The sequence below is a fragment of the Parabacteroides hominis genome (genome assembly GCF_014287585.1).
GTDB lineage: Bacteria > Bacteroidota > Bacteroidia > Bacteroidales > Tannerellaceae > Parabacteroides > Parabacteroides hominis.
This window is the reverse complement of sequence record NZ_JACOOJ010000001.1, coordinates 173,015-230,685: the sequence shown is the minus strand read 5'-3', so window position 1 is coordinate 230,685 and position 57,671 is coordinate 173,015. Positions and strand designations below refer to the sequence as shown.

The window sequence follows — 57,671 nt, the reverse complement described above, 5'->3', positions numbered from 1 at the left end:
CATATGGACGGGGCGCGCCTGGCGAATGCCTGTGCTTACCTGAATTGTTCGATGCGGGAGGTAACTGTCGACGCCGGGGTGGATATCCTCAGTTTCGGGGGAACCAAGAATGGGATGATGATGGGGGAAGCTGTCGTCTCTTTCCGTCCGGAGGTAACAGAAAATTTGCAGTATTTCAGAAAGCAGTCCGCCCAACTGGCCTCCAAGCTCCGCTATCTTTCCTGCCAGTTCATCCCTTATCTGGAAAACAACCTTTGGCTGGAAAATGCCCGGAAAGCAAACAATAGCGCGTACCGCCTGGCTGAAGCCTTGAAAAAATATCCGCAGATACGCTTCACCCAGAAAATAGAATCCAACCAGCTCTTCTTTACCATTCCCACGGAACCGCTAAAGAAGTTGCAAGAAAAATACTTCTTCTATATGTGGAATGAAGAGGCCAACGAAGCTCGCCTGGTCACCTCCTGGGACACGACGGATGCGGATATCGATGATATGATACAGACGTTGGATGTTGTATTTGCATAAGGTTTCGTGTTTTATCCGTTACTTTTGGATCAAGCCAAAAGTAATAGATTATTGATTGCGAAAACAACTGTCATACCATCATGAATACAATAGCTTTTTTACACGCAACATATAGCTTATTTTCAGCAATATAGTTACCATTCCGTTTTTAACACTTTCGGAGTACGTCTATTTCGGGTAAAACGGCTAAAATGATGGTTAAATAGCTGATTTATGATAGTTGCATGATGGTTAAAAAGGAAACTATCATGCCTGTATATTATGATATTCAAACTGCAGATAGAAAACATGATAGTATGATAGTTGTTTTTCAATCTGTCATAGAGTTCCAGCCGTCTTTGCAGGTAATATTTTAACAAACATGTTTTTGGGAACTGATATCTTTTGGCTTTCTCCTCGGAAATATTAATTTTGTGTTTAATCATTTAGAATAATACTGATATGAGCTACCACGAATTCATATTGGCCATCAATTTCTCCTGCATCATCATTTTGTTGTTGCTGGCAGCGTTGTTGTTAGCCGCTACACGGTTTCGCGGAGAAAACGGATATGCGGCGGCAATTATAGTATTGCCGAACGTTTCGGTATATATTTATACGATGAGCCGAATGTTGGGCTGGTATGAGACCTCTCTTTTCTTTTTCCCGATAGCCTATTCGGTCAATACGATGCTGATGCCCTTGTTGTGGCTTTTTACCAAACGGAACTTTGACCCGGCTTTTCGTTTTAAGCCGGCCCAATTGTTGCATTTCATGCCTGCCGTTTTACTGGCGATCATCGCTTTGGCCATTCCTGCATCGGAGCGTATGGATAACATATTGTACGAAACGACCGGGGCTGATGACTGGATCGGAGACTTTAATACGGTTATTATTTTAATCCAGATGATTGCCTACTTTATTGCTATTTTTATCTATATCGATAGAAAGAAACGATACATAAAGGAGAACTCTTCGGACGCCGAGTACCTGCAAAAGGAGTGGATTCCGACGCTGATGGCGCTGTTTGCCGTTTTATTTGCGATTGTCATGATTTGTTATGTCCTTTGGCCCCGTACGGATGCCTGGCTGATACAAATACTGAATGTGGTAGCGATGGCTTATCTGGTCTATAATTCGATTGCCCATCCTGCCGTACCTTATATACAAGGAATATCCGAAATCCCGGATAAAGAGAATGCTGCGTCCGTGCCAGATGACACACAGATGAAAGAGATAAGTTTGAGGGTGAAAGACTATCTGGAAACGACCGGAGCATTCCTGCGCACAGACCTGTCTTTAGCTTTGCTTTCGAAAGAAACAGGAATCCCGCAGAAACAGCTTTCCCGTTCGATCAACGGATACCTGAAACGCAATTTCTTCGAACTGGTGAACGAAATGCGGGTGGAAGAGGTTAAACGCCGCCTGCTCTTGCCTGAGAATGCGGGTTATACGGTGGATAGCGTGTATGAAGATTGCGGGTTCCGTTCCCGTTCGACCTTCTTTCTGGCGTTTAAAAAAGTTACCGGACAGTCTCCTGCTCAATGGCTCGATGCCAAAAAAAGAGAACCGGAGACTTTGTAAATATGAATTAATGCTTACATTTGTATTGTCTCCTGAAGGGAGACGGACATATTAGTTTTACACATGAAAGTGTTTAGCTTCGTTCTCAGAGATAAAATCTGGTAAATTTTTCACGGGAGAATAAGCTTGACGTTTCACGTCGTTGTTATATACATTTCTCAGTATATCGACAAAGGGCGTGGACTGTTGCTTATTTTACCGTACGGGTTTACCAGAGCCCTTCTCTTAAGATAAGCTAATGGTTCCACGCTTTCTTTTGATCATCGGCCGGCCTTTGGAACCAAGCGGTGGCAAGTCTATAATATCTATGAAAACACACATATTTACTCGTCCAATAAGTCCGAATGCACGGTTTTCGGATGTTCGTACCCTTTTATATTTAGGTCGTTTCGCGGTTTTGTAGTCTCTTTGGACCATGAAATACGGAGCGTGGCTTCGTTGCCTTTTTGGGAGAACGATATACCGGAGTATAATATATATATAATGTATAATGATTGACTTTACCGAATATAAAGGAAGACGTTTCTGTTCATTCTTTTGCCTGATCGCCGTATTGCTGATATCATCTTGCAGTAAGGTCGTCGAAAAAGGATATACGGAAGAGGAGCGGGCTGCCGTGGACAGCCTTATTAATACGAATCCGGCGACAGATTCATTGACTGTATGGCTGGACCGATATATGGCTGCGAACAATACGTCCGGCGTGATACTTGTCTGCAGGGAATTGGGAGTACGCTACCGTGAAATGGCGCGTTTCACCGAAGCCATCGAATATCATCGTAGGGGATTGGAACTGGCTGTGCAGATAAGAGATACGCCCGAAGTCGTGCAAGCAATGAATAATATAGGGACGAATTATCGCAGAATCGGTATTTTGGACGAGGCTTCCGTTTCTCATTACGGAGCGTTGCTGTTGTGCGAGCAATACAGTGACAAGAGTAGCCATGCTGCCCGGAAAAACAGGGTTATCTCTCTGAGCGGAATCGGGAATGTGTATCTGATGCTGGACAATTTCGAGATAGCCGACAGCATCTTCAAAGTGGCATTGGAGGAAGAACGGGCTTTGGGAAGTGACGTGGGGCAGGCTATGAATTATTCCAACCGGGGAGCCGTGTTTGAAGCGCACGGTATGATCGACTCGGCGCTTGTCTGCTACCGCATGTCGATGAAGCATAACAGCGCAGCCGGATCTGTAGTCGGCGTTTCGCTCAGCCATAATAACATCGGACGTTTGTATGAGAAAAGGGGACAGTGGGAAGACGCTCTGCGCGAATACCATAGCGCCTATAACCTGATGGTGGAGAATAGCGACCTGTACCATTGGTTAGAGGCATGCATTGCATTGGCACGAGTCAATTTGTCGCAGGGAGACATTGTTTCGGCAAGACGTTATCTGAAACATGCCGAAGAGACTGCCCGGAAAACTCGTTCGCGGGAACATTTGGCCGAAATATGCCATCTGAATTACCTCTATTATGAAAAATTGGGCGATTGCCGCCTGGCACTCGATAATTATATCCTGAGCTGTGCTTATTCAGACAGCGTGAAGAATGCCGATAATCAGAATTATATACAGAATCAGCGGGTCAATTACGAACGGACAAGAAGCGAGCGGGAGTTGAAATCGGTACAGAAGAACTATGAAACGGAACAGCGCACGAAGAATATTTTCCTGGTCGCCTGCTTTTGCGTTCTTCTGCTTGCTATGATCGCGATGGGCTTTTTATGGTATGCCCTGCGGATGAAGTTGCACAACCAGCGGGTGATGAAGCGTATGGAAATCATACGGGGAAACTTTTTTACGAATGTCACCCATGAATTTCGTACCCCGTTGACCTTGATATTGGGCCTGTCGGAACAAATGCAAAAGGAAAAGTGGATTGAAGATGAATTCAGGACTAAATTAGCCACGATCTACCGGCAGGGAAAGAACCTGCTCGGATTGGTCAACCAACTGTTGGAAGTTTCGAAAGTGAAATCAGGTATCGGCGATCCGGGATGGCGTACCGGCGATTTGGTCGCTTGCTTGCGCATGATCGTAGAGAGTAACCAGCCATACACGCGTGCCAAACAGATCAGCCTGCGTTTTATCTCGTCGGAAACCGAGGTGATAATGGATTTTGTGCCTGAGTATCTTCATAAGATTATAGGCAATTTGCTGTCGAATGCGATAAAGTTCACGCCAAAAGAGGGGCAGGTTGTGGTCCGGATGGTGCGTAACGGCAATTCGGTCATGATCCGGGTAGCAGACACGGGATGCGGCATTGCCGATTCCGATTTGCCTGATATCTTCAATGCCTTTTACCAGGGGGAGAACGGAGTAAAGGAAGCCGGAACTGGGATCGGCCTTTCCATGGTTCGGGAGATGGTAGAATGTATGGACGGACGTATTCGTGTGAAAAGCCAGGTCGGGATTGGATCGGAGTTTATCATCACCTTGCCCCTGAAACACGGCAATGCGAGTTGGCAACAGTGGATTGCCGGAGAAGAGACGGATTGGGAATTGCCGGTTCCGGAGGAAGAGGAGGAAGAAAAAAGCTTGGCGTTACCGTCCGACGGATCGGAAGACAGGATGTCGGCCTCTATCTTGATTGTGGAGGATAATGCAGACGTGTCGTATTATATCGGCGGATTATTGAAGGACACATATCGTATTTTGTATGCCCGCAACGGTGCGGAAGGACTGGAGATAGCAAAGGAACACATGCCGGAACTGATCATTACGGATTTGATGATGCCTGAAATGGATGGTTACGAGCTGTGTCGAAGGGTTAGAAGTTCGGATATCCTGAACCATATTCCGATTATTGTTGTCACGGCGAAATGCGGGGACGCAGAGCGTGTATCCGGCTTGAATGCCGGAGCCGACGCCTACCTGGAAAAACCTTTCAGCACGGACGAACTGCATATCCGTATCTCGAAATTGCTCGAACAACGCCGTCTGCTGCGAGAGAAATATTCGAAAGCTTTGGGCGATGGAACAACGCAAACCGTGAAGTTAAGTTCTCCGGATCAGGAATTCCTGAACCGGCTGAACGACCTGATCTATTCTTTGATGTCCAATCATGGCCTGAATTCGGATATGATTGCCGATAAGATGTGCATGAGCAAATCCCAATTGAACCGCAAGGTGCGTACGATTACGGGCTATAATACATCCGCCTATATCCTGCAAATGAGGTTAGAGAGAAGCAAACGTCTTCTCATATCCACCGAAGATTTGATCGGCGATATCGCTTTCAGGTGTGGTTTTGAGGATGCCAACTATTTTGCCCGCCTTTTCAAACAGCTCTTCAACGTGACTCCCTCCCAATACCGTAAAAGCCTGAACGGCCAAAAATAGAAAGTCATTTTATTCTATGATCCACTCTCCCAAGTTACGTTCTGCTGCATCAAACGAGAGATTAGTTTGAACACGAGATAGAATACAACCCGGTAATGCCGTTCGGTCTTTACGCTCAGTTCGTATGGGAAACCGGTTAGCATTTTTTATCATCTGGATATTAGCTCCTTATCTCTTGTTTGCGCGTCGATTTTCTTGTTTGGAGTTTGAAGAATGCGTTGTCTCTCTTGTAAGATTGCGCCGTTTCTCCTCACGGCTGATGCTTCTTGCGCCTATTTTTGCTGATAAAGAAATCGGACGTTTCACCAAATCAATTTCGAGTATGGAAGAAGAAAAAAACACGAAGCCGTTGCTTTCCTATGAAGAGGTGATCGAAGTTATCGAGAAGCGCATTTCACGCGACGAGCCTGCTACTTGCGACGAGCGTATCGTTCGTGTCGAAAAAGTGGCAGAACAAATGGAAGAGGACCGTAAGAAAGGGATCTCTTGGCGGAAGAAGGTTTCCCGCTTTTTCCGGAGATCCTGGACTAATCTGGACCGACGTATCAGAAGATGCTTTGGTAAATAATAATACGGAATTACTAATTTATAATTATTAAGAACATGAAAAAGCTAATATTCATTTTATCAGCCCTGTTGTTCCTTGCCGGGACAACGGACGTGCAAGCCCAATGGGGAAAGAAACTCCTCAAAAAAGCAGGCGAAAGTGCCAAGAAAGCAACCGAAAAGAATGTAGAACGGAAAATCGAGAAAGCTGTAGACAAAGCCTTTGACGGCGCGGAAGATGCGGTGACGGGAAAAGGGAATGATAGTAAGAGTGAAACGAAGACGAGCACTAATCCGCAAGGGGATGTGGAAGTCATTGGCGATGATGGAGCAGAAGGACAACAAGAGCAACCACTTAAACAAACCAAACAGTCACTTGAAGCGACTTATGCTAAAAGTGATTTTGTACCAGGTGACGAAATAATCTTCGACGATGATCTTTCCCATGAACAACTCGGGGAATTTCCTAGTAAATGGGATTTGTTGGACGGAAATGCAGAAGTAGCTCAACTCGGAGGAGCAAAAGCAATCTATTTTACAGAAGGAGGAACAACAATTATTCCGTTAATGGAAAATCCTCAAAACTACCTACCTGATGTATATACTATTGAAATAGATGTGTATATAAGTGACAGTAAAACAAGCTATAGCGATGTTGATGATCGAACTTATTCACGTTACAGAATTACATTTTATGAAAAAGAGAAATACAAATCTTCTACATGGGATTTATACGATTTTGGTAACAGTGCAGACTATTCATTCAGACGTCCTGGTGGTGATAATGTCGATGGTAGTTATAAAGCAAAACCTTTAATCATTCTGAACGATTGGAACCATATAGCTTTCTCATTTAATAAACGGGCTTTTAAAGCCTATATCAACGGTACAAGGGTTACCAATATACCCAACACTGTTCATCATACATGGTTTTCTGTTTACAGGCACAACTACGCCCATCATACAAAATGTTATATACGTAATATCCGTATCGCCAAAGGCGCCGTCCCCCTCTACGACCGCATGATGTCCGACGGCAAATTCATCACCTACGGCATTACCTTCGATGTCGGCAAATCCACCATTAAGCCAGAGAGTATGGGCGAAATCAACCGTATCGTCACCTTGATGAAAGAAAACCCCGACCTCAAATTCTCGGTCGAAGGCCATACCGACAGTACCGGCAACGAAGCCTCTAACCAGACATTGAGCGAAGCCCGCTCGAATGCCATCGTAGATAAGTTGGTGGAATTGGGTATCAGTGCCGACCGCCTCTCCGCCTCCGGCAAAGGCCAGACTTCGCCCATCGCCGACAACGGCACGGACGAAGGCCGCGCCAAGAACCGACGGGTAGAGTTTGTGAAGATATAAGTTACATATATATAATGTATAGAAAGAACGCTCTTTGACATGCTGGAATGATTTTTAGGAAGATAGGAAACTGTTTCGTGGAAAATGTTATCTTTGTGGGTAGTAATAATTAAAAGATTAAGGAGACTCTGTATGACAACAATGCAATTAAGAGCTGATATCTTTGAGAATCTCAATCTCTTATTGGATAATGAAGACGCAATGATACAGTTAAGGAAATATCTGCATATTTTGCGAAAAAAGGTTGAACAGGATATCCCTTGCCAGTATAGTATTGAAGAATTGAGCCAAAGAGCATGGCAGGGAGTTCAAGATGCTCGTTTGGGTATGGGACAAAGCAATGAAGATCTGATGAAAGAAGCTGAGACATGGTAAAGATAAAATGGCAAAAAGAGGCAAAACAAGATTTATTTGAGATTTGTAAGTATTACCGTTGTATAAAGCGTAGTCCTCAAACTGCTAATAATATTAAGAAGGCAATATTTGATGCAGTGTGTAATCTGGAAACATTTCCGGAACAAGGTACAAAAGAATTGGTATTATCTGATGATGATGTTTGTTTCAGGTATCTTGTAGTCAAGCATCATTATAAGGTTATTTATTTTTATGAATCAGGTATTTGTCATATAGTTGCAGTTTGGGATTGCCGTAATAATCCCGGAGTCCTACAAGATAAACTTAGGAAAGAATAAACATATCTCCCCTTCCTGAAAATCCCGACATCTCCCCGTAAGGAGTTGCCGGGATTTTTGTTTTCTCCCTTTAATCATTCCGGCGTGTCAAAGTTCGTTTATTTATCGGAGTTTACACGCTTTTTTTGTGCACATAATTAACGAATGAGTATATGAAAAGAAAATATTACACACTGTTGATTTGCCTGGCAGGTATCGCCTTGCTGACGGCTTGCGACGGGGAGAAGATGAAAAGGAAGTTTCACGCGGCGGCGAAAGTCGTAGCGGAACATAAGAACTCCGCCGGTTCCGGAAAGGAGGATGGCGAAGAAGCGGAAAAGCAGGAAGGCGGGACGAAAAGCGGTGCCTTTGTCGATCCGTCAATCACCCCTGCCCAGAACAAGGCGCTCGACAGGGAGAACCCCTGGTTCGCACGCGACTTCAGGATGGAGTTGACAGCGCAGACAATGGGCGGCAAAGTGAACGTGGAAATACAGAAATCGGGAAAGGTGCTTTATTACCACTTCTGGAACAATTCCGGCAATGCCGAGATGCTTATCCTGCTCGATGAAGGCGAGTACAAGCTTTACCAGATTTCGACCAAGAACAAAGTGGCGCAACTAACGGGAACTTCCGATTTGGATTATTACACGTTCTTCTGTAACAGGATAGGCGGTGCATACGGTATCGTCCATACAGCCCGGAAAGAGGACAATAAAAAAGCGAAACAAGACGACACTATCATCCGGACCGAAACACAGGAATCCGTCAACGTAGAAGACGAACGCTGGGGCGGCTTCGACTGCGAGAAGATCACCCGCGTGACGGAAACCGAGAGCGACCTCGGCGTCGGGATGAAAGCCTTAGGAGGCCTTCTCGGCAATAAAGGCGATATGGACGGAGTGATGAAGGATATGAAGAAAATCAAGCAAACCTATATCACCTGGATAGACAAGGCGAGCGGCGCGGTGGTACACCGTTACTACAAGATGGACGGCGGGACCGGCATGGGAACCTTTGCCGAGCAGATGCAGCCGCAACCCTCCGTCGCGCTGCTCACCTTCTCGCCCGACCCTTCGCTGATACCGACTTCGCTCGAAGGCTACAAGCTGGTGCAATGAGCCGACGTGCCGGGCATTCGCGAAAAGCAGGATAGAACATTAACGGATTAAAACGAACAGATATGAGAACAAGAACTTTATTTACAGCAATCATCTGCGTGGCAGCACTGGCCGCTCTTCCGGCAGATGCCGGGGCGCAAGGCTTCCTGAAGAAGATCAAGCAGAAGGCGGAAAAGACGATCGGCATAGTGACCGGCACGGAAACACCTGCCGAAGAAACCGCAAGCGACACGGGTGCAGATGAGGCGGACGCCGTGAAGCCGACCGCCACCGACCGCCTGCCGAAGTTGCGCCAAAGCAGCGTCGTATGGGACGGCGAGGTGACACCCAGCCGTGCCGCCGACGTACGCGCCCTGATGAACGAACTGCCCGCCCTGCCGACGGCAGACGAGATTGCCAACCCGACCGACGCGGCGCGCAACGCCTACCAGCGCAAGCTGTCTGCCCTCTCCATGCGGGCGGGTGAACTGGACGACGAGCTGTCATGCTCCGACGAGGAAATGCTCGCCGCGCGGGATAAGATGTACAAGGAACTCGAAGGCATCATAGGGCTGACTTCGGAGGAGATAAAACGTCTCGAAGACCCCGGCACGTCCGAAGCCGAGAAGCAGCGGTTGGAAGAAAAAATGAGCCGGCACGTGTTGGGAGGAGCCGACGCCGAAGCCTTATCCGCCAAAGCGCAGAGCAAGGAAGGCCGGATGAAGGAGATCGAGAAAGAGATGAATGCCCTCGAAAAGAAAGAAGAGGCGGGGACCCTGACGGCAGCCGACCAGCAGCGCATGATGCAGTTAGGACAGGAGGCGATGGCGATGCAACAGGACCTCATGGGAAGCGGCCTTGGTAACCTGATGGAGATTTCGCGCAAGGGCGATGCCCTCTCGGCGAAAGTGATGGCCGAGACTGCCGAGCTTGAAAAGCGGGTGAAGGCCTTCGCTACCAAACAAGCCGCCCTGCGCAAGAACGAAGCAGGCGTGGTGAAGGATTGCAGCCAGATCGCCGGAGAGTATGAAGCCCGCTTGCAGGACCTCTACAGCCGGATCTGGGCCGAGAGCGACGTCGACAAGATCCATGCCCTCTATGACGAGGCGGACGCGCTGATGAAGAACTACCGTACCCGCGCCGCCAAGGTTTACCTCAAAGGCTTGCAGCTGCGTCTCGACAACACCCGCAAACTGCTGCCCGAAGCGGAAGCCGTCTATGCCGACATGGCTGACGGAGGCATGATACCCAAATGCGCTACGAGGCGTGCGCCGCTCAATGTGGTCATCGACTGCATTGACATCCTCCGTGACGCCTACGCCTACTTCCCCCAGCCCGATGTCCTGCCCTGCAAGCAGAGCACGTTGAATATCCCTTTGAAAAAAGACGAGCATGTCCTCTACGGCGAAAGCGGATTTGCGGGAAGTTTCGGCGGCAGCGGCAACGGGGTGAAGTACCTTGCGGCAAACGACACGACCGCGCTGGAGAAAGAATTTTTCGCCGGCTGCCAGCTCCTTGTCTACAGCAATGCCGACCAGTGCTACTATAAGGTGGAAGGCGACAAGCGTACCCGCTTGGACGGTGACGGCCCGTTTGATTTCCACCGCTCGTCGAAGCGCGACGACAGCGTCTACGGCGATATCCCGTTGCGCAAGGGAGGACGCAAGGCCGTGTTCAGCCGGGACGGCTCGCTGACGCTCCACGACGGGACCGTCTTCTACCCGCTCGCCATGCAACGGAGCGACGAGTGGCTGATATTCATTATTAACGATTATAACAAACACGCATTCGTGAAATGTCTCTACAAGCTCTGATACTCGCCCTCATGCTGCTCGCCGCCTCCCCCGCGGAAGCCGGTAGCCCCCGCAGCCACGCCCTGCTGCTCGCCCCCGAATGGGAACAGGCGGCACAGCGCGCGAAGGAACGGCGTGCGGCATGGCGCGAAGTGTTCGAGAGCTTAGAGGCCGATCCCGCCGAATGCGAAGCGGTCGTTTTCCCTGAACTGCTGCGCTACAGCCGCGTGCAGGACGGTGTGGAGCAGGCCGCTTTGCTCGCCCTCTACGTGCAAGGCGGAAAGGCGAAGGCCGACTTCTCCGTCGGGATGTTCCAGATGAAGCCCTCGTTTGTCGAACAGGTCGAAACGGCATGGATGCGCAGCCCTTTGAGGCATGCCTTCAAGCTCTATTTCGACACGGCTGACAACCGCGAACAGCGCAGCCGGCGCATCCGCAGGCTCGCCGACGAGAGGTGGCAGTGCGTCTACCTCGCGGTTTTCGTCCGCCTGCTGATGGAAAGGGAACCGTCGCTCGCGACACTCCCGGCCGGGGAACGGGTACGGCTGTTGGCAACCGCCTACAACTTCAGCTTCACGGCTCCGCTCGGCGAATTGCGGCTGAGGCAGTCCCGGAAGACTTTCCACCTCGACCTCCTGCCAAGCCGGAAAACTGCCTATTACGCGTATGCCGGGATAGCGGCGGAGTGGTTCGCGGTTACGGATACAAGCCGGATTGAAACACCCGCTATGGAGAGGCTGCCCGCTTCACTATAGTGACACTGCCCGGCTCACTATAGTGAGGCAGCAAGGCTCACACGGGTGACACGGCCTGTCTCACTATAGTGAAGCGACCTGCCTCGCACGGGTGGCACTCCGGGCGTCTCCGCAGTGGAGAGGGAAGGAAGAAAAAAGAGATGATTATCTTATTATATATCAATTAAATAATTAAAGTTATGAGCGTAAGTTACAAATTAGTTAGACGGGCCAACCCCCGTGACAAGCAACAACCGGCAAAGTGGTACGCCACTCCGAAAAGCAGCAGCCCGCTGACCGGCAAGGCCATGACGCGTGCCGCTACCGAAAACACGACCACAGCTCCCATCGAAATGGAAGCCTCCCTTGAACTGCTCGCCAAATTCATCCCCCAGCAGCTCCAGCAGGGGCATACGGTGAGAATCCCCGGACTGGGAACCTTCCGCCTCACGTTCAAGAGCGATGGCGTGGAGAACATCAACGACTTCCGTTCCGGAACCATGATAAAGAACACGCGTATGGTTTTCACCCCGGATAAGGAACTGCGCGAAAACCTCTTGAGGGGGCTGAAGTTCGAAGACGGCGGCGTGCTGGAAGACGACATCAGCTACGCTTCACTCTCTGACTACCGCCTGGCTAAAGGAATCCCGGCCGGAGGCGGCAGTGGTTCGGGTGGCGGCGAAGAAGAACGTCCGGGCGAACTCTAAGGAAGAAATGGGGAAGATTCTGGTAAACCCGTCGGAAACTCCGGAAGCCCAGGGAATGAATTTCCCGCCGGCTTCCGGGGAATCCGTTACCCGGAAAACACTCTTTTGGCGCGTATATGTAATGTATTAACTTGTAAAAAAACGAACGATATGAAAACATGGATATTACTGCTATTGGCCGGGCTGTTGGGAACGACGGCGGCGCAGGCGCAAATCTCGTTTTATGGCGAGTGGCGCCGGGAGCACAAGGGAGGCCTGCATAGCAAAGTGTGGGTGACACCTGAGTTTTCCCGGAGCGAATATACCGATGAGAAAGGCGAGACTTCCGTCACGATCCTGGACGTCAAGAAAGCGACCGCCTACATCATATCTCCCGCAAATAAAAAGATAATGGTCCTCAATAACTTGCGGAACCTGAATGTTAACGACATGCTCGGCCTCAAGATCGAGAAGAGCCGGCGTACGGAGAAGGAATATCTCGGAATAGATGATGTGGACGGGCGGCCGTGCAAGAAGTATAACATCGTAGGCTATACGACCTCGGAATTAACAGGAGAAGAATCGGTGGACGGTGCGTATTATGATTGGATTTACGAACCGATGGTAGCATCCAACTATAACGGAAGCATCAAGACCGACAACACCATTTATACGATGGATCGCTGCATCGTGCTCCGCAACATCCGGATGGGGCCGCAACCCACCCATCTCTTCGAAATCCCTGAAGGCTATACGGTCATGGAAATCCCTAAAGGCGGATTAATGGAAATGATCACCGGCAAACCGCGCGAGGAGAACCAGCAGAACTTCGACGACACGCGGGACGCTTTCAAGAAAAAAGCCGAAGAGATCAAATCCGCCACCGAAGGCCAGGACAAGAGCCAGGAAGAGAAAATAAAGGCTTTGCTCGAAATGATGGGCGGACAGAAGAAGAAATAGGCAATCGCAAAAGTGCTCTTTGTGCTCGAGCGCATCAACCTCCGCCAGTCCATTGCCGACGAAGAAGAAAATTTATGGTAAGCACAATCTGTATTTATTCATATTAAACAAGTAAAGCGTATGAAAACGAACCTGAGATTTTTAGTTATGATCGCCGTATCCCTGCTGATGGCAGTCGGAGCCAGTGCGCAAGATCCTTTCTTCCTGCATAAGGAGGGTGTCAAACTTACCTATGCCGATAAGGACAAGAAAGGCAAAGTGACCAGCTATTCGGAAACCACCGCCACGCAGGTGACGGGAGATGCCGACAACTGCACCGTGACCTACTCGGTAATGGTGATGGACAATAAAAAGAACCCGATCTTAAAAGAACCGATGAAGCAGACGTTCGCTGTCAAGGACGGCGTCGTGACCTTCGACCCTAAGTCCTTGGTAGGGCAAATCATGGAAGGCATGCAGGTGACCGTAACCGGAACGCCTTTCAAGCTCCCGACAGACGTGAGCGTGGGCGACACCTTCGGCAACTACACCATCACCATCAACCTCGCCGGCATCAAGACCAGCACCGAGGTGACAGGCGTGAAGGCCGTGGCCGAAGAGACGATCGATGTGAACGGGAAAAGCATCGACTGCATCGTGATCGAGAACACCAGCGTCTCGAAAGTGATCGGCATCAAGCAGACTGCCATCCAGAAAGTATGGTACGGCCACGGCATCGGTCCGGTCAAAACGAACATGTACAACAAGAAAGGCAAACTCATGACAAGCCAGGAGTTAGTCGAAATAGAAGGATTATAAACCATTTAAAAGAGAAAGTATCATGAAAAATTCATTAGTAACATTCGTATGTATCATGAGCCTCATCATCATGACGGCTTGCGGAGGGTCGCCGGTCGACAAGGCTTTGAAAAAAGTAGACGCCTCCATCGAAAAGTTGGAGAAGATCAACAAGAAAGGAGAGAAGTTGAGCAAGGAAGAACTGGATGCCTTGGGCAAAGACCTCGAAGAACCGCTCGAAACACTGAAGAAAGCCGTCGATAATGACGAGGTCGGCGCTATCACCAAACTGAAAATCGTCGGGAAACTGAGCAAGTGGGCACTGCTTGCCACTTCCATAGGAATGAAGAACCTCGACCTGGACGAATTGACGAAGGATGCCAAGAAGGATATCCCGGCAGACGTTCCAGAGAAGAAAGAGTAACTTAATCGATAGAAGGAGGAACACACCATGTCAAGCATCATCGATGGAATAGTAAAAGGAGTGGCGGGGCTGATGCCGCAAGACGACCCCGATGTGAAAATCTTCAATGCGCAAAGCGAACTGAAAGACTTCTCGAAGAAAGAGGAGACGATCTATGCCCGCCTGGGGAAGCAAGTATATGAAACCGACGGAGGCGAAAGCTACCCGGAGATAAAGGCCGAACTCGATCTGCTTGCCGCCAACCGCCAGGCAGCAGAGGGACGCCTGAAAGCCGCCCGCGAAGAAAAAGCCGCCCGCGAACACGCCGAAGCCGAAGAAGCCGCCCGCAGCTGTCCGAATTGCGGAGCTTACAACCCTGAAGGCACGAACTTCTGCCAGGAATGCGGCTCCCGACTGGCACAACCCATGCAGCAAGCACCGGCCGCAAAACGTTTCTGTCCCAATTGCGGGACGGAAATAGCCGCCGGCCAGCGTTTTTGCAGCGGTTGCGGTGCGAAGATAGAGTGAAATGATAACAATTTAATAAATGAAGATAATGAATATAATAACTTCTCATAAAAAGGTCATCCGTTTTGTCGTCCTGGTCCGGAGATACTGTATCGTGAAGGTCGGTGACAGGACATTTAAAGTAATCAATTAAATATTAACCCTACATTATATATATAAGGAGGATACAACTATGGCATTTTGTACATTCTGCGGGGCACAAGTCCCCGACGACATCAAATTCTGTACCGGATGCGGCAAACCGATGCCACCCCAGGTAAAAGTCCAGCCACCGCTCCAAGCTCAACCGCAGGTTCAGCCCCAAGTTCAACCACAAGCCAAGCCCCAGGTTCAGCCCCAGCCGGTAACACCCCCGCCACCGCCGGCATACACGGCTCCGGCTTCTCCGCAGCCCCAACCGCAGCCAGTCTATGCAGCTCCGGTTCCCCCGCCGCCCCCGCAGCAGCCTGTCTATGCGGCTCCGCCGGTTCAACCGCCAATGTATGCTGCGCCGGCTGACCCGAACGCGCTCTTGCCGCCGGGAAGCAAGTACGAACCGATCACGACCGGCGGATATATCGGCATCATGTTGCTGATGATGCTCCCGTTGATCAACTTCATCCTGCTCCTCGTATGGGCGTGCGGCGGTTGCAGGAAGGTAAACAAAACGAATTTTGCCCGCGCAATGCTGGTCGTCATGCTTGCAGGCATGGTTTTATCAGGCATCGCCTTCCTTATATTCGGAAGCATCTCCGGCTCCCTGTTCGGCGACGTGATGGATGCCATGAAAGCAGCGGAATAGGCAGATATGATAAGTATAAGTAATAAATTAAATTATAGGAGGAAATAATTATGGCATTTTGTGGAACATGTGGACAACAAGTAAACGATGGGGTTAAATTCTGCCCATCATGCGGAGCGCCTATAGGCGCAGCTCCCGCACCGGAGGCACAGCCTCGGCAAAACATAGGGCAACCGGTGCAACAACCGGCTCAACAACCCGTGCAAGCACCTTTCCAGCAACCGGCACAACCCTACCAGCCGCAACCATCCGGCGCGACAGGCAACGGCGCGGACAATAAATTCGCACAATTCAATAACACGGCAGACAGCACTGCCGGATTCGACCCGCAAGACATCGAACAGCACAAGGGCATGTCCGTCCTTGCCTATTTCGGCCCTTTGGTCTTGATCCCGATGCTTGCAGCACGCGATTCGGCCTTCGCCCGCTACCATTCCAACCAGGGCTTGCTGCTCTGTATCGCTTCCATTATATATGGTATAGCATACAGCATCCTGAGTGCAGTGATCCTCGCCATCTCGTGGCGTCTCTACTTCGTCGTAAGCCTCATCGGGCTTGTCGGCTTCGTCTTTGCGGTATTGGCAGTGATCGGCATCATCAATGCCGTCAACGGGCGGGCAAAAGAACTGCCCATCATCGGCAAGTACCGGATCTTGAAATGATGTTCAATTATCAACAATCCATTATCAACTACTGATATGACAGCAAGAGAAATATTTTTCAAGACATTGCAGTTCGGCTGGATCAAATTAGGCTTAGGGCTGCTCAATATCGTGATAGCGGTCGTCCTTTTCGCCATCCTGATGGGCATTTCTGTCCTGTTCAACAGCGAAGGGGTAGGAGCGATCATGTTCTTCATCTGGTTAGGGCTGATCGGGGTCGTCAACTTCTTCCTCAACCACTACATCGGCTATTTGGTGAAAGCCGGCCATGTGGCGGTGATCACGATGGCTTTCAAGACCGGCCAAGTCCCTGCCAACCCGTTCGAAACAGGAAAAACAATGGTGAAGGAACGCTTCGGCACATCCAACGTCTACTTTGCCCTCGACAAACTGGTCGCCGGCTCCGTCAAGCAATTGCAACGTGCCTTAGGACGCATCACCGACAGCCTCCTTGGGGCATTGCCGGGTGCGGACGGCGTTAAGTCGCTGACCAATATGTTCCTCGACATCTCGTTGGGATATATAGACGAATGTTGCTTGGGATATACGTTCTATAACCCCGAACAAAGCCCATACAAATCGGCTGCCGACGGCGTAGTCATCTATGCGCAGAACTGGAAAACGCTCTTGAAAGGCGCGGCAAAGACGGCAGGCACGGTCATCCTTTCGTTCATAGCCGTGTTACTGGTCGCTTTCGTGATCTTCGGCGGCTTGTTCCGGCTGTTCGGGTGGAGCGGGTTTATGGCATTTGTGATTTCCATCCTGTTGGCCTACACGGTGAAGTATGCTTTTATCGACAGCTGGATTCTGGTCAAGATGATGAGCACCTATTTCCAGGTTGTCCCTACGACCTATATCACTTTCGATCTCTACGGAAAGTTATGCAAACTGTCCGGCAAATTCAAGGAACTGTTCAACAAAAGCAACACCGAGGCGCAGGCGCCCCATGCGTCCGAAGCTCCTGTTTTGGAAACGGCTGGACCGGCGGCAGGAACCGGACAACCCCAGTTCTGCCCGGCGTGCGGTAAACCGCTTGTTTCCGGAAAGCTTTTTTGTGGCAATTGCGGGACACGGTTCGGGTAGTTATTAACTGTTGATAGCCAGCGTGTAGCAGTTTCCTTGCGGAGGAAACGCGCGTTCCCTGCCTGGGGAACGCGAATTTCCTGCCTGGGGAACTACGGTTTCCTGCTTAGGGAACGCCCGTTCCCGCGGTAGGAAACTATCGTTCCCAAACCAGAACCGTCGGGTCGCTTGGCAAGCTTTTTAGCAACAGAGCATTGTGAACCGACTGAAAGTTTGTATTTTTGTCCGCGACTAATCACAAAGAACAAATAAAATGAAACAAGCGGTTTGGCTGGTAATGGCGTTGATGTTGCTGTTGCCCTGGGGAAAAATTCATTCGAGAGAGAAAAGCGAACGCGAGAGCAACACATTGCGTATTATGAGTTATAACATCCGTAACGGTCGCGGAATGGACGATGTTGCCGATTTCAGGCGTACGGCAGACGTGATCATCAAAGCATGTCCCGACATCGTGGCCGTGCAGGAGATCGACAGCGTGACAGGCCGCAGCGGCGGGAAAGACGTCCTGCGCGAAATAGCCGGGCTGACCCTGATGCATCACACCTATGCGCCCGCGATCGACTACGACGGAGGGAAATACGGCATCGGCATGCTAAGCAAAGAGAAGCCCTTGGGATATAAACGCCTGCCCCTTCCCGGAAGAGAAGAAGCCCGCACCTTGCTGATCGTGGAATTTGAAAAATATATATACTGCTGCACGCATCTATCACTGACGGAGGAAGACCGGATGCTCTCGCTGCCGGTTATCAGGCAGGCGGCAGCTTCAGCAAACAAGCCTTTCTTTATTGCCGGCGACATGAATGCCCGTCTGGGTTCTGATTTCATCCGGCAGCTACAAAACGACTTCGTGATCCTGACGGATATGAAGAAACCGACCTTCCCGGCTGACAAGCCGGATGAAACGATAGACTATATCGCTGTTTGCGCAAGAGACACGGCTACGTTCACGCGCATTTCGACCCACGTATGGGACGAGCCTGCCGCTTCCGACCATCGTCCGGTCATCACCGATATCATTTTCAACCAACCCGCAACCAAGATATTCCGTACCGAACCCTATTTGCAGAATCCCGTCGGAAACGGAATTACGGTCATGTGGCAGACGACCGTCCCCACCTATAGCTGGGTAGAATACGGAACCGATAAGGAGCACCTGCAGAAAGCCCGCACGATCGTGGACGGTCAGGTGATCTGCAACGGCTTGCAGAACAAGATCCGCCTGGACGGGTTAGAACCGGGGAAGACCTATTATTACCGGATCTGCTCGCAGGAAATCATGCTATACCAGGCTTATAAGAAGATTTTCGGCGAAACAGCCGTTTCCGACTTTTATACCTTTACATTGCCTGCGGAAACCGAGTCAGACTTTACAGCCATCATCTTCAACGACCTGCACAAGCGTTCCGAAACGTTGCAGGCACTCTGCAAGCAGGTGAAAGACCTGAAATATGACTTTGTCGTTTTCAATGGCGATTGCATCGACGACCCTGCCAACCACGACGAGGCAACCCGCTTCCTCAGCGAACTGAACGAATCGGTAGGAGCCAGCCGGATCCCTGTCTTCTATATCCGCGGAAACCATGAAATCCGCAACGCCTATTCGATCGGCCTGCGCAGCCTGTTCGACTATGTAGGCGACAAGACCTACGGCGCCTTCAATTGGGGCGACACGCGCATCGTCATGCTGGATTGCGGCGAAGACAAGCCGGATACGCATTGGGTCTATTACGGACTGAACGATTTCTCGGATTTGCGCAAGGCGCAGGCCGGTTTTCTGAAAGAAGAATTGGCGTCCAAGGCATTCAGGAAGGCCTCCAAGCGCGTGCTGATCCATCATGTTCCCATCTATGGGAAAGGTGAGGAGTATGATTCTTACAATCCTTGCCGCGACGAGTGGGGGGCGATATTGGAAAAAGCTCCGTTTGCTGTGAGCATCAACGCGCATACGCATCGTTTCGCTTACCATCCCGAAGGTTCTGCCGGCAATCCTTATCCTGTCGTGGTAGGCGGCGGCTACCGGATGGACGGGGCGACCGTCATGGTTTTGCAGAAGAAAGGCAAGGAAATGACGCTTCGCGTGCTGAACACGAAAGGCGAGACACTACAGGAATTGAATCTTTAAAAGAAGAACGAAACGGATATGAAAATTAACTCCGAAGAGCTGGAAGAAACGATCGAGCCGGTCAAGAAGACCGATCTTATTTATGGCATAGACGACCGTCCTCCTCTTAAAGAAGCCTTGTTTGCCGCTTTGCAACATCTGTTGGCGATCTTTGTGGCGATCATTACGCCTCCGCTGATTATAGCCGGGGCCTTGAAGTTGGATCTGGAAACGACCGGATTCTTAGTTTCGATGGCACTTTTTGCTTCCGGCGTCTCTACGTTCATACAGTGCCGCCGGATCGGTCCTGTCGGGGCGAAATTGCTTTGCATCCAGGGGACGAGCTTCTCTTTTATCGGCCCGATCATATCGGCGGGGCTGGCGGGAGGCTTGCCTCTTATTTTCGGGGCGTGTATCGCAGCCGCTCCGATCGAGATGGTGATTAGCCGGACGTTCAAGTATATGCGGTCTGTCATTACTCCGCTGGTATCGGGCATCGTGGTGGTGCTGATCGGGCTTAGCCTGATCAAGGTAGGTGTCGTCTCATGCGGCGGCGGATATGGTGCGATGGACGACGGGACGTTCGGGAGCCTCCGCAATCTCGGCGTGGCGGCAACGGTGTTGTTGAGTGTACTGTTTTTCAATCGTTGCAAGAATAAATACCTTCGGATGAGTTCCATCGTGTTGGGCTTGTGCATCGGGTATGCGCTGGCCTATTTCCTCGGTATGGTCGATATGGCGGCAGCTTCTTCGCAGAGCCTGACGGGATTCAATATCCCGATGCCCTTCAAGTACGGGCTTGACCTGAACATCCCGGCTTTTATTGCCATCGGCCTCGTGTACCTGATTACGGCGATAGAGGCTACGGGCGATGTGACGGCCAACTCGATGATCTCCGGAAAGTCGATAGAAGGCGAGAGCTACCTGAAGAGAGTCTCAGGCGGCGTCCTGGCCGATGGGGTGAACTCCTTCATCGCCGGGATTTTCAACTCTTTCCCCAATTCGATCTTTGCACAGAACAACGGCATCATCCAGTTGACAGGTGTCGCCAGCCGGTATGTCGGGTATTATATTGCCGGCATGTTGGTGCTATTAGGTCTGTTCCCGATTGTCGGCGTTGTCTTCTCCTTGATGCCGGACCCGGTGTTGGGTGGAGCTACTTTATTGATGTTCGGCACGGTTGCGGCTGCTGGCATACGGATTATCGCCTCGCAGGAAATCAACCGCAAGGCGACTTTGGTCTTGGCCGTCAGCCTCTCGCTCGGTTTAGGTGTGGAGCTGATGCCGGATATCCTGAACACAGCGCCGCAAGCCATAAAAGGCATCTTTTCTTCCGGGATCACGACCGGGGGACTTGCCGCTATTTTCGCGAATGTTTTGATACGAGTCAAAGAAGATAAAACAGAATAAAAATGGAATTACTTAAACGACGTATTCTGCAAGACGGCAGATGTTATCCGGGAGGAATCCTGAAGGTTGACAGTTTTATCAACCACCAGATGGACCCCATGTTGCTTTATAAGGTAGCAGAAGAGTTTATTTACCGTTTTCGGGATGCGGATATCAATAAAATCGTGACGATAGAAGCAAGCGGCATCGCCCCGGCTATCATGGTGGGGTATATCATGCACCTGCCTGTCGTCTTTATCAAGAAAAAGCAGCCGAAGACGATGGAGAATATGCTGTCCACCGTTGTCCATTCGTTTACGAAAGACCGCGATTACACGGTGTGCATCAGCAATAATTTCCTGACTCCCGACGACCGCATCCTCTTTATTGACGACTTCCTTGCGTATGGCAACGCCGCCATGGGAGTGCTCGATCTGGTGAAGCAATCCGGAGCCAGGTTGGAAGGCATGGGCTTTATCATCGAAAAAGCATTCCAGAAGGGGCGCGATGTGCTGAACGATGCGGATGTACGTGTGGAAAGCCTCGCCATTATCGACAGCCTGGACGATTGCACGATTACCATTCGCTAATGATTTAAAGAACCGGATAATATGGATCAGGAAGTAAAGGAACGGCTGATAAGCCGTGTGAATACGAATCCGTATGTCAATCACTTGGGTATTGATTTTACGGTGGTGGAAGAGGGAAGGGTGGAAGCCCGCATGCCCTTGCATGATGAACAGCGGCAGTATAGCGGCGTTATCCACGGAGGCGTCCTGGCGGCACTTGCCGACACGATTGCCGGTTTTGCCGCTTACACGATGCTGCCTTTGGACCGCGATGTGCTGACCGCCGAGCTTAAAATATCCTTTTTGCGGGCGGCATGGGGAAAGGAATTGATCGCAAAAGGCTATGTCGTGAAGCCGGGAAGCCATCTCCACTTTTGCGAATGCGAGATCTACTGCGATGACAAGTTGGTTAGCAAGTCATCGGGTACTTTCTGCGTAGTCCATCCCCAGATATAAAACAGATTGCCGGAAAACGGGCTGTCGGAAGATTACGGCAGCGTGAAACGCATGCATGCCGTATTCTTCATGATCGGCAAACTCAGTATCTTTTCCGGGGTGAGTTTCTCCAACTGCACGATGATGGCGCGGTTGAAGCCGCCATGCCCGATCGCCAGAATCCGTTTTCCCGGAAACTCCTTTTTCAGGAAGCTGACGAAGTCTCCCGCTCTTTTATACAAGGCATCTATAGTCTCCACACTTTCCGGCAGTGTCGTAAAATCCATTTCATCCGCTACCTTCCCGGTATATACGCCCCAATCCATTTCGCGAAGGAGGGGAGTCGCCACCGGCTGCAACCCTTTCCGCCGGGCAACGGCCATTGCCGTGGCGGCTCAGGATCAATTCTATCTGACTCATGCTTCTTTTTTATTTGGCGGCAAAGGTAAATAAAAAAAGAGAACCAATTGCTTGATTCTCTTTTACTGGTTGCGGAGGCAAGACTCGAACTTACGACCTTTGGGTTATGAGCCCAACGAGCTACCACTGCTCCACTCCGCGATATAGTTGCGATCATTCCTGATTGCGAGTGCAAAGGTACAAAAATATTCTTATGTTCCAAATTTTATTAGCAAATAGTTTGCCGAATATTCTTGTACCCCGGTTCTCAAGCCTTAAGAAGCAGCATTTTGACAGCCTTATAAATCTTCTATCGAATCATGATTTTCTGTTTCGTATAATCTCAGTTTACTTCTCAACCGATTAATTTCCTGTTGCAGGGATTCCACCCGGCCCAGCAGATGATGAATGGCGTCGATCCCCTCTATGTTGATAGACAGGTCGTAATACATACGCGTATATCGTTCTACGTCATACAACTGGGAGGCGGGCAGGTAGCTTTCCCCTTCTACTGTATCTATCTCTATCAGGCCGCCTTTTTGCAGCAGGTAGAGAAACGATGGTTCGATATGGCATATCCGGCAGTATTCACTGACTATGATTAAATCTGTTTGCATAACAATCTCGTTTTTTAATTAAGACTTTGTATTTCGCGGAACAATTTTTTTTGTTTGTCCGTCAGGTTGGTCGGGATGTCGATAGAGTAGGTCACTATCAAGTCTCCGAACTTTCCTTCTTCCTTATAAACGGGAAATCCTTTTCCTTTCAACCGCACTTTCGTGTTGTTTTGGGTTCCCGGTTTGATCTTGAGCTTGACTTTGCTGTCCATTGTCTCGACAATCTGCTCGCCGCCGAGGATTGCCGTGTACAGATTTAAAGGAGCGGTGACGTACAAGTCGTCGCCTACCCGTTTGAACCGGCTGTCTTCCGGGATGTGGAAGGTGATATACAGATCGCCTGCCGGTCCGCCGTTTACGCCCGGTCCGCCCTGTCCTCTCAGCTTGATGGTCTGTCCGTCGGCGATGCCGGCCGGGATGGTGATACGCAGGTTCTTGCCGTTTACGGTGATGATCTGCTTGTGTGTTTTGGCAGCGTCTGCCAAAGAGACCTGCAACTCTGTCGTGTAGTCCTGTCCGCGGAAACCGTAGTCGCTTCTGCCGCCGCGTCCGCCTCTGCCGCCCATGCCTCCGAACATCTGCTCGAAGAAGTCTGAAAATTCGCTGCCGTCGCCGGAGCTGCTCCAGTACGTACCGCCGCCTTGTCCGTTCTGGTATTGGCGATATTGTTGTTGCTGGGCTTCGAATTGGTCGGCGTGTTTCCAGTTTTCTCCGTACTGGTCATATTTCTTCCGTTTCTCCGGGTCGCTGAGCACTTCGTTTGCTTCATTTATTTCCTGAAACCTGCGGTGAGCGTCCGGGTCGTTGGGGTTCAAGTCGGGATGGTATTTCCGCGCAAGCTTTTTGTACGCCTTTTTGACGTCGTCCTGCGAAGCGCTTTTGTCTACTCCCAAAATTTTGTAATAATCTATATAGGCCATATTTATATATGTTATTAAGTCTACTGCTTTACATATATAGAATAACAACAAATGTGCCGGAGAGTTCATGTTAGGTTTAAATAGAACTAATAAATTTTAGGGGAAGTAAAAAGAAAAAAGCCTCCGGTTCTTCAGAACCGAAGGCTTACTGAGTTGCGGAGGCAAGACTCGAACTTACGACCTTTGGGTTATGAGCCCAACGAGCTACCACTGCTCCACTCCGCGATATAGTTGCGATCATTTCGTGATTGCGAGTGCAAAGGTACGATTTCTTTTCAATAAAACAAATTTTTCGGCAGTTTTCTTCATCTTTGGGCTAAAAGAAATATTCGGAAGGGATTTCCGAGGATAAGTTCTATCCTTTGATAAAACGATTGGTCCATATCTCTATTATAAAGGTTTGTTTGGATAAAATGTAAATATGTTTTTGGTAGTTATTATTTTTTCCGGTACTTTTGCGCACAGTTTTAATCAAAATGTGCAATACGAATGCCGATGACAGTTTCTAAAACACGTGAGATGTTGGTGGATGTGGCCAGACAATTGTTTGCCCGCATGGGGGTGGATAATACGACAATGAACGATATTGCACAAGCATCCAAGAAGGGAAGACGTACGCTTTACACGTACTTTAAAAGTAAGAACGAGATTTATCTGGCTGTAGTCGAGTCCGAGTTGGACCAACTATACAAGATGCTGCAGGATGTGGCTGCGAAGGACCTGCCGGCAGATGAAAAGTTGATGACGTTTCTTTATGCAAGATTGGATGCAATCAAGGCACTGGTGTTCCGTAACGGGACATTGAAGGCGACTTTTTTCCGCGATATCTGGCGGGTCGAGAAGATCAGGAAGAGCTTCGACATCCGCGAGACGGAAATGATACAAGGTATTCTGGAAGCCGGAGTAAAGGAAGGAATCTTCGCCATGCCCGATACCGAGATCACTGCAATCGTTCTTCATCATGCTTTGAAGGGGTTGGAAGTTCCGTATATACGTGGAATCATGGGGGATAATATCAGCCAGCGGATTAAACGGAGAGATAATGTAATGAATTTGATATTCAATGGTATAAAGATAAAGTAACACAATACTGAGGAATGTTTATTAATGCAACAGGGTTTTATGTACCTGAAGAACGGGTCGATAACCAACATTTTTTAGAGTTAAACGGGCTAACCAGCGAGTGGATTGAACAACGCACAGGGATTCGTTCCCGGTCTAAGGCAAAAGCAGAGGAAAATATCAATACCATGAGTATTGAAGCGGTTCGTAACGCCCTACCTAAATTGCCGTATGATATTACGGATGTGGATTTGATTATTTCAGCCTCTTATTCTCCGTACGATACGGTGGCGACTGCGGCTCACCTTGCCCAGCATGAATTCAATATTGAAAATGCAAAAGCGCTCTATCTTTCTTCCGCCTGCTCTTCATTCCTGAATGCGCTGGAAGTTGTGGAAGGATATTTTGCCATGGGAAAAGCAACAAAAGCATTGATCCTTTCTGCCGACAAGAACTCGGCCTACTATAATGAAACGGACCCGAAAGCCGGCCACCTCTGGGGCGATGCGGCGGCGGCCTTCTTCATCTCGAAGGAGCGCGTTTCGGAAAAAGATTCCGAAATCGTGGAAGTATATACACAAGGACTCGGTTATCTGGGCAAGGCTCCGGATGCGGTGCACCTGCGTCCGGGTGATGGCGGCATCATGATGCCGGAAGGACGCGACGTGTTTATCCAGGCGTGCACCTACATGCCGAAGAACGTGCTCTATCTGTTGGAAAAGAATGGCTATGCGCTGGACAACCTGACGTATTTCATCGGCCACCAGGCCAATATGCGCATCATGTCCAATATAGCCAAACAGCTCAACCTGCCGGAAGAGAAGTTCCTGCATAATATTGAAGAATTGGGAAATACCGGTTCGGTAAGCTCTGCGCTGGTGTATGCCCAGAATGATCATAGTTTCAAGAACGGCGACCTGGTTGCCATTACCGTGTTCGGCGGTGGCTATTCGACGGGTGCTTGCTTGATCAAGTGTTGAATTTAAAAACGGAATTAATATGAAATTATTAGAAGGTAAAGTGGCAATCGTTACCGGTGCCGCACGCGGTATTGGTAAGGCAATCGCATTGAAGTTCGCCGCAGAAGGTGCAAACATTGCATTCACGGATTTGGTGATCGACGAAAACGGTCTGGCTACCCAGAAAGAAATCGAAGCATGGGGTGTCAAAGCAAAAGGCTATGCTTCCAACGCTGCCAATTTCGAAGAAACACACAATGTCGTAGCTGAAATCGTAAAAGATTTCGGCCGTGTGGATATCCTTGTAAACAATGCAGGTATCACGAAAGACGGCCTGATGATGCGTATGAGCGAAGGCCAGTGGGATGCTGTTATCGGCGTCAACCTGAAATCGGCTTTCAACTTCGTACACGCTTGTACTCCGGTGATGATGAAACAGCGTTCGGGCAGCATCATCAACATGGCTTCCGTCGTAGGTGTACACGGCAATGCCGGCCAGAGCAACTATTCAGCCTCTAAAGCAGGTATGATCGGCCTGGCTAAGTCTATCGCCCAGGAGTTAGGTTCACGCGGCATCCGTGCCAATGCAATCGCTCCGGGCTTCATCATTACCGATATGACCGCCAGCCTGCCGGAAGAAGTGAAGACCGAATGGGCGAAGAAGATTCCTCTGCGCCGTGGCGGTACGCCTGAAGATGTGGCAAACATCGCTACATTCCTGGCTTCCGATATGTCTTCTTATGTCTCTGGCCAGGTGATCCAGGTAGATGGTGGCATGAACATGTAATATATGGAAGTTATCTACGAAGACAATCATATCATTGCGGTAAACAAGACTTGCCGCGAGATTGTACAAGGAGATAAAACCGGTGATACTCCTCTTTCGGACATGCTGAAGGCATGGCTGAAAGAGAAGTATTGTAAACCCGGAAATGTCTTTGTCGGCGTCGCACATCGTCTGGACCGCCCGGTCAGCGGTGTCGTGCTATTTGCCAAAACGAGCAAGGCGCTCGCCCGTCTGAACGAGATGTTCCGGGTTGGCGAGGTGAAGAAGACCTATTGGGCGGTCGTGAAGAACTGTCCGCCGGCAGAAGAGGGAGAGCTGGTGAACTGGCTGGTCCGCAACGAGAAGCAAAACAAGAGCTATGCTTACGACACGGAACGCCCGAATGCCAAGAAAGCGATCCTGCATTATAAGGTGATTGCCCGCTCGGACAACTATTATCTGTTGGCTATAGACCTGAAAACAGGCCGCCATCATCAAATCCGTTGCCAGCTTGCCAAGATGGGATGCCCTATCAAAGGCGACTTGAAATACGGTTTCCCCCGTTCCAATCCGGACGGTGGCATCAGCCTGCATTCCCGCAGTGCCGAGTTTATCCATCCCGTGTCGAAACAACCGGTCAGCATTGTCGCTCCCGTGCCTGCTGATTCCCTTTGGAAAGCACTTACGGAGTTGAAAGTTGAAAATTGAAAGTTGTTTGACCCTTAACTTTCAACTTTCACCTTTCACCTCTTTTGCTTCGCGTCACGATGCTTTTCATCAGCCCGAACATGTCCAGGCGGACTATGACCGTAATGATGGATGCGACCATGATAACCTGTTTGCTTTTATTGGGCACAAAAGTAGGGAAACTGCTAAATCTGCCAAAACTGCCGGGGCCTCTTTTTAAGAGACGTATTTGGATGTTGTTTTGCTAATTTGTTGATAGTTATTATGTTATACTCTATTTTGGCTTTCTTCCGTTCTGTTTTCAGATAATATAAAAGACTTTTCACGGACATTGTTTATTATTTATCCGTTACTTTTGGCTTGATCCGAAAGTAACCAAAAGATCAAGGTTATTCTGTTACTTTTCTCTTGAAAGAAAAGTAACCAAAAGTTCAAGGCCGAACCTGCTTCGCTACTCCGTTCCCTTCGTTCGCTGTCGCGTCTGAAACTCGCTTCACTCAAACAGCAGACGCTCCGGTCGCTCACTGCGGTCACTGCGCTTAACGCTCACCAGCTTAGGCCGTAGATAGAGCCTGACGGCTCTTCGATGATTGCCGATGCTGCCTGCTCCTTTGAGATTGCTGATAATTATAACTATATGGCAGGCAGTATCGGCCATCCCAAGAGAAAGCGTAGCTTTCTAAGAAAGGCCTAAGCGGACGGTCGTCAAGCGGAGGGTAAAGGTGAAGCGTCCGGAGCCTGCGCTGTCTGAGCGAAGCGAGTTTCGCAGGCGACAGCGGAACCTTTGCCCGGAGTAGACCGGACGGTTAAGCCTTGATCTTTTGGTTACTTTTGGATCAAGCCAAAAGTAACGGATAAATAATAAACAATGTCCGTGAAAGAACTCTGTTTTATACTGATGAACTTTGTTTTATTCTTTTGTTCTGTGTATTAATTTATTGATATATAGCTGTTTGTGCTGTTTTTGCGCTTCCCCTGCAAAATATCTCTTTTAAAATAAGTCCCCGGCAGTTTTGGCAGATTTGGCAATCTTTTGTGTTTTATGCAGTTTGGAGGCGGAAGATTTTGTGCAGGCAGGTAGCCGTTTGAGATTCGACAGGCATCCGTTTCCGTTTCGATGGGCATCCGTTTTGAGATGGATGCCCATGCAATTCCTGCATCTCTCTTCTGGGAATATAGGGAAGTTTCGTATAATAGTTTTATCTTTGTATATAGAAAAAACAATAATGGTAAGATTCTTATGAAACCGACTCGTATTATCGAAATTTGTGCAAACTCCGCACAAAGCTGTGTGGAAGCAGAAGCCGGAGGAGCCAAACGTGTGGAACTTTGTGCCGGAATCCCGGAAGGGGGAACGACACCCAGCTACGGGGAGATCCGGACGGCGCAGGCACTCACTTCGTCGATCGATATAAATGTGATTATCCGTCCGCGTGGAGGCGACTTCCTCTATACTCCGGCAGAGATTCGGTCGATGTTGCTGGATATCGAACTGTGCAAGCAGTTGAAGGTGCACGGTGTCGTCTTTGGTTGCCTGACGAAAGACGGGGATATCGACGTCCCTTTGATGCGCCGGCTGATCGAGGCTGCCAAGCCGCTGTCCGTCACCTGCCATCGCGCCTTTGATGTTTGCCGCGACCCCTTTGCCGCTTTGGAGCAGTTGATCGAATTGGGCTGCGACCGTATCCTGACTTCCGGCCAGCAGTCCGATGCCGTGAAAGGGATTCCCCTCATTGCCGAACTGGTGAAACGTGCGGCAGGACGCATCATTATCATGCCGGGTTGCGGAGTCCGGGAGAATAACATCGCCCGCATCGAAGCGGAAACCGGAGCGAAGGAGTTCCATACATCCGCCCGCAGCATCGTCTACAGCAAGATGGAATACCGGAACGAGAATGTCCCGATGGGCAGCAGTATCGTTTCCTCCGAGTTCGAGACGGTCGAGACGGACCGCAAGAAGGTGGCGGCCTATCTGTAAGGGAATCATTTATAATACTTCAATATCAGTATGAAAAAACAGTTGTTAGGGGTCACCCTGTTCTCATTATTTTTGACCGCTCCTGCCTTTGCCGTCCAGCCGTATAAGAAGGTGGCAGGAGATTGTAAAGTAGAGTTGAAGCAAGACACGCTGACCATCGAAAACAGTCTGATCAAGCGTAGCTGGCTCTGGAATAACGGCAATCTGATTACTTGTAAACTGGAAGATAAGGGAAATGGCCAGGCCTGGCAGCTTCGGAACAGCCAGCCCGACCTCTCTCTTCCCGGCGAGAAAAAGGAGGGGAGCGATGCTTCCATCCGGGCGGAGGAAGTGCCTGCTTCTTTGCAATATGTACACCATCTACGTGCTACGGTGGAGTATAAAGCCGGAAATTTGCAGGTGAGGAAAATTTTCAAGGTCTATCCGGGCTGTCCGGCTATCGCCTGCGAACTGTACCTGAAAGGACAGGCATCGCAGAAATGGGTAAAGACGTTTGATAACCCTGCCGACTTGCAGAACATAGAAAAACTGACGCAAAACTCGCAGGGCGGGAATGTCCCGGTGATGGAACAGCTTATGCTGGAAGGAAAGCACTGGCAGTTGGAGGCGGTGGAGTTTTTTGATGTCACCGACCGTTTCAATACGTTGGTTCGCCCCGTTCATGCGCTTTCCTACCGGGATTGTCTCTATCGCGGTAATCTGCTGTTTGCGGAGAATACGGAGAAGGAGGCCGGCTTTTTCATGTTGAAAGAGGCGCCAACGTCAAATGTGCAGCTCTACTATCCGGGAGGTGATTATCTGGTAAGCGAGGGCACATTCCGGATGGTCGGCCTGGGTGTCGACAGTGCGGATATAAAGACTGGCGGGTGGACAAAGGCTTATAGCTATGTGACCGGAACCTATCGTTCGGGTGAGAAACAGAAGCGGATGGCGCTTCGTAACTACCAGATGCGCATCCGCCCGTTCCTCGAAGACCGCGATGAGATGGTGATGCTGAATACCTGGGGCGACAGAGGGCAAGACACGCGTGTGAACGAGGCTTTCTGCCTGAAGGAACTGGAGCTGGCAGCCAGGTTGGGTGTCACCCATTTCCAGATCGATGACGGATGGCAGGCCGGACGTAGTGCGAACTCGGCCTATGGCGGCAGTTTTAAGAATATCTGGGATAACCCGGATTACTGGACACCCGATCCGGGTCGTTTCCCGAATGGCCTGGCGCCTATCGTGAAGCGCGGTAAGGAGTTGGGTATCGAAGTGTGCCTTTGGTTTAATCCCAGCATACAGCACGATTATGCCGATTGGCAGAAAGATGCCGATGCGCTGATCGCCTTGTATGAAAAATATGGTATCCGTACCTTTAAGATCGACGGGACTTTCTTTGATAACAAACTGGCGGAAAGCCGTCTGCGCAGTCTATACGACCGGGTGATGGAGGCGACCGGGTGGAAAGCTGTCTTGAACCTGGACGCGACAGCCGGACGAAGGGGAGGATATTTCTTCTTTAATGAATATGGAAACATCTTCCTGGAAAACCGTTATACGGATTGGGGCAACTATTATCCGTATTGGTCGCTGCGTAACTTGTGGATGCTGTCGCGCTATGTCGCTCCCCAGTCATTGCAGATCGAGTTTCTGAACAAATGGCGTAACAAGGAGAAATATGCCGGTGACAAGTTCGCTCCGTCAACTTATTCGTTCGATTATTTGTTTGCAATAACGATGGCGGCCCAGCCGCTGGCTTGGTTTGAAGCGTCTAACCTGCCGGACGAAGCGTTTCCGACAGGCGAGGTGGTTAAGAAGTATAAGACGGTACAGCACGATTTCCATACCGGATATGTCTTCCCGGTGGGAGACGAGCCTTCGGGCAAGTCGTGGTGCGGTTTCCAGTCCGTGAAGGACAAGAAAGGATATTTCCTGCTGTTCAGGGAGTCTAACAAGGAGGAGGCATTCGATATGGATACGTTCTTCGAGCCGGGCGAACAGGTCGAATTTACTCCGCTTCTCGGTACAGGAAAAGCATTCCGCAGCATAGCCGGAAAGGACGGGCGGATTCGTTTTTCCCTTTCGGAACCTAACAGCTATGTATTGTATAGTTATCGGGTATTATAAGTATATTTGCAACGTAAAATAAAGGATAAACAATAAAAACGAAGGAACAATGGAAGAACCTAAAAAACTTTACCGTTCGAATAACGGGATGATAGCAGGTGTTTGTGCAGGTATCGCGACTTATTTCGGTTGGGACCCTACATTAGTGCGTATCGGATATATATTATTGAGTATCTTTACGGTATTCTCCGGGGTGATCGCTTACCTGATCCTCTGGATGGTTATACCTAAACAACCTAAATAGTGAAAGGTGAAGCGGAATGAGTCGATGGAGCGGGGTGATTTTGGGCTTGATGATGCTGGGCTTGTCTTGTACGCAACCGCCGGTGCAGGAAAAATACCAGAAAAGCCGGGACAAGGTGGTCGATGTGCAGGACAAGGTAGTGGAGATCGGGACCGGAGACGTGCTGGTCGGCAATAATAACCTGCTGTATGTGCTGGGCGATTATTTAATAGTCGTCGAGTATAACTGGACGGCGATCGATAAGATCGTGCACCTGTTCGACCGGTTTACCTATAAGCCTGTTTTGAGTACGGTAAACAAAGGGCAGGGGCCGGGAGAGATAGCCAATCCCGGAGTGTTGATTATGAATGAACGAAAGGGGTGTTTCTACTTCCCGGATAATGCCCGGATGAAGTTGTACACCTATGTCTTGGATAGCCTGTTGGCCGATCCTGGCTATAAGCCTGCGGTCAAATGTTCCTTTCCGGAAGACCGCGTACCGAGCGATGTCGTCTATGTTTCCGACACGCTTTGCATCGGCGGGACGGTCGTCCCGATCGGGACAAATGATTTCAAGACGGCTGTCGGATGTTGGAATATGCAGACAGGGAAGGTCCGTCTGATGCCCTACGAACATCCGGAGATTAAAAAGAAACGAGCGGATTGCATCGTCTCGACAGAGCATGGCATCTATGTGGATGTCTATTCGCGGGACGACCTGCTGACGATCTGCGACTTGGATGGAAATCTGAAATATAATGTTTATGGCCCGGAATGGCGGCATGGCGAGTGGAATGATGTCTATCGACATATCGACGGCGTATTTTGCGGTGACAAGATCGTGACGGCTTATTCCGGGAAACATCGTCAGGAGAAAGACGGATTTACGGCTTCTCTGTTGCTGGTATTCGATTTGGAAGGCAATTATCTGAAGACGCTCGATGTCGGCCGTCCGGTGGTCAGGCTTTGCTATGACGACCGCAACCAACGTTTGTTGCTGAGCATGAACGACGAGATGCAGTTTGGTTATCTCCCGTTGGATGAGTTGCTCCGGTAAAGCGGACGGTTTGCGAAGGACCGGATTTCCTTGAATGCATAACTGTATAACCTATAAATAAAGAATGAATTTTGAATTATCTTCCCCATTCAGTCCGACGGGCGACCAGCCGGAAGCGATTGCGGCTCTGTCCGACGGCATAAAGAGTGGTGTGCCTTTCCAGACCTTGTTAGGGGTAACAGGGTCCGGAAAGACTTTTACTATCGCCAATGTGATCAAGGAAGTGCAGAAGCCGACCTTGATCCTGAGTCATAACAAAACCCTCGCTGCCCAGTTATACAGCGAGTTCAAGGCGTTTTTCCCGAACAATGCCGTCGAGTATTTCGTCTCTTATTACGATTACTACCAGCCGGAGGCTTATCTTCCGACGACGGACACCTATATAGAAAAGGACTTGCAGATCAATGACGAGATCGATAAACTTCGTCTGCGTGCAACCGCTTCGCTGTTGTCGGGGCGGAAGGACGTCATTGTCGTTTCGTCTGTCTCCTGCCTGTATGGTATGGCGGACCCGACTGCCTTTGCCGAGAAGGTGGTGCATCTGGAGAAGGGGATGCGGATAGACCGGGATAAACTGCTGCGCCGCTTCGTGGATGCCCTTTATGTCAATAATAAAATAGAGTTCAACAGAGGCTGCTTTCGTGTAAACGGCGATACGGTCGATATCTTTCCGGCTATCGAAACTTTTGATGGGGCAGCCTACCGTATCGAGTTCTGGGACGACGAGGTAGACCGTATCTCTTCGTTCGACCCGCAGACCGGACAGGAGATAGACGAGCAGGATGAACTGAACATCTATCCGACCAACCTCTTCGTGACTACCCAGGAACGTATCAATACCGCTATCGGGCAGATCGATGTCGACCTGGGGACGCAGGTGAATTTCCTGCGGGAGATCGGCAAGCCTTACGAGGCGAAACGTTTGTACGAGCGTGTTACGTTCGACCTGGAAATGATACGCGAACTGGGGCATTGCTCCGGTATCGAGAACTATTCCCGCTATTTCGACGGTCGCCAGGCGGGTGAACGGCCTTTTTGCCTGCTCGACTATTTCCCGAAAGATTTTATGTTGGTGGTAGACGAGAGCCACGTGACGATCCCGCAGATACGGGCGATGTACGGAGGCGATTATTCCCGTAAGAAGAACCTGGTGGAATATGGTTTCCGTCTGCCGGCGGCGATGGATAACCGACCGTTGATGTTCGATGAGTTCGAGTCGCTGACTCCGTTGGCGATTTACGTGAGTGCAACGCCTGCCGATTACGAGCTGGAGAAGAGCGAAGGGATCGTGGTGGACCAGGTGATCCGTCCGACAGGCTTGCTCGACCCGGTTATCGAGGTGCGTCCGACGCTGAACCAGATCGACGACCTGATGGAGGAGATCACGCAACGTTCTGCCGTGGACGAGCGTGTCTTGGTGACGACTTTGACGAAACGTATGGCGGAGGAACTGACTGCTTACCTGACGCGCATGGGAATCCGTTGCAACTATATCCATAGCGATGTCGATACGTTGGAACGCATTCAGATCATGGATGATTTGCGGAAAGGATTGTTCGACGTGTTGATCGGCGTCAACCTGCTGCGTGAAGGGCTTGACTTGCCGGAAGTCTCTTTGGTCGCTATCTTGGATGCCGACAAGGAAGGGTTCCTGCGCTCGCACCGTTCGCTGACGCAGACAGCCGGACGTGCCGCCCGAAACGTGAACGGGAAGGTGATCTTCTATGCCGACAAGATAACGGACAGTATGCGCCTGACGATGGACGAAACGGCCCGCAGGCGTGAAAAACAGCTTGCTTATAACGAGAAACATGGCATTACGCCTAAGCAGGTTATCAAAAACAGCGTTTCCTTGGTAGCGGAGAAACAACAGCCGGTTGCCGGCGAACCCTATGCTTATGTGGAGCCGGAACCCAGCTTGGTCGCAGACCCCGTGGTTCAGTATATGAATCGTACGCAGCTTGAAAAAGCAATCGAACGGACAAAGAAGCAGATGATGGAGGCGGCCAAGAAGCTGGACTTTATCGAAGCTGCGCAGTTCCGTGACGAACTGGTGAAGTTAGAAGATTTGTTAGTGACAAAGAAAGATTAGAATCAGATCAGGAGATGAAACGGGAACTATTTTATTTGTTCTTTTTAGCCTTTCTTTCCCTGTCCGGAAAGGCGCAGGGTGATAGGGAGGTCTACGAACGCTATTGTGCAGCCATGAAAGAGAAAACAGCTTTGCCGGCAGGCGGCCTGATGGTGGAGACCGCCCGTTTCTTCCTGGGAACTCCTTATGTGGCCGGGACATTGGAGGAAGTGCCCGAAAGACTGGTAATCAACTTGCATGGCTTGGATTGCATGACGTTGGTGGAGAATACGACAGCTTTGGCCTGGTCTGTCAAGCATCGCCCCGCATTTGACGGGTATGCATCTGCCCTGAAAGATATGCGTTACCGGAACGCCGGCAATGCGACACTCGATTATACGGATCGTCTTCACTATACGACCGACTGGATTTATGAAAACGAAAAGAGAGGCTACCTGAAGGATGTCACGAAAGAAATCGGGGGGAAGCCGCTAAAACTCGACCTGTCTTTTATGTCCACGCACCCCGATAGCTACAAGCAGTTGAAAGGAAATCCGGAACGCATCGCGATAATGGCGGCGAAGGAAAAGGAAATCAACGCCCGTCCCCATTACTATATCCCGCAGGATGAGATCGATGCGCATGCCGGCCAAATCAGGAATGGCGATATCGTTTGTTTTGTCACGACGGTGAAAGGGCTGGATATCTCCCACGTGGGCATTATCTGCCGGGAAGGGGATAAACTTACTTTTATCCATGCCTCGACCACAAAGAAGCAAGTGATCGTGAACGAAGAACCCTTGCAGGAGTATGTACAGGGCGTCAAGCGCAACTGCGGTATCATGATTGTCCGTCCGCAATTCTGACACTTACTGGAAGAGTTCGAACGCGAACTTGAATCCGATCCCGTCATATTTCCATTTGTCAAACCCCACGAAGGCGGCGACGTTGAAGATATGGTTACCGAAGCCGTATCCGATTTCCGTGTAACTGGGTTTGACCGGCATCCATAACTGGCTGAGGTAAAAACGTTCCGAGATGATATGCTTGGTAGCCTCCGGCTTGAATAGCTGGAAGAGCATGAACGGGCTTTCGTACATGGCATGCACCTGGACATATTTGTCGGATGCGTTGAACCACACGCCCCTTAGCTGATGGAAGACACCCCCGAAATCGTCCCCTCCCCATGATTCGGGGAAGTTGTGCCGCGTGAAATACCGGTAGTCGGCAAAGTAGGTCGACTTCTGGGCCGTGTAGAGCCCTCCGCTGACATGGTAGTTGAACCGTCGGGACAGGCCCAGGTAAATGCTCTGGTGGATGTCGGCTTCCACGCGTCCGTAATTACCGCTACTTTTCCATACCCCCGGTATGGCCCGCCCGAACTCGATGGAGATGGTCGGATAGTAGGAGTAGAGGTATTCTTTGCGGTAGCCGTCCATCCAGTAGTATTGTCTGGGGGTATAGGAAAAACCGATCGTGGGGATGAAATCATGATAGTTCTCGTTGATGATCTCCGTGACGCCGTCTCCTGGGTCTATCGCGCTTTTCCGGGTGGGTACGCGGCGGTGGTAGGAGATTCCGGTTGTCATCTGGAAACCGTTGAACAGTTCGATCTGGTTCCGGAGTTCGATGTAATAGTGCTTGAAGTATTCCAGGTCCAGATTCTCGAAATTGAAAGTGGAATCTTTTAGCTGTTCGTTGATTTCATTCATGATCTTGGAGGAATATCCCTGGTTGGTGTTCCCAAGGCTGAGGCTCAGGGCTCCTCGTTTCTCCGGCAGGTATTCCCAGTCTCCCCCGAACTTGAAGAATAACTCTTTACGCTTAAACACAAAACCGATCTCAGGCCGGAAGCGTAGCTGGCGGTCCTTCTTGAAAGTCTTGCTGAAACGAAGCTGTTGCCTGTAGGTAATGCCGTTCCGTCCGGAATAACCCAACTGGAAGGGGTTCAGGATGCCGGAGTATTTCAGACGGGTTGTTTTGTAATCGAGATTGATGGTGTTGGTCAGGCGTTCTGTTATTTTCAGGTATTTCCGAATGTTACTTGTGTCGTTGGCCTGGGTGGTCTTGATGATTGTCTTTTCGTACTTTTTCTCTTCTTCCTGAGTCAGCGGGATGTCTCGTTTGTTCCTCCAGTAACTACTGTCCGCGATGATCGGGATCGTATCGGATGATAACTGGTAATATCCGGTCAGGTCGAGGGAGCGGTATTTTTTATCCTCATAGTCTTCTTCAACCCATTCTACGGCTTCGTATTTGAATGAAGTATGATAATAACTGGCAATGGCATTTCCCAGCACATGATACCGGAGGAAGAGGTCTGCCTTTTGCGGCAGGATGAAATGGCGGTAATCCCGTCCGAAAGTCATGACCAGGTTGAATTCGGCAAAGGAGAAACGTCCGTTTACGTCGATCTTGTCAATATGCCAGTCTTTGTCGGTGATGTACAGGTCTCCGCAAATGAGCTTCTGGCTCCATAGCTTAGGCATGAAACGTATCTTATAGATTTTCAGGTTATCGGTTATCTCGATGCTTTCCAAGTTGAAGTTGTAGTATTTGAATGCTTCATGGGCTACCGGCATGATGATCCCTTCGTTGTAGATGGTCGGCGAATAGACGTTCAGGTTCAGGAACGTCAAGACTTCCTGCTGTTTTGCGCCGTTGGGGATGCTGTTCCCGTTTATCGCTTCGAAGCTGTGCAGGTAGTTGTTGGGGGCGTTGAACTTGGAGTGGCTGACCATCTCGAAGATCATATCCTTGTTTTTTCTGTCTACCGGGAAAAGGTGATGGGCGAAACGCATCAGGATATTTTGTTTGAGGATTTCGGTCTTGCCTTTGATATAGATTTCGGCCTCGTACCGGGAAACGACCGTTTTGTATTTATCGGCCTGCTCGATTACCTTTCTCATAATAGAATCCCCTTGCTGGGAAGATACCGTTTTGGGAGACCGGCCCAGCAATAAAAGATTTCCATAACTACCGTCAGGGTTAGCTAAGGCATTTACTGCGATAAAAAGCAGAATGATTATATTAAAATGTTTTTTCAACAAATTATCGTCTCTTTCTTTACAAACGTAACGAATAAAATCGAATTTCCAGGTGAAAGAAAGTAAAATGTTCTAATTTTATTAATTTATCCTATTAAACTTATTCTGCTTTTAAAAGAAAAGTATTACATTTGTGCTTCACAAGTATGTTATATAGCAGTCGTGGTTAAACAACAAAAAGAAGAGGTCGATCTATCGGCCAGTTTGGCAGAAGTGTGGAGAGTCCTGACCGAAAAGGAGCGGGATGTTCTCCGTAATAATTCGACGATCCAGCATTTCAAACGTAATGAGTTGATCTATTGCGAGGGCGACGAACCGAGAGACATGATGTGCTTATTGAAAGGCAAGGTTAAAATCTTTAAAGAAGGTGTTGGCGGACGAAGCCAGATCATTCGAATGATTAAACCTGTGCAGTACTTTGGCTATCGGGCAAACTTTGCTCAGGAAAACTACCTGACGAATGCTTCCGCTTTTGAAGCATCGACAGTATGCCTGATCCCGATGACTATCGTTACGGATCTTTTAATGGGTAATGCAAATCTTGCCATGTTTTTTATCCGCCAGCTTTCTCTCGATTTAGGAATTGCTGACGAGCGTACAGTCAACCTTACTCAGAAACATATCCGGGGTCGTTTGGCAGAATCCTTGTTATTCCTGAAAGACAGTTACGGTTTGGAGGAAGATGGGGCGACATTGAGTATTTACCTTTCTCGCGAAGATTTGGCTAATCTTTCGAATATGACGACATCTAATGCAATCCGTACATTGTCTACATTTGTTGCTGAGCGTATTATCGCAATCGACGGTCGAAAGATCAAGTTGATAGACGAGGACAAGCTCAAAAAAATAAGTAAAATGGGATAACAGAATAGAATTGAAAACTGGAAATGGATAATTGAAAAGTGGAAGACTAAGGCTTCTGCTTTTTCAGTTATCCATTTTTTGTATTCTGTTTTTCAGTTTTCAACTTTCAACTTTCATTTCCCGATCGCTTTTCGTATCCGCACCAACTTCTCCAACAATCCTTCCAGTAAGTCGAGTTGCAGCATGTTTGCACCGTCGGATTTGGCTTTGGAAGGCTCCGGATGGGTTTCGATGAATAGTCCGTCAGCTCCGACGGCAATGGCAGCTTTGGCTATCGTTTCGATCAGGGCAGGGAGTCCGCCTGTTACGCCTGAAGTCTGGTTGGGCTGTTGCAGGGAGTGGGTTACGTCCATGATAACGGGATAGCCGAACTGCTGCATTTGAGGGATTCCGCGGTAATCGACAACCAGATCCGTATATCCGAATGTAGTGCCTCTTTCCGTGATCATGACGTTGTCATTTCCGGCGTCGGCTACTTTTTGTACGGCAAATTGCATGGCTCCCGGCGAGAGGAACTGTCCTTTTTTGATATTGACGATCTTGCCTGTCTTGGCTGCGGCAACCAACAGGTCTGTTTGCCGGCAGAGGAAGGCCGGGATTTGCAGGACATCCACATACTCGGCAGCCATTGCTGCTTCTGTCGTTTCGTGAATATCGGTTACGGTCGGGATGCCGAACGTTTCGCCTACCTTGCGGAGAATCTTCAGCGCTTTTTCATCGCCAATGCCTGTGAAAGAATCCAGTCGAGAGCGGTTGGCTTTCCGGTATGATCCTTTGAATATATAGGGAATATTCAGGTTATTCGTAATACCGACTACTTTCTCTGCAATACGCAATGCCATATCTTCTCCTTCTATCACGCAGGGCCCTGCCATCAGAAAGAAATTATCCTTATTCTTTAAATCATTAACTGTTATCATAATAATGTATATAAATTGTTTTGTTTCAAAATCTGGCAGATTTGAATCAGAAATGATGATTTGCCGGGGGGGTTGCGCAAGGTTGCACCCTGGGCTATGTCCTGTCGGGCTTACAGCCCTAAGACGAGGCTTTCCTCATGCCGCAGGCTCTCTTTTGCCGTCTGCTTCAGCAGACGGATAGGTGATTATTCCGGCTTTGCCGGTTCCTTTGTGGGTTTTAACCCCTTTAAATATAATAATACGAAAAGGGACTAAAGTCCACAGAGGAAGAGGCAAAGCCTCTGAATCTTTTAAACCGTCTGCTGAAGCAGACGGCAAAAGAGAGCCTGCGGCACAAGGCGCAGCCTTGTCTGTTGGCTCAGAGATAAATCATCATTTACAGGTTCAAATCTTCTTATATTTCAATAACTCCAATGTCTTCTCTATCTTTTCTTCCGTCGGCAATGTCGCATCTATCCAATGGATCTCGCTTCCGCGGCGTTCCATGCCGCGGAACCAGGTCATTTGCCGCTTGGCAAACTGGTGGATAGCGATTTCTAATTGGGAAACCATATCTTCGTATGACAGTTCGCCTATTATATATAATGTAAGATATTTGTATTCCAGCCCGTAGTAGATCAGGTCTTCCGGCTTGACTCCGGAGGCAATGATCCCTTTTACTTCGTCGACCATCCCTTCGTCCAGGCGGGCACGCAGGCGGCGGGAAATCTTTTCGCGTCGTAGTTCCCGGTCTATATCGATGCCGATGATCAGGCTGTTGACAGGATCATATTCATTGGTATCCGGCGCTTCGCTCTTATAATACTCTTCGATTTCAATGGCCCGGATGGCCCGTTGGGCGGTATCTACGTCTGTCTTGTTATGGAGGACCTTGTAGCCGGCAAGTATCTGCTCCAATTCCGGGAGCGATTTATCTTTCAACGACTCGCGCAACTCAGGGTTCTGGGGGACATCCAAGAGCTTATATCCTTTCAGTACGGCTTCTATGTACATACCTGTGCCGCCGCATAGAATCGGCAGTTTCCCTTTTTCCCGGATTGCTTCATAAGCCCGGAAGAAATCATGCTGGTATTCGAATACATTATATTTATATCCCGGATCGCAGATGTCGATCAGGTGGTAAGGAATCGCTTTCCCATTTACCGTATAGTCGGCCAGGTCCTTTCCGGTCCCGATATCCATCGAACGGTAGATTTGTCTGGAGTCGGCGCTGATGATCTCCGTGTCCAGCCGGGCGGCGAGCGCTGCGGCAAATGTCGTTTTGCCGGATGCTGTCGGCCCTAAAACAGTGATAAGTTGATAGGCATCCATAGTGATAACAAAGATATGCAAAAAAAGCCGCAACCCGAAGGATGCGGCTTTCAAACTATATAATCTTGATTGATTAGCAGTTTACAGATGCCATGTGAGCGATCAGGTCAAGAACCTTGTTAGAATAACCGATTTCGTTATCATACCAAGAAACAACCTTTACGAATGTATCTGTCAAAGCGATACCAGCTTTAGCATCGAAGATAGAAGTACGAGCGTCACCCAAGAAGTCAGAAGAAACTACTGCATCTTCAGTGTAACCCAGTACGCCTGCCAATTCGCCTTCAGAAGCTTCCTTCATTGCAGCGCAGATTTCAGCGTAAGTAGCCGGTTTAGCCAAGTTAACTGTCAAGTCAACAACAGAAACGTCCAGAGTCGGAACACGCATTGACATACCAGTCAGTTTGCCGTTCAGTTCAGGAATAACTTTACCTACAGCCTTAGCAGCACCTGTAGAAGAAGGGATGATGTTGCCGGAAGCAGCACGGCCACCTCTCCAGTCCTTCATAGACGGACCGTCAACAGTCTTCTGAGTAGCAGTTGTAGAGTGAACGGTTGTCATCAAACCGTCTGTGATACCCCACTTGTCATTCAGAACCTTAGCGATAGGAGCCAAGCAGTTAGTAGTACAAGAAGCGTTAGAAACGAACTGAGTACCTTTAACATATGATTTTTCGTTTACACCGCAAACGAACATAGGAGTATCGTCTTTTGAAGGAGCAGACATTACAACATATTTAGCACCAGCTTCGATATGAGCCTGAGCTTTTTCTTTTGTCAGGAACAGACCAGTTGATTCAACAACATATTCTGCACCGATTGCATCCCATTTCAAATCAGCAGGGTTTCTTTCTGCAGTTACGCGGATTGCATTGCCGTTTACGATCAGTTTGCTGTTTTCAACGTCAGCTTCGATAGTTCCGTCGAACTGACCGTGCATTGTGTCGTATTTCAGCATGTATGCCAAGTAATCAACCGGGCAAAGGTCGTTAATACCTACGATCTGAATATCGCTTCTCTTCTGAGCTGCACGGAAAACGAAACGTCCGATACGGCCGAAACCGTTAATACCTACTTTAATCATTGTAATAAAACTTTTATGGGTTTATTAAAAATATTACTTATCTCCAATTTAACTTAACAGCTGCAAGGAAAATACATTCGTCGCACCCTGCTTTTAACGACTGCAAATTTAGTCATTTTTTTTATTGTACAGGAATTAGAACAAGAAAAATATGTCCTCTAACATAAATTAATTGTTGAGGCTTATTTCTTTTTCTTAAAAAGTTTCTTTATTATCCACGTCTGGACTTTCTGGATGCCCCAGGCGGTCAGTAATGGGCGCGCAACATCCCACGCGACGGGTAATAAACCTTGTGCCACAGAAAGATAATCGGCAAAGCCTAATGACATGGGTGGCGCTTCCGAGGTTTGCGCAGGCTGTTTGCTTTCCGTCCCTTTGGATTTGGCTTTTGTGTTAGGGAATAAGAGTGCGGAGACACCTGAAAGCAACAATGTTCCGGCATTCTCTTGTATGTAAGAGAAATCGGCATTCAATTTCTGCTCCTGTATCGTGCATTCCTGTTGGATGCGGCGACGGTCAGAAATCAGTTTCTCCAGAGGTGTCTGTTGCGGATTGTTCATTGTCTGTCGCGTTTGTTTTATCATCATTTGTTGTCAATGCGGAGATCACAACGTTTAATACTTTATTGCTGATTCTGTCTTTGTTCATAACAATAATGCCGATCAGCAGCAGATAGAGCACGGCTACCACGCCGAATCCCGCACCTGCCGAACCGAACACTTCCCCCAGGAAGAACCCTAAAGCGAGGAAAATGAACAGAATCGCAAAGAAAGCCAGAAATAATAAAATAACACCATACGAGAGAACGGCAATAACCTTTCCCGTTCTCTCATACGTGTTTAATTTTAGGAGTTCGAGCTTCAACTCCACGTAAGCCGAAACGTCTTTTTTCAGCTCACGGAAGATTTCACCTGAGTCTTTCTCCATACAAAATTATTCTGCTACGATTTCTTCTGTAGTTTTTGCAACTTCAGCTTTTCCTTCTTTATATTTAGCAAGAGCTGAATTGAAGCCTTCTTTTACTTTTCCAACTACACCATTCAATTCTTCCAGTAGTTGTTCTCTTTTATCTGTTGCTGCCAGATAACCAACTGCGGCGCCGACGGCTGCACCAACTACTAATCCCAGTAATAATTTAGAATCTACGTTTTTCATAACTCTTTCTTTTTATAATGTTGCTACTAAGATAACGAAAATACTTGAATGATGGTTTATTTTGGCCTTAACTTTTAGGGTTAATTAATGTTATTGTTTTTGAACTTTCACCGCGACCCAATTATTCTTCTCTGTGTGCGACAACAATGCCAATCCGTTACGTTTGCACTCCTCTTCAATGGCCGGGATGTCTTGCAGATAGAAGCCACTCATGTAAAGGAAGGCTCCCGGTTTCATGGACTCGTTGTAGTGACGGATGTCGTCGAGCAGGATATTCCGGTTGATATTGGCGAACACGATGTCGAACTCTCCGAATGCCGGAATCTGTTCGGCTCCTCCGAGGGCGACCTGGATATCGTTCGTGTTGTTAAGGCGGATATTTTCGAGCGCGTTGTTGTAAGCCCATTCGTCGATGTCGATGGCAACGACGCGTCCGGCTCCTTTCATGCGGGCAAGTATGGCGAGCACGGCTGTCCCGCAACCCATGTCGAGCAGTTCCTTGCCGTTCAGGTCCAGCTTGAGCATTTCGCTGATCATCAGGAATGTCGTCTCATGGTTGCCGGTTCCGAACGCCATCTTCGGATCGATGATGATGTTGTAGGTATAACCCGGTTCGTGTTCGTGGAAGGAGGCGCGGATGATGCAATCTTTGCCGATGCGGATCGGCTTGAAATAGTTCTTTTCCCATTCTTCGTTCCAGTCCTTGCTTTCCACGAGCGATTCCGTATAATGAATCTCTACGTTGTCAAGCGGGAATCCGGCAAGTTTGTCCTGCAATCCCCTTACATTATATAATTGGTCGGAAATATATCCCTGCAATCCGTTTTCGTTTTCGGTAAAACTTTCAAAACCGATTTCTCCCAGCTCGGAAGCCAGCACATCGTTAATGATGGAAGTCTCGATAGGAGAGGTGTACGTGAAAGTAAGCTCGTAATAATTCATATCCTTTCGTTTTGTTTGTGTTGTTTCTTTTGACAAAGATAATGACTTTTCAGGTGACAAGGGTAGTTTATTCTTCAGATAGTGATCCGCTACAAGCGTAAATTAGCATTTACGAATAATTCGTTGCTTTTTCTCACATATTCTCATGTCTGTGAGAAAATTTTCTCATGCCGGTGAGAAATAATTCTCACGCATGTGGGAAAACTTTCTCATGCCTGTGGGAATGCTTTCCCATAGGTATGAGAAAAAGTAATATTGTGGAAGGATTATCAAAATCATAAGATATTAAATCATTTTTAGAAATAGAGTCTGAGACGAAACCACTTTCTTTACAGACAAATAGTGCTATTAACAGATTAAATCGCAACGATATGAAAAAGACAGCTTTATTGCTTCTGATCGCTTTGGTCTTGGGATGGACGGGATGTTCGTCCGATTCGACTGTCGAAGTGAAGAACCTCCGGTTGGAGATGAAAGAAAATCCTTTGGGAATTAATGTGGCGCAACCCCGTTTCTCCTGGCAGATCGCTTCCGGCAAGCCGGATTTGAAACAGACTGCCTACCAGATACAGGTGGCAGCTTCTCCTGAACAATTGGAATCGGGTGACGGGCTTTTGTGGGATTCGGGTGTGATCCGTTCGGATGAATCGGTACTGGTTCCGTATGCCGGGAAGGCTCTGGAATCGGGGAAGCCTTACTATTGGCGTGTAAAATTGGCGACAAACCAGGGTGATACTCCCTGGAGCAATGCCGGCAGCTGGTCGATGGCCCTGCTCGATGATTCGGAATGGAAGGCGACCTGGATCGGCGAAGATTCACTTTCCAATCCGGGAGAGGAGATTGGTGTGGCCGGCGGAAACAATAAAACGCGCTTGGCGGCCCGCTATCTACGGAAAGAGTTTGCGGCGGATAAGGCGGTGAAAAGAGCTGTCCTGTATATTTCCGGCCTCGGCTCGTATGAAGCCTACCTGAACGGAAAAAAAGTAAGCGAGGATGTGTTTGCCCCGATGCCGTCCCTGTATTATAAACGTATATATTATAATGTATATGATGTAACAGGTTTGATGGCTCCCGACAAGAATACGTTGGGGGTGATTTTGGGGAACGGCCGTTTCTTCTCTATGCGTAATCCGGGGATGAAAACATTCGGTTTGCCCCGTCTGCTTGCGCAGCTTCAGATCGAATATGCGGACGGATCGCAAGCGACGGTTGTCAGTGATGCATCCTGGAAAATCACGTCGAAAGGCCCGATCGTCGCAAATAACGAGTTTGATGGTGAAGAATATGATGCCCGGCTTGAGATGGAAGGCTGGAACGCGAACGGTTTCGACGACGGCGCCTGGAAGACTCCCGATGTGATGGAAGCTCCTGCAGGTAAGCTGACCGCGCAGCAGAACCCGAATATCCGCGTACAGGAAACCTTGAAACCGGTTGCCATTTTTGAACGTCCCGATGGGAAGTATATCCTGGACATGGGACAGAACATGGTCGGTTGGCTGTCTGTCGACCTGAAAGGGAAGAAAGACAAACCTGTATCGATGACGTTTGCCGAATTGTTGCAGAAAGACGGTTCGCTCTATCTGGCAAACCTGCGTAAAGCATTGGTGACCGATATCTATACGCCGGCGAAAGATGGTGATTTCAGTTGGCAGCCCCGCTTCGTTTATCATGGTTTCCGCTATGTGGAAGTTTCGGGACTCGATTATAAACCGGAATTGTCTGCATTTGCCGGACATGTTATTTATGACGAGATGGCGACAACCGGATGTTTTGAGACATCCGACCCGCTGGTCAACCAGATCCATAAGAACTCATATTGGGGAATCCGTGGCAACTACCGCGGAATGCCGACCGACTGTCCGCAGCGCGACGAGCGTCTCGGCTGGTTGGGCGACCGTGCGACGGGAGCTTACGGCGAAGCCTTTATTTTCAATAATGCCCAGTTGTATAACAAATGGTTGCAGGACATCGAGGATTCCATGAGCCCGGAAGGGAGCATCTCGGACGTCTCCCCGAATTACTGGACGATCTATGCCGATGATGTGACCTGGCCGTCCGCTTTCTTCTATGTGGCCGATATGCTGTATCGCCAGTTTGGCGACGACAGTGCGATCCGTGCTCATTATCCGGCCATGAAACGCTGGATGGCACACATGGAAGAGGCAACCATGAAGGACTATATCATGACGAAAGACCAGTATGGCGACTGGTGCATGCCTCCCGAATCGCAGGAACTGATCCACTCCAAAGATCCTTCCCGCAAGACGGACGGTGCTATTCTCAGCACGACTGTCTATTATGATCTGCTGAACAAGATGGTCGGTTTTGCCCGCATCTGCGGACAGGACGCCGATGTCTCCGGCTATGAATCCCTGGCGGCTAAAATGAAGGCCGCTTATAATGCCAAGTTCTTTAATAAGGAAACGGCAGAGTATGGCAATAATACGGTTACGGCGAACATCCTCTCCCTGCGTCTCGGACTTGTGCCGGAAGGATATGAAGGGAAGGTTTTCAGTAATATCGTGAAAAAGACGGAAGGTGATTTTAACGGGCATGTCAGTACCGGAGTCTTAGGAATCCAGCACCTGATGCGCGGACTGACCGAGTACGGGCGTGTCGATATGGCCTATAAGATCCTGACGAACGAGACTTATCCGAGTTGGGGATATATGATTAAGAACGGTGCGACAACCATCTGGGAACTTTGGAACGGCGATACGGCTGATCCTGCCATGAACTCCGCCAACCACGTGATGTTGCTCGGCGACCTGCTGATCTGGTACTACGAAGACCTGGCCGGCATCAAATGCGCTCCCGATGCAGTCGGTTTCAAGAGACTGGTGATGGAGCCTGTTTTCCCCGATGGCCTTGACGAAGTTTCCGCCTCTTACGGTTCGGTCTATGGAGAGATCAAGAGCGCATGGACGAAGAAGAACGGTGACTTTAGTTGGGATATCACGTTGCCGGGCAATACGACGGCAATCGTCCGGATTCCGAAGGAATATAATGTGACGGTCGGTAACTTGCCGGGTGTGCGTAAAGTTTCGGCGACGGAAGGATATATGGAAATCGAGATCGGTTCGGGAAGCTATCATTTTGGAAAATAGTTTCAAAAAGATTTGGATGATACATTCAGAAACCGTAATTTTGCGCTCTGAATTCTGCAGGAGGTAAACAAGTGATGCTTAGAAGCGTATCCACCTCCGGGACATAACCTGTTTAAATATAAAAAGACAGATGTACGTAATCGTAGAAATTAACGGACAGCAGTTCAAGGCTGAAGAAGGTAAGAAGTTGTTCGTTCATCACATTCAGAACGCAGAAAGCGGTGCTGTTGTGGAATTTGAAAAAGTATTGTTGGTTGACAACAACGGCGAAGTTAAAGTAGGTGTTCCTACCGTAGAAGGCGCAAAGGTAGTATGCGAAGTGCTGTCTCCGCTGGTAAAAGGTGATAAAGTGCTGATCTTCCACAAGAAGAGAAGAAAAGGTTATCGTAAGTTGAACGGTCACCGTCAGCAGTTCACTGAAGTGAGTGTAAAAGAAATTGTTGCTTAACGTTTAAAGGAGAAAAGAAGAAATGGCACATAAGAAAGGTGTGGGTAGTTCTAAGAACGGCCGTGAATCACAAAGTAAGAGATTAGGTGTTAAGCTTTTCGGTGGCGAAGTTGCTAAAGCTGGCAACATCATCGTTCGTCAAAGAGGAACAGTTCATCATCCGGGTGAAAACGTAGGTATCGGTAAAGACCATACGTTGTATGCTTTGGTTGATGGCGTGGTAACTTTCCGCAGAAGCAAGGAAAACCGTTCTTTCGTTTCTGTAAAAGAAGTTGTCGCAGAAGCATAAGTACCGGTTACATAGAATAAGAAAAAAGGATATTCGCTTGGCGGATATCCTTTTTTTGTATCTTTGTCAACATCATGACTCATAGGAATTTTATCACACTTCATATCGGAATACTGTTGTTTGTCCTGGCGCTTACGTCGTGCGGCAGTAAAAAGCAACGCGTGGCCTTGCCATCGGACTTTAAAGGGCCGAAAGAACTATCCCGTCTCTATGGCGTCCGCCTGACTCCGAATGACAATATATTTTTGTACAACGAAGGAGCCAAATGGCTTGGTGTCCCTCACCGGATGGGAGGATTGACGAAGAGGGGAGTGGACTGTTCCGGCTTTGTGGCGATCGTGTACCGTGAAGTTTATGGAAAACAGTTGGCGCGTTCGTCGGCCGATATGCTGAAACACAATTGCAAGAAAGTCAGCCGTGCCAACTTGAAGGAAGGCGACCTGGTCTTTTTCCGGACGGGCAAAGGAAGGAAGAAAGTGCCCAGCCATGTCGGGATCTATCTGAAAAACGGAAAGTTTATTCACACCAGCACTTCGAGTGGCGTGATCGTCAGCAGTTTGAGTGAACCTTATTATGTCCGGTCGTGGCTTACAGGCGGACGGGTGAAGTAGGGCTTGTCGCCTAATTTGACTTTTAATTCTTAATTCTTAATTCTTAATTTAAGAACTCTGTGTATATTTGCAACTCAAATAAAAAAACATCATTGAAGTATGTTGACGCTTAAAGTAATTACGGAAGAAACAGACCGGGTGATTCGTGGTCTGGAAAAGAAACACTTTAAAGGTGCACAGGAAAGCATCGCAAAAGTGATCGAATTGAACGATAAAAGACGTGGTGCGCAAAATCAATTAGATAAAAACCTGGCAGAGGTGAACCAGGCTTCGAAAACCATCGGCATGCTGATGAAGGAAGGTAAAAAAGAGGAAGCCGAGACTGCTAAGCAACGTGTTGCCGAGATCAAGGAAGCCAACAAGGCTATCCAGGCCGAAATGGACCAGGCTGCCGAAGATATGCAGAACCTGCTCTATACAATCCCGAACGTTCCTTACGATGAAGTTCCCGAAGGTGTCGGAGCTGACGACAATAAGGTTGAAAAGATGGGCGGTATGGAAACGGAACTGCCGAAAGACGCGCAGCCTCACTGGGAGTTGGCAAAGAAATATGACCTGATCGACTTCGATTTAGGCGTGAAGATCACAGGGGCCGGATTCCCGGTTTACAAAGGACAAGGTGCACAGTTGCAGCGTGCGCTGATCAACTTCTTCCTGGACGAAGCCCGCAAATCCGGTTATACGGAAATTATGCCGCCGACAGTCGTGAATGCCGCTTCCGGTTATGGCACGGGCCAGTTGCCTGATAAGGAAGGGCAGATGTATCATTGCGAAGTGGACGACCTGTATCTGATCCCGACAGCCGAGGTTCCGGTTACCAACATCTATCGTGATGTGATCCTCGACGAAAAGCAGTTGCCGATCAAGAATTGCGCCTATACGCAGTGTTTCCGCCGCGAAGCCGGCTCTTATGGAAAAGACGTGCGCGGACTGAACCGCCTGCACGAGTTCTCCAAAGTGGAATTGGTTCGTATCGACAAACCGGAACACTCCAGACAGTCTCATCAGGAAATGTTGGATCACGTAGAAGGCCTGCTCCGGAAATTGGAACTTCCGTATCGTATCTTACGTCTTTGTGGTGGCGATATGAGTTTCACGGCTGCCCTCTGCTTCGACTTCGAAGTTTATTCGGAAGCCCAGAAACGTTGGTTGGAAGTAAGTTCGGTTTCTAACTTCGACAATTACCAGGCAAACCGCCTGAAATGTCGTTACCGTGACGAAAACAAAAAGACCCAGCTCTGCCACACGCTGAATGGAAGTGCATTGGCTCTGCCGCGTATCGTTGCCGCCTTGCTCGAAAACAACCAGACCCCCGAAGGCATCCGCATTCCGAAGGCGTTGGTTCCGTATACGGGATTTGATATGATTAAGTAAATAAGACATCATAATCAGGGGCGGATGAATAAATCGCTCTGAAGGAAACGGGATAAAAGTAAAAAATACTTTTATCCCGTTTTTCTTTTAGTTAATTCCTATTGCTATCTAATTGGATTTATATAAGTTTGTGCCTTGAACTTTGAATTGGATTATGATCGAGAGGAATACCGGAAAAATGCAGGATGATATATTTATGCTCAGATTGATCAGGGCGGGAGACCAGCAAGCCTTTGAGTATCTGTTTAAAACCTATTTTGTCCCTCTTTGCCGTTTTATCCGTATCTATGTAAAAGAGAATGGAGTTGCGGAGGAGCTGGCACTCGATATTTTTACCTCCGTTTGGGAGAAGCGTGACAATCTGGATATAAAACTGACTTTGAAATCCTATCTTTTTCAGTCTGCCCGTAACCGGGCAATGAATTATCTACGGGATAACGATCGTTTTGTTGCAATATCGGACTGGTCCGTTCTGGAACGTTTCGAAGTAGATGATTCGTTGGAATTAAAAGAACTTGAACGTTTGATAACCGAAGCGATTTGTTCCCTTCCCGACAGATGCCGGGAGATATTTCAAAAAAGCCGTACCGAACACCTTTCCAACAAGGAGATAGCGGAGAGCCTGAACGTCTCCGTGAAGAATGTAGAAGCTCAAATTACCAAAGCATTGAAGCTGATAAAAAACTATCTGGGGGATTCTTATTCCTATTTTTGGTAAAAAGATTTAATTTTCTTTGATTATTGAGTAGGGTTGTGATCGTTTGATGTGTCTTACTTAAAAGGACAAGTGTATGATGTACAAAACAATCCCCTGGAATCTAATTATCTCCCATCTGAAGCAGGAAACGGATCAGAAAGAGGAGGCTGCACTGAAGGAGTGGAAAAATTCTGATGGCAATGATGCCTTATATAAAGAATTGAAATCACTCTGGAAAGAGATACAGGCTGAGGCCGGGGAGTATGATCCGGACGTGTCATACTATTGGAAACAAATGGAAGCCCGGATGGGGACGAAGCGCAATGTATATACGCTCCCTGTCTGGAAATATAAGTTTGCGATGGTTGCCGCCTCCTTATTATTGATCATATCTGTTTCCGCTGCATTCCTGGCAGGCCGGATGTCGGGAAGACCGGAGGTCGCTTCCCAAAGCTATTCGGCTCTGAATGGTAAATCGCAGATGATACTGCCGGATGGTAGTACGGTTTGGCTGAATATCGGTTCGACATTGTCTTATAAAACATCTTTTACCGGGAACCGGGAGGTATGGCTTGAGGGAGAAGCGCTGTTTCAGGTGAAGAAAGACCGGGAGCATCCGTTTACAGTTTGTGCGGATAATATTAAGGTGAATGTGCATGGTACGCGTTTCAATGTAAAAGCCTATCCTGAAAGCCAGGATGTACGGGTCGCCCTTTTGGAGGGGCAGGTTTCGTTGCAGGCCGGTGATAAGGAAACGTTCATGAAGGCGGGAGAATTGGCGCAGGTTGACCGGAAGACAAATTCGCTCCGGATGGCTTCGGCTGATGTCTATTTCGAGTCGTGCTGGGCAAACAAGTCTTGTTCGTTTACGGCCAGGCCGTTAGATTACATTTGCAAGTATCTGGAGCGCTGGTATAATATAAGCATCGAACTCGATCCTGCTATTGCCAACACGAGCTATACATTTACCATAAAGGATGAACCGCTTGAAACGATTTTGCAGATCATGTCGCGGATTAATCCGATACGGTATTCTTTTGAAGAGAACAAACGTGTCATTATATCAGAAGTCAAACCAGTAAAAAGATAAAGCCTATGAAGTAATACGGATTGAAGAATACAAATAAGGCACGGACGGGAGCCCATGCCTTACGCGGAGTAAAATCTCCCACAAGAAAACACCGAGAGCTCGTCTCTGATTTGGTCGTCCGATTTGAGCTCTTTAATGTTAACTTTAAATTTTCACAAAGATATGAATAATACAAAGATCTTACTGAAAAAAAGGATGTCTTTTATATCCTTTATTTTTCTGCTGTTAGTCTCATCTTCTGTGTACGCCGATAGTACAAACGAGAAAATAACAGTGTCTTTTTCAAAAATCCCTTTATCGGAAGCGATTAAGAAAGTGGAAGCCGTCTGTAATTATACCTTCTTTTATGATGTGGATAAAACAGACCTGAAGCAACAAGTCAGCCTTCGGGCGAACAATCTGGATATCGAGATGGCCGTAGACCGTATGTTGAAGCCTACCGGTCTGCAATTTGAAATCAATAACCATCAAATCGTCCTGTTGCCTAAACAGGTCAAACAAACCGAAGCAGTGCGAAATGTGAGAGGACGCGTAGTAGATGAAAACAGCGAACCTATCATTGGCGCCAATGTCTCGGTCAAAGGTACGACAAACGGAACTATAACCGATGCAGAAGGCCGTTTCAACTTAGCGGAGGTCCCTTCCAACGCAACTTTGCTGATCTCTTATATCGGTATGGAATCCCAGGAGATAACCGTGAAAGGGAATACGGTTATCAATGTTATTTTGAAAGAGGATGCCGTAGCCCTGTCTGATGTCGTGGTAATCGGCTATGGCGTGACGAAGAAAGCCGATTTGACCGGATCCGTCTCTTCTGTTTCCCTTGACGATGTTTCCCGCCAGCCGGTGCTTCGGGTGGAAGAGGCGTTGCGTGGCAAGGCTCCAGGTGTTCAGATCACTCAGACAAACGGTGCTCCGGGAACTAATATGAGGATTCGTATTCGTGGAACCAATTCTGTGAACGGTAGCAACGATCCGCTCTATGTCGTGGATGGTTTTCTGGGGGCCGATTATTCGATGCTTAACCCGAACGATATCGAATCGATTACGATATTGAAAGATGCTTCGGCGACTTCCATGTACGGATCGCAAGGGTCGAATGGGGTAGTATTGATTACGACGAAGTCTGCCAAAGAAGGTGAGATGAAGGTTGAATACAATGGTTTTGTCAGCTTCGACCAACCTTTCCGTAAACTGAAAGTGTTGGATGCAACCCAGTATAGGACGGTATTCAACGAGCGGTTGGTGGCACTTGGCAATGATCCTTATTATTCGGATACGGAATTGGCTGCTACGGGAAAAGGCATCAATTGGCAGGACGAAGTCTTGCGCTCGGCTGTTTCACAAAACCATCAGTTGGCTATTAGCGGCGGACAGAGCAAAATCAAATACTATTTGTCTGCTTCTTACGTCAACCAGGAAGGGGTTGTTGTAAATTCTTTCCATAAGAAGTACGGTTTTACGGGTAATATCGATTCCAAGATCAGAGACAACTTTGATATAGTGTTTAACCTGAACGGAAATTATTATGAATCGAAGAACCTGAATACTGCAACTTATAATGGCCATCCGGTAAGTGCCGCTTTGTTATATCCGCCCGATTATCCGATCTTTGATGAAAACGGGAAATATGAAACCCCCGGCGGAACGTATGGAAATGTCGGCTCGAACCCTGTTTGGCTGTTGAATAATGGCGATGAAGACGGATACGGCTTTAAGATATTGGCAAACCTGCAGTTGAACTGGACGATTATCGACGGATTGAAACTATCTGTAAGTGGAGGAGCGAATCTGATCTCAACCAAAAGCACTTCGTTGGATTTGAATAATAAAAACGCTTCTGTAACGACGGCTATTGCCCAGGCGTATGACGGGATGGTCGTTTCCTATCAGAACACGAACCAACTGTCTTATTCCAAAACGTTCAATGAAATCCATAAATTGGATGCGACATTGGTATATGAGCAACAGAAGTATATCAACCGTCAGTTGGGCGCGTATGTAACCGGTTTCTCGACTATTTCTTTAGGAGTGAATAATTTGGGATTGGGAGCCAACCAGACTGCATCCAGCGGTTACACGGAATGGTCGCTGCAATCCTATTTGGGGCGTGTCAACTATACTTTGCTGGATCGCTACTTGTTCACGGCATCTATGCGTATAGACGGTTCGTCTAAGTTTGCCAAAGGCAATAAATACGGTTATTTCCCCTCCGGAGCAGTTGCTTGGAGGCTGTCGGACGAGCCGTTTATTAAGGATTTGAATATTTTCCGGAATTTGAAATTGCGCGGAAGCTACGGGCATGTCGGAAGCCAGGCTATCAACCCTTATGCCACATTGCAGAAAATGTCGAGTGGAAACGGGCAGGGGATGAATTATCATTTTGATAATACATCGACTTCAATAGGTGTCGCTCCATCTACTGCGACCAACAAAGACCTGAAATGGGAGACGACCCAACAGACGAATGTCGGCTTGGATTTTGCCGTATTGAATGGTCGGTTGAGTGGTACGGTGGATTATTATTACAAGAAAACAGTCGATTTGCTGTTTAATGTATCTGTCCCGGATTACCTGTACGGCGGCTCGGTTTTGAAGAATGTCGGTTCCATGCGGAATAAAGGATGGGAGTTTATGCTGAGCGGCATCCTGGTCGATAACAAGGACTGGTTTGTGGAGACAAGCGCTACATTTAGTTTGAATCGCAATAAGGTATTAGATATGGGAGAAGAGGAAGAGATATTTGTGAATTCGAGTTACGGTTCCCGTAAATATTCCGGATATTCGGTTCTGCAAGTGGATAAGCCTATCGGGCAAATGTACGGATATACTTATTTGGGAACCTGGAAGAGCGCCGAGGCGGAAGAAGCCGCCAAATACGGAGCCGTCCCAGGCGATAGCAAGTTCGCCGATCTGAACGGCGATCATACGATAAACGGCGAAGATATGACCGTGATCGGCAATGCTTTGCCAAAGTTCACCTATTCCTGGAACACGACCGTCTCTTATAAGAACTGGGATTTGAATTTATTGTTCAATGGAGTGCAGGGAAATGATATCTGGAATTTCACGCGTGCCACAATGAATACAGGCTATGTCCCTACTGATGTAGCCGTGTTGGATCGTTGGAGCCCGGCAAATGAAAACTCCGGTTATCCCGAATTCAGCAATTCCAACCGGAATGAAGAACAGTCGGATCGCTGGCTTGAAAACGGCAGTTACTTGCGTTTGAGCAACCTGACGTTAGGCTATACTTTCAACCAGTTGAAACGTAATACATTCGTGCAGGAAGCCAAGCTGTATGTCAGTGCACAGAATCTGTTTACGATTACGAAATATTCCGGATACAACCCGGAATCCAATACAAGTGGCAGTAGTGATACGGCATTTGGATATGATGCTTCCGGCTATCCGGCTATCCGTTCGTTTATGGTCGGTGTCAAGTTTGCATTTTAATAAATCAACTTTAAAATATTGAGATATGAGTACATTAAAATATATAGTTTCATCTATTCTCGGAGGAGTAATCTTTCTGGGTTTGTTGGGCGGTTGCCAGAGTTTGGATGAAAATCCGGCGGGGACGTTGGTGGCAGATTCCTATTTCTCTACAGAAGAAGATTTGGATGCCGCGCTGACGGGTGTGTATGCACAGTTGGCTTCCAATCGTTGGGGAGGATTGGGACATACCAATATATGGGTTCCCCTGATGGGAGCGGACGATTTGACTTCTCAGGCGGGGAAACCGGATTATGTCCAATTCGATACTTTCAATCCATCCTCTACCAATGGAGGTCTGAAGGCCGCTTCGTGGACGGCTCCTTATCGGGTCATATTTGCAGCCAATAATCTATTGAACAATGTCGATAAGATGCCTATTTCAGAGTCAGCAAAGACGAAGGCGAAAGCGGAGGCCTGCTTCTTGCGTGCCTGGTCTTACTTCTGGATGGTCCGGGTTTTCGGCGAGATTCCGCTGCAATTGGATAATAGCATGAATTATAAATTGCCTAAATCTTCGCTCAAAGAGATCTATACGCAGATCATTGAAGATTTGCAATATGCTGTAGACAACCTTTCCGCCGATCTTCCGTCCAGTGTCGGACGCCCGTGCAAAATCTCGGCCAAAGGCATATTGGCACAGGTCTATCTGATGATGGCCGGTTATCCGTTAAATGAAACGGATAAATATGCTTTGGCTGCACAGGAGGCAAAGGATGTGATCGACAGTGGCCTGTATTATCTGCTGGAAAATTATGCCGATTTGTGGAAATGGAATTCGGATGGGAACCCGGAGATACTGTGGGCGATAATCTTTTGTAACTTTAATGATTGCGGAAACCAGAATATGAACACGTTCACAGGATTGAACACGCAACCGAGCGAGGAAAATGGCTGGGATCAGGTTTTCTGTGAGATCGGTTTCTTCAACCGCTTCCCGGAAGGGCCGCGCAAGGATGCAACTTATCTGACGGTTTTCACTGGACGGGACGATGGCAAGAAAACACCGTGGCAGGAAAGTACGTTCAAGCATCCGTTCCTGGCCAAATACCGTGACGGGATGGTTCCGAACGAACCGAACTATAGCGGTAGTGACCACATGGGCGGCCGGGATCTCAACTACCTGCGTTTCGCTGAAATCCTGCTGATCTATGCCGAAGCGCAAACGATGGCGGATGGGGCGCCGAATGCGATGGCTTACGATTGTGTGAATAAAGTTCGCCGCCGTGCCGGGTTGGAAGACTTGCCGGCTGGACTGAACCAGACTGCTTTCCGGGATGCCGTGATCGATGAGAAGGGATGGGAGTTCTGTGGCGAATATTGCCGCTGGTTCGATCTTGTCCGTACGGGGAAGGTCGAGGAAATGAACCAATATAAGGATGCAGGTGACCTGAAACCGCAAGGAACAATCGACAAGAGCAAATATTTCGCTCCGATTCCTTATACGGAAGTCTTGCTGAACCCCTCGCTGGGTGATTGATAGAGAAAACATGCTGTCGAGCTTCTCGCGAGCACCTTTTCTTTTGTCGGCATGCTGTCGGGAGGCTCGCCAGGACGTTTTTTCAGAAAAACAAGCTGTCGAGCTTCTCGCGAGCGTCTTTTCTTTCGCCGGCATGCTGTCGAGGCTCTCGCCGGGACATTTTTTCAGAAAAACAAGCTGTCGAGCTTCTCGCGAGCACCTTTTCTTTTGCAGGCATGCTGTCGAGGCTCCCGCCGCCACTTTTTAGCGTTAAAAGATGCTGTCGGGGTGGCTCATCCCGATAAACCTGATTACATTTAGGGAGAAATTCCTGTAAACGTTACAATTATGAATAAAACGATTTTATTCCTCTTGCTTATCTGCCTGCCCCTATGCGGGATGCAGGCACAAATCTCCTGGCCGGACGGTAAAAAGGCTGCCATTGTATTGACTTACGACGACGGGCTGAAATCCCAGCGCGACATCGTTATGCCCCAGTTGGAGGCCAAAAACTTCCGGGGGACTTTCTTTCTCTACGGACAAGTTGTGAAAGACAGCGATGTCCCGGAGTGGCGCGAAGCCAGCAAGCGTGGACACGAATTGGGCAATCACAGCCTCTTCCATCCCTGCCTTGCCGGGACGGTCGAAACGTCCTCCTCTTCTCTTTGCCGCTCGCTCGAATGTTATTCGGTGAAAGATATGCTCACGGAGATCGGAATGATGAACAGTTTCCTGTATGCCATTGACGGAAAAAAAGAGCATGCTTATGCTTATCCCTGCGGGCAGAGTGTTGCCGGCGGAGAAGACTATTCCCAACCCCTGCTGGACTCCGGGCTGGTTAAGTATTGCCGTGGAGCGGCCGGTCGCCATGTGGTAGCTGATGCGAAGACGCTGAATTTCGCCCTGATCC

At 48.7% G+C, this 57,671-nt stretch carries 55 protein-coding genes and 2 tRNA genes (2 of these 57 running past the window's edge); 43 read left to right on the top strand and 14 right to left on the bottom strand.

Annotation, left to right across the window (positions count from 1 at the left end):
• From H8S65_RS00975 to H8S65_RS00870, 22 genes are all read left to right on the top strand, one after another.
• On the top strand, positions 1-525 hold the 3' portion of the coding sequence (locus H8S65_RS00975; RefSeq protein ID WP_186928087.1) for a threonine aldolase family protein. Its footprint begins 498 nt before the window's first position; 525 of the gene's 1,023 nt are visible here — the last part of the coding sequence; its start codon lies beyond the left edge, outside the window; the stop codon is at positions 523-525.
• A gap of 441 nt (positions 526-966) precedes the next feature.
• On the top strand, positions 967-2,088 hold the full coding sequence (locus H8S65_RS00970; RefSeq protein WP_186928086.1) for an AraC family transcriptional regulator: 1,122 nt from the start codon (positions 967-969) through the stop codon (positions 2,086-2,088).
• Between the two features lie 490 nt (positions 2,089-2,578).
• Positions 2,579-5,431, top strand: coding sequence for a hybrid sensor histidine kinase/response regulator transcription factor (locus tag H8S65_RS00965; RefSeq protein ID WP_186928085.1), 2,853 nt, complete (start codon positions 2,579-2,581; stop codon positions 5,429-5,431).
• A gap of 322 nt (positions 5,432-5,753) precedes the next feature.
• Complete coding sequence (locus H8S65_RS00960) at positions 5,754-5,999, top strand: hypothetical protein (RefSeq protein WP_255488999.1); 246 nt, start codon at positions 5,754-5,756, stop codon at positions 5,997-5,999.
• A gap of 35 nt (positions 6,000-6,034) precedes the next feature.
• Positions 6,035-7,348 carry an OmpA family protein gene (locus H8S65_RS00955; RefSeq protein ID WP_186928084.1) on the top strand — a complete coding sequence of 438 codons (1,314 nt, stop codon included), beginning with the start codon at positions 6,035-6,037 and terminating at the stop codon, positions 7,346-7,348.
• Positions 7,349-7,480: 132 nt separating this feature from the next.
• On the top strand, positions 7,481-7,723 hold the full coding sequence (locus tag H8S65_RS00950) for a hypothetical protein (RefSeq protein ID WP_186928083.1): 243 nt from the start codon (positions 7,481-7,483) through the stop codon (positions 7,721-7,723).
• Positions 7,717-8,040, top strand: coding sequence for a type II toxin-antitoxin system RelE/ParE family toxin (locus H8S65_RS00945; RefSeq protein WP_186928082.1), 324 nt, complete (start codon positions 7,717-7,719; stop codon positions 8,038-8,040). Before H8S65_RS00950 ends, H8S65_RS00945 begins: the two co-directional genes overlap by 7 nt.
• 152 nt (positions 8,041-8,192) lie before the next feature.
• A complete protein-coding gene (locus H8S65_RS00940) occupies positions 8,193-9,140 on the top strand; it encodes a hypothetical protein (RefSeq protein ID WP_186928081.1) in 948 nt (315 codons plus the stop codon).
• Positions 9,141-9,202: 62 nt separating this feature from the next.
• Positions 9,203-10,933: a hypothetical protein gene (locus tag H8S65_RS00935; protein WP_186928080.1), complete on the top strand. Its 1,731-nt coding sequence runs from the start codon at positions 9,203-9,205 to the stop codon at positions 10,931-10,933.
• A complete protein-coding gene (locus tag H8S65_RS00930) occupies positions 10,915-11,667 on the top strand; it encodes a hypothetical protein (RefSeq protein ID WP_186928079.1) in 753 nt (250 codons plus the stop codon). The genes H8S65_RS00935 and H8S65_RS00930 overlap by 19 nt, the downstream gene beginning before the upstream one ends.
• Positions 11,668-11,846: 179 nt before the next feature.
• Positions 11,847-12,353: an HU family DNA-binding protein gene (locus tag H8S65_RS00925; RefSeq protein WP_186928078.1), complete on the top strand. Its 507-nt coding sequence runs from the start codon at positions 11,847-11,849 to the stop codon at positions 12,351-12,353.
• A 150-nt stretch (positions 12,354-12,503) separates the two neighbouring features.
• Positions 12,504-13,292, top strand: a complete 789-nt coding sequence (locus H8S65_RS00920) for a hypothetical protein (protein WP_186928077.1) — start codon at positions 12,504-12,506, stop codon at positions 13,290-13,292.
• A gap of 120 nt (positions 13,293-13,412) precedes the next feature.
• Complete coding sequence (locus H8S65_RS00915) at positions 13,413-14,090, top strand: TapB family protein (RefSeq protein ID WP_186928076.1); 678 nt, start codon at positions 13,413-13,415, stop codon at positions 14,088-14,090.
• A gap of 22 nt (positions 14,091-14,112) precedes the next feature.
• Positions 14,113-14,493 carry a hypothetical protein gene (locus H8S65_RS00910; protein WP_186928075.1) on the top strand — a complete coding sequence of 127 codons (381 nt, stop codon included), beginning with the start codon at positions 14,113-14,115 and terminating at the stop codon, positions 14,491-14,493.
• Positions 14,494-14,520: 27 nt separating this feature from the next.
• Positions 14,521-15,000, top strand: coding sequence for a zinc ribbon domain-containing protein (locus H8S65_RS00905; protein WP_186928074.1), 480 nt, complete (start codon positions 14,521-14,523; stop codon positions 14,998-15,000).
• A gap of 172 nt (positions 15,001-15,172) precedes the next feature.
• Complete coding sequence (locus H8S65_RS00900) at positions 15,173-15,781, top strand: zinc-ribbon domain-containing protein (RefSeq protein WP_186928073.1); 609 nt, start codon at positions 15,173-15,175, stop codon at positions 15,779-15,781.
• Positions 15,782-15,831: 50 nt separating this feature from the next.
• Entirely contained in the window at positions 15,832-16,443 is a 612-nt protein-coding gene (locus H8S65_RS00895) for a DUF4870 domain-containing protein (protein ID WP_186928072.1), read from the top strand.
• A gap of 36 nt (positions 16,444-16,479) precedes the next feature.
• Positions 16,480-17,526 carry a zinc ribbon domain-containing protein gene (locus tag H8S65_RS00890; RefSeq protein WP_186928071.1) on the top strand — a complete coding sequence of 349 codons (1,047 nt, stop codon included), beginning with the start codon at positions 16,480-16,482 and terminating at the stop codon, positions 17,524-17,526.
• 253 nt (positions 17,527-17,779) lie between these two features.
• The gene (locus H8S65_RS00885) at positions 17,780-19,648 is read left to right on the top strand and encodes an endonuclease/exonuclease/phosphatase family protein (protein WP_186928070.1); all 1,869 of its coding nucleotides are present in this window, start codon (positions 17,780-17,782) and stop codon (positions 19,646-19,648) included.
• Between the two features lie 18 nt (positions 19,649-19,666).
• Positions 19,667-21,037 (top strand): nucleobase:cation symporter-2 family protein, encoded by a 1,371-nt coding sequence (locus H8S65_RS00880; RefSeq protein ID WP_186928069.1) that lies wholly within the window; start codon positions 19,667-19,669, stop codon positions 21,035-21,037.
• A gap of 2 nt (positions 21,038-21,039) precedes the next feature.
• Entirely contained in the window at positions 21,040-21,606 is a 567-nt protein-coding gene (gene xpt / locus H8S65_RS00875; RefSeq protein ID WP_186928068.1) for a xanthine phosphoribosyltransferase, read from the top strand.
• A 21-nt stretch (positions 21,607-21,627) separates the two neighbouring features.
• Positions 21,628-22,041 carry a PaaI family thioesterase gene (locus tag H8S65_RS00870; protein ID WP_008150565.1) on the top strand — a complete coding sequence of 138 codons (414 nt, stop codon included), beginning with the start codon at positions 21,628-21,630 and terminating at the stop codon, positions 22,039-22,041.
• 32 nt (positions 22,042-22,073) lie between these two features.
• On the opposite strand, the gene H8S65_RS00865 is transcribed toward H8S65_RS00870, so the two are convergent.
• The 6 genes from H8S65_RS00865 to H8S65_RS00845 form a co-directional block, all read right to left on the bottom strand.
• The gene (locus H8S65_RS00865) at positions 22,074-22,370 is read right to left on the bottom strand and encodes a histidine phosphatase family protein (protein ID WP_302430204.1); all 297 of its coding nucleotides are present in this window, start codon (positions 22,368-22,370) and stop codon (positions 22,074-22,076) included.
• Entirely contained in the window at positions 22,309-22,440 is a 132-nt protein-coding gene (locus H8S65_RS21280) for a hypothetical protein (RefSeq protein WP_302430206.1), read from the bottom strand. Before H8S65_RS21280 ends, H8S65_RS00865 begins: the two co-directional genes overlap by 62 nt.
• 66 nt (positions 22,441-22,506) lie before the next feature.
• Positions 22,507-22,581, bottom strand: a tRNA-Met gene (locus tag H8S65_RS00860).
• A gap of 137 nt (positions 22,582-22,718) precedes the next feature.
• Positions 22,719-23,036 carry a chaperone modulator CbpM gene (locus H8S65_RS00855; RefSeq protein WP_186928067.1) on the bottom strand — a complete coding sequence of 106 codons (318 nt, stop codon included), beginning with the start codon at positions 23,034-23,036 and terminating at the stop codon, positions 22,719-22,721.
• Positions 23,037-23,050: 14 nt separating this feature from the next.
• The gene (locus H8S65_RS00850) at positions 23,051-23,956 is read right to left on the bottom strand and encodes a DnaJ C-terminal domain-containing protein (RefSeq protein ID WP_186928066.1); all 906 of its coding nucleotides are present in this window, start codon (positions 23,954-23,956) and stop codon (positions 23,051-23,053) included.
• A 153-nt stretch (positions 23,957-24,109) separates the two neighbouring features.
• Positions 24,110-24,181, bottom strand: a tRNA-Met gene (locus tag H8S65_RS00845).
• 264 nt (positions 24,182-24,445) lie between these two features.
• On the opposite strand from H8S65_RS00845, the gene H8S65_RS00840 reads away from it, so the two are divergent.
• From H8S65_RS00840 to H8S65_RS00795, 10 genes are all read left to right on the top strand, one after another.
• On the top strand, positions 24,446-25,039 hold the full coding sequence (locus tag H8S65_RS00840) for a TetR/AcrR family transcriptional regulator (RefSeq protein WP_186928065.1): 594 nt from the start codon (positions 24,446-24,448) through the stop codon (positions 25,037-25,039).
• A gap of 14 nt (positions 25,040-25,053) precedes the next feature.
• Positions 25,054-25,998 carry a 3-oxoacyl-ACP synthase III family protein gene (locus H8S65_RS00835; RefSeq protein ID WP_186928064.1) on the top strand — a complete coding sequence of 315 codons (945 nt, stop codon included), beginning with the start codon at positions 25,054-25,056 and terminating at the stop codon, positions 25,996-25,998.
• A 19-nt stretch (positions 25,999-26,017) separates the two neighbouring features.
• Complete coding sequence (gene fabG / locus H8S65_RS00830) at positions 26,018-26,764, top strand: 3-oxoacyl-[acyl-carrier-protein] reductase (RefSeq protein ID WP_186928063.1); 747 nt, start codon at positions 26,018-26,020, stop codon at positions 26,762-26,764.
• A gap of 3 nt (positions 26,765-26,767) precedes the next feature.
• Complete coding sequence (locus tag H8S65_RS00825) at positions 26,768-27,451, top strand: RluA family pseudouridine synthase (RefSeq protein WP_186928062.1); 684 nt, start codon at positions 26,768-26,770, stop codon at positions 27,449-27,451.
• Between the two features lie 1,219 nt (positions 27,452-28,670).
• Complete coding sequence (locus tag H8S65_RS00820; protein ID WP_186928061.1) at positions 28,671-29,408, top strand: copper homeostasis protein CutC; 738 nt, start codon at positions 28,671-28,673, stop codon at positions 29,406-29,408.
• A gap of 30 nt (positions 29,409-29,438) precedes the next feature.
• On the top strand, positions 29,439-31,517 hold the full coding sequence (locus tag H8S65_RS00815) for an alpha-galactosidase (RefSeq protein ID WP_186928060.1): 2,079 nt from the start codon (positions 29,439-29,441) through the stop codon (positions 31,515-31,517).
• Positions 31,518-31,566: 49 nt separating this feature from the next.
• Positions 31,567-31,761, top strand: coding sequence for a PspC domain-containing protein (locus H8S65_RS00810; RefSeq protein WP_186928059.1), 195 nt, complete (start codon positions 31,567-31,569; stop codon positions 31,759-31,761).
• A 16-nt stretch (positions 31,762-31,777) separates the two neighbouring features.
• On the top strand, positions 31,778-32,797 hold the full coding sequence (locus H8S65_RS00805) for a hypothetical protein (RefSeq protein ID WP_186928058.1): 1,020 nt from the start codon (positions 31,778-31,780) through the stop codon (positions 32,795-32,797).
• A 64-nt stretch (positions 32,798-32,861) separates the two neighbouring features.
• Positions 32,862-34,889: an excinuclease ABC subunit UvrB gene (gene uvrB, locus H8S65_RS00800; RefSeq protein ID WP_186928057.1), complete on the top strand. Its 2,028-nt coding sequence runs from the start codon at positions 32,862-32,864 to the stop codon at positions 34,887-34,889.
• Positions 34,890-34,903: 14 nt separating this feature from the next.
• Positions 34,904-35,734: an N-acetylmuramoyl-L-alanine amidase-like domain-containing protein gene (locus tag H8S65_RS00795; protein WP_186928056.1), complete on the top strand. Its 831-nt coding sequence runs from the start codon at positions 34,904-34,906 to the stop codon at positions 35,732-35,734.
• Positions 35,735-35,737: 3 nt separating this feature from the next.
• Here the strand turns inward: H8S65_RS00795 and H8S65_RS00790 are convergent, their stop codons facing one another.
• Positions 35,738-37,918 (bottom strand): DUF5686 family protein, encoded by a 2,181-nt coding sequence (locus H8S65_RS00790; protein WP_186928055.1) that lies wholly within the window; start codon positions 37,916-37,918, stop codon positions 35,738-35,740.
• A gap of 159 nt (positions 37,919-38,077) precedes the next feature.
• On the opposite strand from H8S65_RS00790, the gene H8S65_RS00785 reads away from it, so the two are divergent.
• Positions 38,078-38,779: a Crp/Fnr family transcriptional regulator gene (locus H8S65_RS00785; RefSeq protein ID WP_005641096.1), complete on the top strand. Its 702-nt coding sequence runs from the start codon at positions 38,078-38,080 to the stop codon at positions 38,777-38,779.
• A 113-nt stretch (positions 38,780-38,892) separates the two neighbouring features.
• On the opposite strand, the gene kdsA is transcribed toward H8S65_RS00785, so the two are convergent.
• The 7 genes from kdsA to prmA all read right to left on the bottom strand — a co-directional run bounded on the left by kdsA (position 38,893) and on the right by prmA (position 44,191).
• On the bottom strand, positions 38,893-39,699 hold the full coding sequence (gene kdsA, locus H8S65_RS00780; RefSeq protein ID WP_186928054.1) for a 3-deoxy-8-phosphooctulonate synthase: 807 nt from the start codon (positions 39,697-39,699) through the stop codon (positions 38,893-38,895).
• A gap of 384 nt (positions 39,700-40,083) precedes the next feature.
• A complete protein-coding gene (miaA, locus tag H8S65_RS00775) occupies positions 40,084-41,010 on the bottom strand; it encodes a tRNA (adenosine(37)-N6)-dimethylallyltransferase MiaA (RefSeq protein ID WP_186928053.1) in 927 nt (308 codons plus the stop codon).
• Positions 41,011-41,083: 73 nt separating this feature from the next.
• Positions 41,084-42,094, bottom strand: coding sequence for a type I glyceraldehyde-3-phosphate dehydrogenase (gap, locus tag H8S65_RS00770; RefSeq protein WP_186928052.1), 1,011 nt, complete (start codon positions 42,092-42,094; stop codon positions 41,084-41,086).
• 182 nt (positions 42,095-42,276) lie between these two features.
• Positions 42,277-42,654 (bottom strand): hypothetical protein, encoded by a 378-nt coding sequence (locus tag H8S65_RS00765; protein ID WP_186928051.1) that lies wholly within the window; start codon positions 42,652-42,654, stop codon positions 42,277-42,279.
• On the bottom strand, positions 42,611-43,021 hold the full coding sequence (locus H8S65_RS00760; RefSeq protein WP_186928050.1) for a phage holin family protein: 411 nt from the start codon (positions 43,019-43,021) through the stop codon (positions 42,611-42,613). The genes H8S65_RS00765 and H8S65_RS00760 overlap by 44 nt, the downstream gene beginning before the upstream one ends.
• Before the next feature lie 6 nt (positions 43,022-43,027).
• The gene (locus H8S65_RS00755; protein WP_115499077.1) at positions 43,028-43,249 is read right to left on the bottom strand and encodes a YtxH domain-containing protein; all 222 of its coding nucleotides are present in this window, start codon (positions 43,247-43,249) and stop codon (positions 43,028-43,030) included.
• 90 nt (positions 43,250-43,339) lie between these two features.
• The gene (gene prmA, locus H8S65_RS00750; protein ID WP_186928049.1) at positions 43,340-44,191 is read right to left on the bottom strand and encodes a 50S ribosomal protein L11 methyltransferase; all 852 of its coding nucleotides are present in this window, start codon (positions 44,189-44,191) and stop codon (positions 43,340-43,342) included.
• Positions 44,192-44,562: 371 nt separating this feature from the next.
• Here prmA and H8S65_RS00745 point away from each other — a divergent pair, with 371 nt between their 5' ends.
• The 10 genes from H8S65_RS00745 to H8S65_RS00700 all read left to right on the top strand — a co-directional run.
• The gene (locus tag H8S65_RS00745) at positions 44,563-47,298 is read left to right on the top strand and encodes an alpha-L-rhamnosidase (RefSeq protein ID WP_186928048.1); all 2,736 of its coding nucleotides are present in this window, start codon (positions 44,563-44,565) and stop codon (positions 47,296-47,298) included.
• A gap of 130 nt (positions 47,299-47,428) precedes the next feature.
• A complete protein-coding gene (gene rplU / locus H8S65_RS00740) occupies positions 47,429-47,746 on the top strand; it encodes a 50S ribosomal protein L21 (protein WP_005641072.1) in 318 nt (105 codons plus the stop codon).
• Positions 47,747-47,768: 22 nt separating this feature from the next.
• On the top strand, positions 47,769-48,035 hold the full coding sequence (gene rpmA / locus H8S65_RS00735) for a 50S ribosomal protein L27 (RefSeq protein ID WP_186928047.1): 267 nt from the start codon (positions 47,769-47,771) through the stop codon (positions 48,033-48,035).
• Positions 48,036-48,109: 74 nt separating this feature from the next.
• Complete coding sequence (locus H8S65_RS00730) at positions 48,110-48,646, top strand: C40 family peptidase (protein WP_186928046.1); 537 nt, start codon at positions 48,110-48,112, stop codon at positions 48,644-48,646.
• Positions 48,647-48,745: 99 nt separating this feature from the next.
• Positions 48,746-50,020 (top strand): serine--tRNA ligase, encoded by a 1,275-nt coding sequence (serS, locus tag H8S65_RS00725; RefSeq protein ID WP_186928045.1) that lies wholly within the window; start codon positions 48,746-48,748, stop codon positions 50,018-50,020.
• Positions 50,021-50,174: 154 nt separating this feature from the next.
• Positions 50,175-50,738, top strand: coding sequence for an RNA polymerase sigma-70 factor (locus tag H8S65_RS00720; RefSeq protein ID WP_255488996.1), 564 nt, complete (start codon positions 50,175-50,177; stop codon positions 50,736-50,738).
• Between the two features lie 73 nt (positions 50,739-50,811).
• Positions 50,812-51,807 (top strand): FecR family protein, encoded by a 996-nt coding sequence (locus H8S65_RS00715; protein ID WP_255488995.1) that lies wholly within the window; start codon positions 50,812-50,814, stop codon positions 51,805-51,807.
• Between the two features lie 273 nt (positions 51,808-52,080).
• Positions 52,081-55,263: a TonB-dependent receptor gene (locus H8S65_RS00710; protein ID WP_186928044.1), complete on the top strand. Its 3,183-nt coding sequence runs from the start codon at positions 52,081-52,083 to the stop codon at positions 55,261-55,263.
• A gap of 25 nt (positions 55,264-55,288) precedes the next feature.
• Complete coding sequence (locus tag H8S65_RS00705) at positions 55,289-56,782, top strand: RagB/SusD family nutrient uptake outer membrane protein (protein WP_186928043.1); 1,494 nt, start codon at positions 55,289-55,291, stop codon at positions 56,780-56,782.
• A 327-nt stretch (positions 56,783-57,109) separates the two neighbouring features.
• Positions 57,110-57,671, top strand: partial view of a polysaccharide deacetylase family protein gene (locus tag H8S65_RS00700; RefSeq protein ID WP_186928042.1) — the 5' portion only. The gene runs 239 nt beyond the window's last position; only the first 562 of its 801 coding nucleotides appear in the window; the start codon lies at positions 57,110-57,112; its stop codon lies off the right edge, out of view.

What these genes read in the sequence shown, in the direction of transcription:
- H8S65_RS00820 (WP_186928061.1), top strand. Translation starts at nt 28,671, where the DNA reads ATGAAACCGACTCGTATTATCGAAATTTGTGCAAACTCCGCACAAAGC.
- rpmA (WP_186928047.1), top strand. Translation starts at nt 47,769, where the DNA reads ATGGCACATAAGAAAGGTGTGGGTAGTTCTAAGAACGGCCGTGAATCA.
- H8S65_RS00905 (WP_186928074.1), top strand. Translation starts at nt 14,521, where the DNA reads ATGTCAAGCATCATCGATGGAATAGTAAAAGGAGTGGCGGGGCTGATG.
- H8S65_RS00805 (WP_186928058.1), top strand. Translation starts at nt 31,778, where the DNA reads ATGAGTCGATGGAGCGGGGTGATTTTGGGCTTGATGATGCTGGGCTTG.
- fabG (WP_186928063.1), top strand. Translation starts at nt 26,018, where the DNA reads ATGAAATTATTAGAAGGTAAAGTGGCAATCGTTACCGGTGCCGCACGC.
- kdsA (WP_186928054.1), bottom strand. Translation starts at nt 39,699, where the DNA reads ATGATAACAGTTAATGATTTAAAGAATAAGGATAATTTCTTTCTGATG.
- H8S65_RS00720 (WP_255488996.1), top strand. Translation starts at nt 50,175, where the DNA reads ATGATCGAGAGGAATACCGGAAAAATGCAGGATGATATATTTATGCTC.
- miaA (WP_186928053.1), bottom strand. Translation starts at nt 41,010, where the DNA reads ATGGATGCCTATCAACTTATCACTGTTTTAGGGCCGACAGCATCCGGC.
- H8S65_RS00840 (WP_186928065.1), top strand. Translation starts at nt 24,446, where the DNA reads ATGCCGATGACAGTTTCTAAAACACGTGAGATGTTGGTGGATGTGGCC.
- H8S65_RS00960 (WP_255488999.1), top strand. Translation starts at nt 5,754, where the DNA reads ATGGAAGAAGAAAAAAACACGAAGCCGTTGCTTTCCTATGAAGAGGTG.
- prmA (WP_186928049.1), bottom strand. Translation starts at nt 44,191, where the DNA reads ATGAATTATTACGAGCTTACTTTCACGTACACCTCTCCTATCGAGACT.
- H8S65_RS00945 (WP_186928082.1), top strand. Translation starts at nt 7,717, where the DNA reads ATGGTAAAGATAAAATGGCAAAAAGAGGCAAAACAAGATTTATTTGAG.
- H8S65_RS00935 (WP_186928080.1), top strand. Translation starts at nt 9,203, where the DNA reads ATGAGAACAAGAACTTTATTTACAGCAATCATCTGCGTGGCAGCACTG.
- H8S65_RS00730 (WP_186928046.1), top strand. Translation starts at nt 48,110, where the DNA reads ATGACTCATAGGAATTTTATCACACTTCATATCGGAATACTGTTGTTT.
- H8S65_RS00885 (WP_186928070.1), top strand. Translation starts at nt 17,780, where the DNA reads ATGAAACAAGCGGTTTGGCTGGTAATGGCGTTGATGTTGCTGTTGCCC.
- H8S65_RS00930 (WP_186928079.1), top strand. Translation starts at nt 10,915, where the DNA reads ATGTCTCTACAAGCTCTGATACTCGCCCTCATGCTGCTCGCCGCCTCC.
- H8S65_RS00705 (WP_186928043.1), top strand. Translation starts at nt 55,289, where the DNA reads ATGAGTACATTAAAATATATAGTTTCATCTATTCTCGGAGGAGTAATC.
- gap (WP_186928052.1), bottom strand. Translation starts at nt 42,094, where the DNA reads ATGATTAAAGTAGGTATTAACGGTTTCGGCCGTATCGGACGTTTCGTT.
- H8S65_RS00970 (WP_186928086.1), top strand. Translation starts at nt 967, where the DNA reads ATGAGCTACCACGAATTCATATTGGCCATCAATTTCTCCTGCATCATC.
- H8S65_RS00715 (WP_255488995.1), top strand. Translation starts at nt 50,812, where the DNA reads ATGATGTACAAAACAATCCCCTGGAATCTAATTATCTCCCATCTGAAG.
- H8S65_RS21280 (WP_302430206.1), bottom strand. Translation starts at nt 22,440, where the DNA reads ATGAGTCAGATAGAATTGATCCTGAGCCGCCACGGCAATGGCCGTTGC.
- H8S65_RS00895 (WP_186928072.1), top strand. Translation starts at nt 15,832, where the DNA reads ATGGCATTTTGTGGAACATGTGGACAACAAGTAAACGATGGGGTTAAA.
- uvrB (WP_186928057.1), top strand. Translation starts at nt 32,862, where the DNA reads ATGAATTTTGAATTATCTTCCCCATTCAGTCCGACGGGCGACCAGCCG.
- H8S65_RS00755 (WP_115499077.1), bottom strand. Translation starts at nt 43,249, where the DNA reads ATGAAAAACGTAGATTCTAAATTATTACTGGGATTAGTAGTTGGTGCA.
- H8S65_RS00900 (WP_186928073.1), top strand. Translation starts at nt 15,173, where the DNA reads ATGGCATTTTGTACATTCTGCGGGGCACAAGTCCCCGACGACATCAAA.
- H8S65_RS00795 (WP_186928056.1), top strand. Translation starts at nt 34,904, where the DNA reads ATGAAACGGGAACTATTTTATTTGTTCTTTTTAGCCTTTCTTTCCCTG.
- H8S65_RS00835 (WP_186928064.1), top strand. Translation starts at nt 25,054, where the DNA reads ATGTTTATTAATGCAACAGGGTTTTATGTACCTGAAGAACGGGTCGAT.
- H8S65_RS00880 (WP_186928069.1), top strand. Translation starts at nt 19,667, where the DNA reads ATGAAAATTAACTCCGAAGAGCTGGAAGAAACGATCGAGCCGGTCAAG.
- H8S65_RS00850 (WP_186928066.1), bottom strand. Translation starts at nt 23,956, where the DNA reads ATGGCCTATATAGATTATTACAAAATTTTGGGAGTAGACAAAAGCGCT.
- H8S65_RS00870 (WP_008150565.1), top strand. Translation starts at nt 21,628, where the DNA reads ATGGATCAGGAAGTAAAGGAACGGCTGATAAGCCGTGTGAATACGAAT.
- rplU (WP_005641072.1), top strand. Translation starts at nt 47,429, where the DNA reads ATGTACGTAATCGTAGAAATTAACGGACAGCAGTTCAAGGCTGAAGAA.
- H8S65_RS00745 (WP_186928048.1), top strand. Translation starts at nt 44,563, where the DNA reads ATGAAAAAGACAGCTTTATTGCTTCTGATCGCTTTGGTCTTGGGATGG.
- H8S65_RS00815 (WP_186928060.1), top strand. Translation starts at nt 29,439, where the DNA reads ATGAAAAAACAGTTGTTAGGGGTCACCCTGTTCTCATTATTTTTGACC.
- xpt (WP_186928068.1), top strand. Translation starts at nt 21,040, where the DNA reads ATGGAATTACTTAAACGACGTATTCTGCAAGACGGCAGATGTTATCCG.
- H8S65_RS00950 (WP_186928083.1), top strand. Translation starts at nt 7,481, where the DNA reads ATGACAACAATGCAATTAAGAGCTGATATCTTTGAGAATCTCAATCTC.
- H8S65_RS00855 (WP_186928067.1), bottom strand. Translation starts at nt 23,036, where the DNA reads ATGCAAACAGATTTAATCATAGTCAGTGAATACTGCCGGATATGCCAT.
- H8S65_RS00915 (WP_186928076.1), top strand. Translation starts at nt 13,413, where the DNA reads ATGAAAACGAACCTGAGATTTTTAGTTATGATCGCCGTATCCCTGCTG.
- H8S65_RS00925 (WP_186928078.1), top strand. Translation starts at nt 11,847, where the DNA reads ATGAGCGTAAGTTACAAATTAGTTAGACGGGCCAACCCCCGTGACAAG.
- H8S65_RS00890 (WP_186928071.1), top strand. Translation starts at nt 16,480, where the DNA reads ATGACAGCAAGAGAAATATTTTTCAAGACATTGCAGTTCGGCTGGATC.
- H8S65_RS00965 (WP_186928085.1), top strand. Translation starts at nt 2,579, where the DNA reads ATGATTGACTTTACCGAATATAAAGGAAGACGTTTCTGTTCATTCTTT.
- H8S65_RS00765 (WP_186928051.1), bottom strand. Translation starts at nt 42,654, where the DNA reads ATGAACAATCCGCAACAGACACCTCTGGAGAAACTGATTTCTGACCGT.
- H8S65_RS00940 (WP_186928081.1), top strand. Translation starts at nt 8,193, where the DNA reads ATGAAAAGAAAATATTACACACTGTTGATTTGCCTGGCAGGTATCGCC.
- H8S65_RS00760 (WP_186928050.1), bottom strand. Translation starts at nt 43,021, where the DNA reads ATGGAGAAAGACTCAGGTGAAATCTTCCGTGAGCTGAAAAAAGACGTT.
- H8S65_RS00920 (WP_186928077.1), top strand. Translation starts at nt 12,504, where the DNA reads ATGAAAACATGGATATTACTGCTATTGGCCGGGCTGTTGGGAACGACG.
- H8S65_RS00810 (WP_186928059.1), top strand. Translation starts at nt 31,567, where the DNA reads ATGGAAGAACCTAAAAAACTTTACCGTTCGAATAACGGGATGATAGCA.
- serS (WP_186928045.1), top strand. Translation starts at nt 48,746, where the DNA reads ATGTTGACGCTTAAAGTAATTACGGAAGAAACAGACCGGGTGATTCGT.
- H8S65_RS00955 (WP_186928084.1), top strand. Translation starts at nt 6,035, where the DNA reads ATGAAAAAGCTAATATTCATTTTATCAGCCCTGTTGTTCCTTGCCGGG.
- H8S65_RS00910 (WP_186928075.1), top strand. Translation starts at nt 14,113, where the DNA reads ATGAAAAATTCATTAGTAACATTCGTATGTATCATGAGCCTCATCATC.
- H8S65_RS00825 (WP_186928062.1), top strand. Translation starts at nt 26,768, where the DNA reads ATGGAAGTTATCTACGAAGACAATCATATCATTGCGGTAAACAAGACT.